Annotated in this window: 37 protein-coding genes and 1 pseudogene (1 of these 38 only partly in view); 18 read left to right on the top strand and 20 right to left on the bottom strand. The window is 65.6% G+C overall.

The genetic code is table 11. From position 1 onward, the window contains the following. Positions 1-162: 162 nt before the first annotated feature. On the bottom strand, positions 163-1,308 hold the full coding sequence (locus SB771_RS15595) for a glycerophosphodiester phosphodiesterase (protein WP_175659326.1): 1,146 nt from the start codon (positions 1,306-1,308) through the stop codon (positions 163-165). Between the two features lie 358 nt (positions 1,309-1,666). On the opposite strand from SB771_RS15595, the gene SB771_RS15590 reads away from it, so the two are divergent. Together SB771_RS15590 and SB771_RS15585 are read left to right on the top strand one after the other, a co-directional pair. Continuing rightward, positions 1,667-2,731, top strand: a complete 1,065-nt coding sequence (locus tag SB771_RS15590; RefSeq protein ID WP_175659325.1) for a phytoene/squalene synthase family protein — start codon at positions 1,667-1,669, stop codon at positions 2,729-2,731. Positions 2,732-3,201: 470 nt separating this feature from the next. Beyond that, positions 3,202-4,419, top strand: a complete 1,218-nt coding sequence (locus SB771_RS15585; protein ID WP_175654863.1) for a porin — start codon at positions 3,202-3,204, stop codon at positions 4,417-4,419. Between the two features lie 162 nt (positions 4,420-4,581). Here SB771_RS15585 and SB771_RS15580 read toward each other — a convergent pair whose 3' ends face one another. The 8 genes from SB771_RS15580 to SB771_RS15545 all read right to left on the bottom strand — a co-directional run bounded on the left by SB771_RS15580 (position 4,582) and on the right by SB771_RS15545 (position 12,650). Then, entirely contained in the window at positions 4,582-6,069 is a 1,488-nt protein-coding gene (locus tag SB771_RS15580) for an efflux transporter outer membrane subunit (RefSeq protein WP_175659324.1), read from the bottom strand. A gap of 10 nt (positions 6,070-6,079) precedes the next feature. Then, positions 6,080-7,234 carry an ABC transporter permease gene (locus SB771_RS15575; protein ID WP_175659323.1) on the bottom strand — a complete coding sequence of 385 codons (1,155 nt, stop codon included), beginning with the start codon at positions 7,232-7,234 and terminating at the stop codon, positions 6,080-6,082. Beyond that, on the bottom strand, positions 7,231-8,202 hold the full coding sequence (locus SB771_RS15570; protein WP_175659322.1) for an ABC transporter ATP-binding protein: 972 nt from the start codon (positions 8,200-8,202) through the stop codon (positions 7,231-7,233). The genes SB771_RS15575 and SB771_RS15570 overlap by 4 nt, the downstream gene beginning before the upstream one ends. Further along, positions 8,199-9,161 carry an HlyD family secretion protein gene (locus tag SB771_RS15565; protein WP_175659321.1) on the bottom strand — a complete coding sequence of 321 codons (963 nt, stop codon included), beginning with the start codon at positions 9,159-9,161 and terminating at the stop codon, positions 8,199-8,201. Before SB771_RS15565 ends, SB771_RS15570 begins: the two co-directional genes overlap by 4 nt. Beyond that, entirely contained in the window at positions 9,158-9,856 is a 699-nt protein-coding gene (locus SB771_RS15560; RefSeq protein ID WP_175659756.1) for a TetR/AcrR family transcriptional regulator, read from the bottom strand. Before SB771_RS15560 ends, SB771_RS15565 begins: the two co-directional genes overlap by 4 nt. Before the next feature lie 342 nt (positions 9,857-10,198). Further along, positions 10,199-10,624 carry a cupin domain-containing protein gene (locus tag SB771_RS15555; protein WP_175659320.1) on the bottom strand — a complete coding sequence of 142 codons (426 nt, stop codon included), beginning with the start codon at positions 10,622-10,624 and terminating at the stop codon, positions 10,199-10,201. A gap of 10 nt (positions 10,625-10,634) precedes the next feature. Further along, on the bottom strand, positions 10,635-11,072 hold the full coding sequence (locus tag SB771_RS15550; RefSeq protein WP_175659319.1) for a carboxymuconolactone decarboxylase family protein: 438 nt from the start codon (positions 11,070-11,072) through the stop codon (positions 10,635-10,637). 93 nt (positions 11,073-11,165) lie between these two features. After that, on the bottom strand, positions 11,166-12,650 hold the full coding sequence (locus tag SB771_RS15545) for a PLP-dependent aminotransferase family protein (RefSeq protein WP_175659318.1): 1,485 nt from the start codon (positions 12,648-12,650) through the stop codon (positions 11,166-11,168). 225 nt (positions 12,651-12,875) lie between these two features. Between SB771_RS15545 and SB771_RS15540 the strand changes: the two genes are divergently transcribed. Both SB771_RS15540 and SB771_RS15535 read left to right on the top strand, forming a co-directional pair. After that, the gene (locus tag SB771_RS15540; protein WP_175659317.1) at positions 12,876-13,793 is read left to right on the top strand and encodes a LysR family transcriptional regulator; all 918 of its coding nucleotides are present in this window, start codon (positions 12,876-12,878) and stop codon (positions 13,791-13,793) included. Between the two features lie 147 nt (positions 13,794-13,940). After that, positions 13,941-14,690, top strand: coding sequence for an SDR family oxidoreductase (locus SB771_RS15535; RefSeq protein ID WP_041491642.1), 750 nt, complete (start codon positions 13,941-13,943; stop codon positions 14,688-14,690). A 66-nt stretch (positions 14,691-14,756) separates the two neighbouring features. Here the strand turns inward: SB771_RS15535 and SB771_RS15530 are convergent, their stop codons facing one another. Beyond that, on the bottom strand, positions 14,757-16,364 hold the full coding sequence (locus tag SB771_RS15530) for a glycoside hydrolase family 32 protein (RefSeq protein WP_175659316.1): 1,608 nt from the start codon (positions 16,362-16,364) through the stop codon (positions 14,757-14,759). A 154-nt stretch (positions 16,365-16,518) separates the two neighbouring features. After that, on the bottom strand, positions 16,519-18,099 hold the full coding sequence (locus SB771_RS15525) for a glycoside hydrolase family 68 protein (protein ID WP_126225331.1): 1,581 nt from the start codon (positions 18,097-18,099) through the stop codon (positions 16,519-16,521). 169 nt (positions 18,100-18,268) lie between these two features. Between SB771_RS15525 and SB771_RS15520 the strand changes: the two genes are divergently transcribed. From SB771_RS15520 to SB771_RS15480, 9 genes are all read left to right on the top strand, one after another. After that, the gene (locus tag SB771_RS15520; RefSeq protein ID WP_175659315.1) at positions 18,269-19,303 is read left to right on the top strand and encodes a substrate-binding domain-containing protein; all 1,035 of its coding nucleotides are present in this window, start codon (positions 18,269-18,271) and stop codon (positions 19,301-19,303) included. A 405-nt stretch (positions 19,304-19,708) separates the two neighbouring features. Further along, positions 19,709-22,654: a type VI secretion system Vgr family protein gene (locus tag SB771_RS15515; protein ID WP_175659314.1), complete on the top strand. Its 2,946-nt coding sequence runs from the start codon at positions 19,709-19,711 to the stop codon at positions 22,652-22,654. A gap of 2 nt (positions 22,655-22,656) precedes the next feature. Beyond that, a complete protein-coding gene (locus SB771_RS15510) occupies positions 22,657-24,663 on the top strand; it encodes a phospholipase D-like domain-containing protein (protein ID WP_175659313.1) in 2,007 nt (668 codons plus the stop codon). A gap of 3 nt (positions 24,664-24,666) precedes the next feature. Beyond that, complete coding sequence (locus SB771_RS15505) at positions 24,667-25,974, top strand: sel1 repeat family protein (RefSeq protein WP_244096723.1); 1,308 nt, start codon at positions 24,667-24,669, stop codon at positions 25,972-25,974. Positions 25,975-25,996: 22 nt separating this feature from the next. Then, positions 25,997-26,284, top strand: coding sequence for a PAAR domain-containing protein (locus SB771_RS15500; RefSeq protein WP_175659312.1), 288 nt, complete (start codon positions 25,997-25,999; stop codon positions 26,282-26,284). Positions 26,285-26,697: 413 nt separating this feature from the next. Next, complete coding sequence (locus SB771_RS15495; RefSeq protein ID WP_175659311.1) at positions 26,698-27,384, top strand: type 1 glutamine amidotransferase domain-containing protein; 687 nt, start codon at positions 26,698-26,700, stop codon at positions 27,382-27,384. A gap of 141 nt (positions 27,385-27,525) precedes the next feature. After that, positions 27,526-28,635, top strand: coding sequence for an NADH:flavin oxidoreductase/NADH oxidase (locus SB771_RS15490; RefSeq protein WP_175659310.1), 1,110 nt, complete (start codon positions 27,526-27,528; stop codon positions 28,633-28,635). A 161-nt stretch (positions 28,636-28,796) separates the two neighbouring features. Then, positions 28,797-29,867, top strand: a complete 1,071-nt coding sequence (locus SB771_RS15485; protein ID WP_175659309.1) for an AI-2E family transporter — start codon at positions 28,797-28,799, stop codon at positions 29,865-29,867. 223 nt (positions 29,868-30,090) lie between these two features. Continuing rightward, positions 30,091-30,465: a hypothetical protein gene (locus SB771_RS15480; protein WP_175659308.1), complete on the top strand. Its 375-nt coding sequence runs from the start codon at positions 30,091-30,093 to the stop codon at positions 30,463-30,465. Positions 30,466-30,519: 54 nt separating this feature from the next. On the opposite strand, the pseudogene SB771_RS15475 reads toward SB771_RS15480, so the two are convergent. Continuing rightward, positions 30,520-30,696: pseudogene (locus tag SB771_RS15475) on the bottom strand (SDR family oxidoreductase); the annotation flags it as partial. A 217-nt stretch (positions 30,697-30,913) separates the two neighbouring features. Between SB771_RS15475 and SB771_RS15470 the strand changes: the two are divergent. The 4 genes from SB771_RS15470 (at position 30,914) to SB771_RS15455 (ending at position 34,492) form a co-directional block, all read left to right on the top strand. Further along, entirely contained in the window at positions 30,914-31,120 is a 207-nt protein-coding gene (locus SB771_RS15470; protein ID WP_244096722.1) for a DUF2345 domain-containing protein, read from the top strand. Positions 31,121-31,125: 5 nt separating this feature from the next. Then, entirely contained in the window at positions 31,126-33,438 is a 2,313-nt protein-coding gene (locus SB771_RS15465) for a M23 family metallopeptidase (protein ID WP_244096721.1), read from the top strand. A 125-nt stretch (positions 33,439-33,563) separates the two neighbouring features. Continuing rightward, positions 33,564-34,196 carry a hypothetical protein gene (locus SB771_RS15460; RefSeq protein ID WP_244096720.1) on the top strand — a complete coding sequence of 211 codons (633 nt, stop codon included), beginning with the start codon at positions 33,564-33,566 and terminating at the stop codon, positions 34,194-34,196. A 5-nt stretch (positions 34,197-34,201) separates the two neighbouring features. Then, positions 34,202-34,492 carry a hypothetical protein gene (locus tag SB771_RS15455; protein WP_175724646.1) on the top strand — a complete coding sequence of 97 codons (291 nt, stop codon included), beginning with the start codon at positions 34,202-34,204 and terminating at the stop codon, positions 34,490-34,492. Positions 34,493-35,106: 614 nt separating this feature from the next. On the opposite strand, the gene SB771_RS15450 is transcribed toward SB771_RS15455, so the two are convergent. Next, positions 35,107-35,901 carry an SDR family NAD(P)-dependent oxidoreductase gene (locus SB771_RS15450; RefSeq protein WP_175659305.1) on the bottom strand — a complete coding sequence of 265 codons (795 nt, stop codon included), beginning with the start codon at positions 35,899-35,901 and terminating at the stop codon, positions 35,107-35,109. 171 nt (positions 35,902-36,072) lie between these two features. Between SB771_RS15450 and SB771_RS15445 the strand changes: the two genes are divergently transcribed. After that, a complete protein-coding gene (locus tag SB771_RS15445) occupies positions 36,073-36,921 on the top strand; it encodes an AraC family transcriptional regulator (protein ID WP_175659304.1) in 849 nt (282 codons plus the stop codon). A 97-nt stretch (positions 36,922-37,018) separates the two neighbouring features. Here SB771_RS15445 and SB771_RS15440 read toward each other — a convergent pair whose 3' ends face one another. From SB771_RS15440 to SB771_RS15410, 7 genes are all read right to left on the bottom strand, one after another. Beyond that, positions 37,019-37,606 (bottom strand): LysE family translocator, encoded by a 588-nt coding sequence (locus SB771_RS15440; RefSeq protein ID WP_175659303.1) that lies wholly within the window; start codon positions 37,604-37,606, stop codon positions 37,019-37,021. Between the two features lie 95 nt (positions 37,607-37,701). Beyond that, positions 37,702-39,150 carry a heavy metal sensor histidine kinase gene (locus SB771_RS15435; protein WP_175659302.1) on the bottom strand — a complete coding sequence of 483 codons (1,449 nt, stop codon included), beginning with the start codon at positions 39,148-39,150 and terminating at the stop codon, positions 37,702-37,704. Next, positions 39,147-39,842, bottom strand: a complete 696-nt coding sequence (locus SB771_RS15430) for a heavy metal response regulator transcription factor (RefSeq protein WP_006755759.1) — start codon at positions 39,840-39,842, stop codon at positions 39,147-39,149. Before SB771_RS15430 ends, SB771_RS15435 begins: the two co-directional genes overlap by 4 nt. A 22-nt stretch (positions 39,843-39,864) precedes the next feature. Further along, positions 39,865-41,388 carry an efflux transporter outer membrane subunit gene (locus SB771_RS15425; RefSeq protein WP_175659753.1) on the bottom strand — a complete coding sequence of 508 codons (1,524 nt, stop codon included), beginning with the start codon at positions 41,386-41,388 and terminating at the stop codon, positions 39,865-39,867. 5 nt (positions 41,389-41,393) lie between these two features. Continuing rightward, on the bottom strand, positions 41,394-42,626 hold the full coding sequence (locus SB771_RS15420; RefSeq protein ID WP_175659301.1) for an efflux RND transporter periplasmic adaptor subunit: 1,233 nt from the start codon (positions 42,624-42,626) through the stop codon (positions 41,394-41,396). Positions 42,627-42,665: 39 nt separating this feature from the next. Continuing rightward, the gene (locus SB771_RS15415; protein WP_175659300.1) at positions 42,666-45,833 is read right to left on the bottom strand and encodes an efflux RND transporter permease subunit; all 3,168 of its coding nucleotides are present in this window, start codon (positions 45,831-45,833) and stop codon (positions 42,666-42,668) included. Between the two features lie 227 nt (positions 45,834-46,060). After that, positions 46,061-46,326, bottom strand: partial view of a Crp/Fnr family transcriptional regulator gene (locus SB771_RS15410; RefSeq protein WP_175659299.1) — the final stretch only. The gene runs 523 nt beyond the window's last position; only the last 266 of its 789 coding nucleotides appear in the window; its start codon lies off the right edge, out of view; its stop codon occupies positions 46,061-46,063.

Genomic DNA, 46,326 nt, shown 5'->3' with positions numbered 1-46,326 from the left:
CCAACCGCCAACCGCCAACCGCCAACCGCCAACCGCCAACCGCCAACCGCCAACCGCCAACCGCCAACCGCCAACCGCCAACCGGCGCGCGGCCCCGCGTGCGCCGCGCCCGTTGCCGCGCGCTCTGAGCGTCCAGCGTCCAGCGTCCAGCGTTCAGCCGGTTCAGCGCTTGAACGTATCAACAGCCGTGCGGCCCACGGCCGGATCGTCGGTGAAGAAGCCGTCGATGCCCGCGCGCAGGTAAGCCTGGATCTCGCGCACCGAGCCCGCGGTGTTGCGCGTGGCCGGCGTGCCGCCGTCCTTCAGCGACGCGGGCAGGAAGTTGTTCTCCGGGCGGAACGTGTACGGATGCACGACGAGGCCGGCTTCATGCGCATAGCGCACGTACGGCGTCGGCTGCTGCAGCGTGCCGTCCGCGGCCACCGCGATGATCGACGTCTTGTACGGCCCGACGCCGTTCGCATAGGACGCGATCTCGCGCATCCCGTCGCGCGTCGACAGGTCGCCATAGGTGCGCTTGTCGTTCGCTTTCACGAAGTCGTACGGACGCTGGCCGGCTTCGTCCATCAACTGCACGAGCTTCCAGTTCGGCTGGCTCGACTTGATCCGGTTGCGGATCGTCTTCAGGTTCGCGACCTCGAACGACTGGATGTAGACCGTCGCCGTGCGCGCCGTATACGGATCCTTCAGCAGCGCGTCGACGAGGCGATCCTCGAGCGGCAGGCCGATCGACTGGAAGTAGGTCGGGTGCTTGGTTTCCGGATACAGATGGATCGTGCGGCCGGTCTGCGCGGACATCTGTTTCGCGAGCGCGACGATCTCGTCGAAGGTCGGGATCTCGAACTGATCGTTGTACGCGGTGTTCGCCGGGCGGATCTGCGGAATGCGCTCGCGGGCACGCAGCGTCTTCAGCTCGGCGAGCGTGAAGTCCTCGGTGAACCAGCCGGTCAGCTGCGTGCCGTCGATCGTCTTGGTCGCCTTGCGGCTCGCGAACTGCGGCAGCGTCGACACGTTCGTCGTGCCCGAGATTTCGTTTTCGTGGCGCGCGACGAGCACGCCGTCGCGGGTCGCGACGAGGTCGGGCTCGATCACGTCCGCACCGTCCTCGATCGCCTTGCGGTACGACGCAAGCGTGTGCTCGGGCCGCAGCGCGCTCGCGCCGCGATGGCCGACCACCTGGACCTTCGCGGAGATCGGTTGCGTGGGATCGGACGCCGAGATATCGTCGCCGCCGCAGGCGGCTAGCAGAAGGGCGGCGGCACAGGCGAACGGGATGCAGCGCAGGGCGGTCGGGCGCGTGAAGAGCATGGCGGTGAACCTTCGGAACGGAAGTCGGTGAAAGGGCGCTCGATCCGGCGGCGCGGATTGAACGGGATCGAACGGGACGCGATCGTCGCACTGGATCATTACATATGTATTACTTTCGCCTTTCTGTTTTGTTGTGACGAAAATGAGCGGGACGGTGGAACACGCGGTGGCGCGGCGTGACGCGATCCGACCCGTGTTGGAGAACCACCGAGCCGGATGCACTAAACTTGCGGGACTTTTGCATCGCCGCGCCGGGCCGACGCCTGCCCGCGCACGACGATGCGGCGACTCGCGGCCGGCGCGGGCACCCCGGCACCGTATGCGTGCGGGGCCCGCGCCGGCCGATTTTTAGCGACCCATGACGACTCATACCGATCCCGCCTATCTGCTCGGCGACCTGCTGAAGAACGTTTCCCGCTCCTTTTACCTGACGCTGCGCGTGCTGCCCGACGGCATGCGCGAGCCGGTCGGCCTGGCCTACCTGCTCGCGCGCGCGGCCGACACGATCGCCGACACGGCGCTCGTCGCGCCCGAGCGTCGCGCGGCGCTGCTGACCGACCTGCGCGACGAGATCGAGCGGCTCGGCGACGGCGCAGCGCTGTCGCGCGCGCTCGAGGACGTCACGCGGATGCAGACGGATTCGCACGAACACATGCTGCTCGCGTCGATGAAGCCGATGCTTGCGCTGCTGCGCGCGCAGCCGGACGCGGATCGCGCGTCGATCCGCAAGGTCGTCGCGACGCTGACGTCGGGGATGGAGTTCGACCTGCGCACGTTTCCCGACGAGCAGTCGGGGCAGGTCGCGTCGCTGCCGAGCCGTGACGAACTCGATCGCTACACGTATCTGGTCGCCGGCTGCGTCGGCGAATTCTGGACCGACATGACCGGCGCGCACACGCGGGCCGCGCGCGGCTGGGACTTCGCGGACATGCGCGAGAAGGGCATCCGTTTCGGCAAGGCGCTGCAGATGACCAACATCCTGCGCGACTGCGCGAAGGACCTGCGGATCGGCCGCTGCTATCTGCCGGACGACGTGCTGGCCGAGCATCGCATCGGCGTCGCCGACCTCATGTCGCCCGACGCGTCGGCCCGCGCGCGCGGCGTGCTGGTCGAGCTGTTGCGCGCGACGCTCGCGCAGTATCGCGACGCGTGCTTCTATACGCAGGCGATTCCGCGCCGCTTCGTGCGTCTGCGGCTCGCATGCCTGTGGCCGATCATGATCGGCCTCGAAACGCTCGAACTGCTGGCCGGCCACGACGCGTGGCTCGATCCGGCGCGGCCGGCGAAGGTGCCGCGCAAGCGGATCTACCGGATCATGGCGTCGTCGCTCGCGCTCGTCGGTTCGAACGCGGCGATCCGTGCGCGCATCAACGCGCTGGTCGACGCGGTGAACGCGCGGATCGCGCCACCCGCGTCGCATTGAATGTCGCCGGCGCGAGGCGCCGGCATCCTCCTGCGGCCCGCGTTCGCCGGGCCGCTCCGTCCGATCTCCGCCGCACGCGCTGAAACGTTTTCAAATTTCGCTTCCCGAAACGTGGGTGTCATGAACGTAAGCGATCCTGCGCGGCGATGTGAATCGCGGTGTCGATCGCGGTTGCGCATTGGTCGGAACAAACGTGCCGAAGGCGTCTGACAACACCGCCCGGTCGCGATGCACCCGTAAAAATGTAAAGCTAGGGTTTTCACCGGGAAATGCCGGAAATCCCCGCCGCGTAAGCGTTTTCAGGTGTTATGTAACCGTTTGGTGAACCCGTGCGTTGCGTCGATCATACGATGACCGACTGCACGTATTGGGAAACAATTGGTAATCCGTCAGAATCGCTCCGGCATGTACTCGCACATGTGCATAAAACCACACCAGAAAAGAAATCATTCTTTGAGGACGGAGAATCAATGAAAAAGCGCGTCGCTTTCGCCATGACGGCAGTGGGTCTCGCAGCCGCTACCGCAGCTCACGCCCAGAGCAGCGTCACCCTGTACGGTATCGTCGATAACGCTATCGCGTACCAGAACAACTCGTCGGCAACCGGCGCGACCACGGGTGGTCACTCGAAGGTTCAGATGGCCACCGGCATTTGGGCGGGCAGCCGCTTCGGCCTGAAGGGCAGCGAAGACCTCGGCGGCGGCACGAAGGCGATCTTCCAGTTGGAAGCCGGCTTCAACGCGAACAACGGTTCGTCGCAATGGACGAACGGCATCTTCACGCGTCAGGCATGGGTCGGCCTGAGCAACCAGACGTACGGTACGCTGACGGCAGGCCGCCAGTACACCGCGTACTACACGCTGCTGTCGCCGTACAGCCCGACGACCTGGCTGACCGGCTACTACGGCGCGCACCCGGGTGATATCGATTCGCTGGATACCAGCTACCGCGCGAACAACTCGCTCGTCTACATGTCGCCGAAGTTCTACGGCTTCACGGTCGGCGGTTCGTACTCGTTCGGCGGCGTCGCAGGCAGCGTGAACCGCGGCTCGACGTGGAGCGCGGCGATCCAGTACCTGAACGGCCCGGCAGGCATCGCGGTCGGCTTCCAGCGTATCAACAACGCGACGCTCGGCGGCGGTGTGTGGGGCGCGAACTCGACCGCGCAGAACGGTCTGGACACGAGCGGCAACGGTGCAGAGCAGGCCGTGTCGTCGATCAACAACGGCTACCGGACGGCACAGGCGCAACAGCGTCTCGCGGTGACGGCAGGCTATCAGTTCACGCCGGCATGGGACGTTTCGGTTTCGTACTCGAACGTGCAATACATCCCGGGTACGCTGTCGGGCTTCCGGAACACGGCAATCTTCAACACGGCAGGCGCCGTGCTGCACTGGAAGGCAGCGCCGCAGTGGGACTTCGCGGCAGGCTACTCGTACACGCGTGCGACCGAGTCGAACGGCATCTCGAGCGCGGCCAAGTACCATCAGGTCACGCTGTCGCAGTACTACAGCCTGTCGAAGCGCACGGGCCTGTACGCAGTTGAGGCTTGGCAGCGCGCGAGCGGCAACACGCTCACCCCGACGGGCGGCGTGATCCTCGCGACGACGTCGACGGGCGACGGCGTGGGCGCAGGTTCGAAGCAGAACCAGATCGCTGCCGGCGTCGGCCTGATCCACCGCTTCTAAATGTCGCGCGGCGCGCGAGCGCCGCTCACGGCATGCGGGTTGAAGAAACCGGCCTTCGGGCCGGTTTTTTTTCGTCGGTACGCACCGGGCGCGTGGTGCATGCGCGAGTACGGTTGTCGGTCACGCCGCGTCCGGCGATGCATCGTCGAGTCATCGTGCCGGTCAGCGGTGCGAATCATCCGTCAAGTTTCCCGCCAGCGCCTGGAACAGCGCCGCCGTATCCGCAAGCCGGTCGGCTTGCGCGCGGGTCCGCTCGAGCGCGGTCTGCAATACTTGTCGCTGTGCGTCGAGCAGGTCGATCAGGCTGATTCCGCCCGCCGCGTAGCGGTCGCCGGCAATCGCATGGCTGGCCGCCGCCTGTTGCGCGGCGGTGTCTCTCGCCTGCAATTCGGCCGCATCGTGTTCGACCGCGCGCATCGCGTCGGCCACCTGCTGAAGCGCCAGCAGCACGGTTTCCCGATAGCTCGCGAATGCGGCGTCGTACGCCGCTTCGGCCGCGCGTTTCCGCGCGCGCAGTTCGCCGCCGTGAAAGAGCGGCTGCGCGAGGCCGAGCCCGACGTTCCACACGTTGAGCCCGCTGACGATATCCGCGATGCGCGTGCGCTCCGACCCGATCCCCGCCGAAATCGAAAAACGCGGATACAGGTTCGCCGTGGCCACGCCGACGTTCGCGCTCGCCTGGTGCAGCACGGCCTCCGCCGCGCGGATGTCGGGCCGTTCGCGCGCAAGCGTCGACGGCAGCGAGACCGGCAGCGTGCGGGGCAGCGCGAGTGTGTCGAGCGCGACGTCGGGCAACGCTTCGTCCGACGGCGGCGCGCCCAGCAGGATCGCGAGCCGGTGGCCGGCCTGCGCGTGGCGCGCGACGAGCGGCGGCAGCGATGCCTGCGTTTGCGCGAGCAGCGCGCGCTGCGCATGCACGTCGGCGCGCGACACGCCCCCCGCCGCGAAGCGCGCTTCGACGATGCGCAACTGCCGCGCTTGCGCGTCGACGAGCTGCCGCGTGAGCGCGACTTGCTGCGCGAGCGACGCGCGCAGGATCGCGGTCGCGACGACGTTGCCCGCGAGCGTCAGGCGCGCGGCGTCGAGCGTATAGGCCTGATAGTCGACCTGGGCACGCAGCGCTTCAAGCGCGCGCCGGTTGCCGCCGAACACGTCGAGTGCGTACGACACGCTCACCGACGCGTCATACAGCGTGAACGGCCCGGGATTCGGCATGTTGGCGGGCAGCCCGAACGCGGCGATGTCGACCTTCTCGCGCGTGGCGGACAGGTTCGCGTCGACGCGCGGCAGCATCGTCGCGCCGGCTTCGGCCGCATGGTTCTGCCGCGCTTCGTCGAGCCGCGCGCGGGCCTCGGCGAGCGTCGGGCTGTTGCGCCATGCGGTGTCGACGAGGCGGTCGAGCGGCTCGGAGCCGAACTGCGTCCACCAGCGTTGCAGCGTATGCGCGGACGTCGCGAACGTCTGCGCGTCGCCGGCCGGACCGCCGGCGGCGGCCGTGGTCGCGGGCGCTGCATCGCGCGTGTACTGCTGCGTGGCCGGCGGCTCCGGCGCGCGGAAATCCGGCCCGACCGCACATCCGGCGAGCAGCGCGATCGCGGCCAGCGCGCCGCCGCGGGCAGCGTGGAATGTGCGACGCGAAGCCGGTTTCATCGCGCGGCCCCTAATCGAGCGTGCGCCGGTAGAAGCGCAGCGCGACGCTCATCACGACGAGGGTGAACAGCGCGACGGGCCACACGGACGGCCACAGGTCGGCCCAGGCGTTGCCTTTCAGCAGGATGCCGCGCACGAGGCGGTTGAAGTAGGTGAGCGGCAGCAGGTTGCCGATGAACTGCGCCCACTTCGGCATCCCGGCGAACGGGAACATGAAGCCCGACAGCAGGATGTTCGGCAGGAAGTAGAACACCGCGAGCTGCATCGCCTGCAACTGGTTCTGCGCGAGCGACGACAGCGTGATGCCGACCGTCAGGTTCGCGGCGATGAAGAGCAGCGCGGCGAGATAGATCGCGAACACGCCGCCGACGAACGGCACCTCGAACACGAACCGCGCGGCGACGAGAATGATCGACACCTGGATCAGCCCGATGAACACGTACGGGACGATCTTGCCCGTCATCACCTCGAGCGGCCGCACGGGTGTCGCGAGCAGGTTTTCCATCGTGCCGCGCTCGCGTTCGCGGGTGATCGCGAGACCGGTCATCATCACCATCGTCATTGTCAGGATCACGCCCATCAGGCCCGGCACGACGTTGTACTGCGTGATGCCCTCGGGGTTGTACAGGCGGTGCAGCACGACGTCGAACGCGGCCGGGCGGCCGTTCAGACGCGCGAGCGGGCCCGTCAGGTCCTTGTCCGCGACGGGCTGCACGAGCCCCGTCAGCGCGCCGATCGCCGACGCGGTCGCGACGGGATCGGTCGCGTCCGCCTCGACGAGCAGCGACGGATGCTCGCCGCGCAGCAGCCGCTTCGAGAAATCGGCCGGCACGCTCAGCACGAACTGCACGTCGCCGCGCGCGAGTGCCTGCCGGCCGGCCGCTTCGTCGGGCAGGGTCGAGACGATGTCGAAGTACGCGGAGTTGCGCATCGCGGCGATGAAGCTGCGTGCGAAGGGGCTCGACTCGGCGACGATCACCGCGGTCGGCAGGTGCTTCGGATCGGTGTTGATCGCGAAGCCGAACAGCGCGAGCTGGATGATCGGCACGCCGACGATCATCGCGAACGTGACGCGATCGCGGCGCAGCTGCAGGAATTCCTTCAGCACGATGCTCCACCAGCGCGCGACCGAGAACGATTCGCGCAGGCCCGCCCACGCGTTCATGACGACGCTCCGCCGGGCGGCGCGGAGGCACGGCCCATCATGTAGATGAAGACATCTTCGAGCCCGGTGTCGATCGGCGCGATCTGCAGCGCTGCGCGACCGTCCGTGCGCGCGCCGGCCTCGGCCGCCACCTGCGCGAGCGTCGCGTCGAGCAGCGCGCGATCGCGGCCGCTCACGTGCAGCGCGGAGCCGAACACGACGGTTTGATCGACGCCCGGCATCGTGCGCAGTTGCGCGGACAGTTCGGTCAGGTGCCCGCCCGTGATCGTGCGGGTCGACAGGTGCTGCGACGCGACGATCTCCGCCGACGTGCCCTGTGCGAGCAGTTCGCCGGCCGCGATATACGCGAGCTTGTGGCAGCGCTCGGCCTCGTCCATGTAGTGCGTGCTGACGAGCACCGAGATCCCTTGCGCGGCGAGCCGGTGCAGCTCTTCCCAGAAGTCGCGGCGCGCGGCCGGGTCGACGCCGGCGGTCGGTTCGTCGAGCAGCAGCAGCTCCGGCTCGTGCAGCATGCACGCGGCGAGCGCGAGGCGCTGCTTCCACCCGCCGGACAGCGCGCCCGTGAGCTGATCCGCACGGCTCGCGAGACCGAGCCCGTCGAGCGCGCGCGCGACGGTTGCGTGGCGATCGGGCATCCCGTACACGCGCGCGACGAAATCGAGGTTCTCGCGGATCGACAGGTCTTCCCAGTACGAGAAGCGTTGCGTCATGTAGCCGACGCGCCGCTTGATCTGCGCGCTGTCGCGCACGATGTCGTAGCCGAGGCAGGTGCCGCTGCCCGAGTCGGGCGTGAGCAGGCCGCACATCATCCGGATCGACGTGGTCTTGCCGCTGCCGTTCGGTCCGAGAAAGCCGAAGATTTCGCCGCGCGCGACGCGCAGCGATACGTCCTTCACGACGTGCTTGTCGCCGAACCGCTTGTTCAGGCGGTGGACGTCGATCGCATACGGAGCGGCCGGCGCGTTCAACGCACCCTCACGGCGACGGGCTGGCCCGGATGCAGCTTCGGCGCGTCGGCGGGCGCCGGGCGCGCCTCGACCATGAACACGAGCTTGCTCCGGCTCTCGTTGCTGTAGATCACCGGCGGCGTGTACTCGGCCGCGCGCGACACGTAGGTGATGCGCGCGGACACGTCGGCCGCGCAGCCGTCGCAGTGGATCGCGATCGTGCGCCCCGGGGCGAGCGACGCGATGGCCGCCTCCGGCACGAAGAAGCGCACCTTCAGGTTCTGCGGCGGCAGCATCTGCACGACCGGATTGCCGGCCTGCACCCATTCGCCGACGCGGTACAGCGTGTCGTACACGCGCCCATCGGCGGGCGCGGCGATGCGCTTCTGGTCGAGCTTCCATTGCGCTTCGGCCACGGCGGCCTGCGCGGCGTCGACCTGCGCGGCCTGGGCGGCGACCTGCTGCGCGCGGCCCGGCAAACGCGCGACATCGACCTGGTTCTGCAGCTCGCGCATCTGCGCGGCGGTGGTCTGCGCGGACGTGCGCGTGTCGTCGAGCTGCTGCTTCGACAGGCCGCCGGCCGCGTACTGGCGTTCGTCGCGCGCGAGTTGCGCGGCGGCCCGCGCGGCTTGTGCGGTGGCCTGCGCGAGCTGGGCACGCGTGACCGCGACTTCCGGCGGGCGCTTGCCGGTCTGCAGATCGGCAAGCTGCGCGCGTGCGGCCGCGAGCTGATGCTGCGCCTGCTGCAGCGCGGCCGTTTCGCTGACGGCTTCGAGCGCGAACACCGGCGTACCGGCCGCGACGGCCTGGCCGCGTTCGACCGACAGTTGGGTCAGCGTGCCCGCTTGCGACGACGACAGGTACACGAATTCGCCTTCGACATAGCCTTGGTAAGTCGTGCCGGTGTCGGCCGGCCGTCCGCAACCGCCGAGCAGCGCGGCGGCGGCCAGCGCGAGCGGCAGCGCGCGGGCCGTGCTCACGACGGCCTCCGGGGCGCGCGAGCGCGCGCATCCGGCGCGGTGACGGGCGGCTGCAGGCCGGAGCCGAGCAGCGCACGGACGTGGCGATGCAGCACGTCGCGATCGATCGGCGGCAGGCCGCGCGCGCTTTGCCACAGCTTCGCGGTCGCGAGCGGCAGCATGACGAGCGCGATGATCGAATGGAACAGGAACGCGGGTTCGAGCGACGGGTTCAGCGTGCCGGCCTGCTGCGCGGCGCGGATGCGTTCGGCAAAACGCCCGACATGCTCGAGCGGAATGCGGCGGACCATCCGCTCGCGCAGCAGCCCGCCTTCGTGGACGATCTCGCGCAGCCAGATCGACGGCAGCCACGGCATGCGATGCGTGACGTCGAAGAACCGGTCGACGAGTTCGGCGACGAGCGCGAACGGATCGTTTTCGATCTGCGGCGCGGTCGGCCGCCATACGAACGCGATGACCTGCGCGAGCCGCTCCTCGACGATCGCGTCGAGCAGTTGCTCGCGATTCGTGAAGTAGTAATGGACCATCGCCGACGTGACGCCGGCGGCCGCGGCGATCTGCGCGACCGTCGTCGCGGCGATGCCGTGCTCGGCAAACAGCTGGATCGCCACGTCGAGCATGTGATCGCGCAGGTCGAAATCCTCCACCGACGGGCGGCGCCCGCGCGGCCTGGCGACGGTGGATTTCGCGTTCATGCAGACGACGCTAATTGATGAGTTAGTTAATTTCAAGGAAGGGTTTTCGCGCGCGTTGATCGCGATCAGGCAAGCGCCGAATGGCGGTGTGCGTGAGCGGGGAGGCAGTGCGGCGCCGGGCCGGGCGCGGGTGGCGGCGTGTAGGGAGCGGCTAATGAGGAAGCGGCGGAGGGGAACTGCCGAAAGCGGTGACGCATCGGTCTGGAAGCTGGAAGCTGGAAGCTGGAAGCTGGAAGCGGGAAGCGGGAAGCGGGAAGCGGGAAGCGGGAAGCGGGAAAGCGGCGGAGAACCCACTCGTGAAGCAAGCGCGCGCCCGCCACGGCACGCGCGCCCGAAACATCGTCACTGATCCATCGGCGACTTCAGCGGATCGTGCTCGCCCGTCAGCCCGAACACGACGAGCTGCGCGGGTTCGGTCGCGCTCGCATTGCGCGAAACCTGGTGGCGCGAACCGGGCGCCTCGTACCAGCCTTCGCCGGCGCGGTAGCGGCGCACCGGGCCGCCGTTCACTTGCGACAGCACTTCGCCTTTCGACACGACCGCGAACACCGAGCCGAGATGCTTGTGCGCGTCGGACGCCTGGCCGGGCGCATAGTCGACGGTCGCGACGACGGCGAGCTTGCCGGGCGCTTCGAGCACGGCCTGCCGCATGATCGGATGCACGTTGTCGTCGGCATCGTGCGCGTGGGCGGCCGTCGGCAGCGCGGCGCCGAGCGCGATTGACGCGCCCAGAACCACGCGGCGGAGCAGGGAGCGGGAATGCGTCATCGTCGCCCCCTTATTCGGGCATCTTGCGGAACGCGATCGCGAAGCGGTTCCACGAGTTGATCGTCGCGATCAGCATCGACAGGTCGAACAGTTCCGTGTCGCTGAAGTGCGGCTTCACGGCTTCCCAGACGGAATCGGGCACGTGGTTGTCGGCGACCAGCGTCAGCGCTTCGGTCCATTCCAGCGCCGCGCGTTCGCGCTCGGTGAAGAACGGCGTTTCGCGCCAGGCGACCACCGTCGCCAGGCGTCGGTCGGTCTCGCCGCCCTTGCGCGCGTCGATGGTGTGCATGTCGACGCAGAAGGCGCAACCGTTGATCTGCGACGCGCGCAGCCGGACGAGTTCGGCGAGCGGCTTCTCGATCGAGCTCTTCGCGATGAATTCCTCGGCGTTGCGCATCACCTTGATCGCGTTTGGGCTGGCGGTATAGAAGTTCAGGCGCGGTTGCATGGCAGGTCCTTTTTCGTGGGTGCGCCCGGGGGCGCGACAGGACTCACTTTAAGCATGTCACTGGCCTGCTTGAATGACCAATTTCATGGAAATTCAGGTAACCAGTGGCGAGCCGCCGAAATCGCCCGAACCCAGCAGCGCGGCCAGTTTCGCGAGCGCGGAATCGATGTGCAGCGCGTCGATTCCGCCATAGCCGAACAGCAGCCCCGCGCGCGTGGCCGAGCCGACGTGGAACGCCGAGATCCCGTACAGGCCGATGTCGTGCTCGCGGGCCGCGCGGACCAGCGCGGCTTCGTCGAGCCCGGGTTTCAGGAGCGCGGCGAGGTGGATGCCGGCGGTCGGCACGATCGTGTCGAACCACGGTGCGAGGCCGCCGCGCAGGTGCGCGAGCAGCATCTTGCGGCGCGCGTCGTAGTGCTTCTGCACGCGCCGCAGGTGCCGCGCAAAATCGCCTTCGAGCATGAAGCGGGCGAGCGCCGCCTGCGTCAGCGTGCAGGTATGCCAGTCGACGATCTGCTTCGCCTTCGCGAGCGCGCCGCGCAGTGCGCTCGGCGGAATCGCGTAGCCGATCCGCAGTTCGGGGAAGATCGTCTTCGAGAACGTGCCGACGTATGCGACGAGGCCCGTGCGGTCGAGGCTCTTCAGCGACTCCACCGGCCGGCCTTCGAAGCGGAACTCGCCGTCGTAGTCGTCCTCGATGATCACCGCGCGGCGGCGCTGCGCCCATTCGAGCAGCGCGACACGACGGTCCAGCGTCATCGGCATCCCGAGCGGGAACTGGTGCGACGGCGTCACGTAGACGAGACGCGCGTCGTCGGGCAGCCGCTCGGTGACGAGGCCGTGTGCGTCGACCGGCACGCCGATCACCGTCGCGCCGAGCGATGCGAACGCCGCGCGTGCCGGCGGATAGCCGGGGTTCTCGACCGCGACGACGTCGCCCGGCCGCACGACCACGCGCGCGATCAGGTCGAGCGCCTGTTGCGCGCCTTGCGTGACGAGCACGTCGTCCCAGCCGCAGGCCACCGCGCGGCTGAACCCGACGTAACGCGCGATCGCGCCGCGCAATTGCGGGTCGCCCGCCGGGTCGTGGTACTGGCCCGGGCCGCGCGCCTGCTGGCGCAACGCGTGATGCAGGCAGCGGCGCCATGCGTCGAACGGGAACAGCGTCTTGTCGGTCACGCCGCCGCGGAAGTCGAAGGCGGGCGCCGCCTGCGGTGTCGGCATCGCGAGTGCGTCGGGCAGGTCGTCCCACAGCGCGCGTGCGTCGACCGCGTGGACGCGCGGTGTGTCCTCGACGAGCGACGGTGCCGACGCGACCGGCGCATGCGGAACCCGCGCGAGGCCGCCGGCGACGAACGTGCCGTCGCCCGCGCGCGTGTTCAGATAGCCCTCGGCGACGAGACGCTCGAACGCGTCGAGCGTCGTCTTGCGCGACACGCCGAGCTGCTTCGCGAGATCGCGCGTCGACGGCAGCCGGGCGCCGCCCTCGAGCCGCCCGCCGACGATCGCGGTGCGCAGCTGACGGAAGATTTGCCCGGTCAGGTCGTGACGGCCTTCGATGCGGATCGCGATGTCCATTGCAGTGGCTACCTGGAATGCAGGAATTCTGACGCCGATCAGCATACCGGAAGTGCATCATTGGTTTCCGGCCGGCAACGACACGCGAACGGCTTCGTGCGGCCGGAGAAGGCCATGCCCGTCGGCCCTGCACCCGCCGCCTCTGCGGGCACCTCGTCATTCAATTGGACCGCCGCCCGCCGCTGCCTTACGATCCACCCCAATCCCCCGACCGGAGTGCCCCCAATGCTGTCCGAAGACGAACTGGCGCTGCTCGATGCGATCCGCGCCACCGGCAGCCTGTCGCGCGCGGCCGCGCGGCTCGGCAAGGCGCCGTCGACGGTGTCGCACACCGCGCGGCAGCTCGAAACGCGCTTCGACGCGCTGCTGTTCGACCGGCGCGGCTACCGGCTGCAGCTCACGCCGGCCGGCCAGTTGCTGACCGACGAGGCGTCGCGCCTCGCGCTGGACGTCGCACGGCTCACGCAGCGCGTGCGGCAGGTCGCAAGCGGCTGGGAGGACCGGCTGACGATCGTCAGCGACGAGGTGCTGGAGTTCGATACGCTGCTGCCGGTCGTTCGCGCGTTCGATGCGCTCGATTCGGGCGTGTCGCTGCGTTTCACGCACGAAGTGCTCGGCGGCACCTGGGAAGCCCTGCGCGACGGCCGCGCGGACCTGGTCGTCGGCGCGACCAACGAGCCGCCGGCGATTCCGGGCTTCAAGTGGTTCGAGCTCGGCGCGATGGAATGGGTGTTCGCGGTATCGCCGCGCCATCCGCTGGCGGCGGCGAGCGAGCGGCTCACCCGGGACGCGATCGGCGCGCATCGGGCGGTGGTCGTCGCGGATTCGTCGCGGCGGTCGGTCGGCCGTATGTACGGGCTGCTCGGCGGCCAGGCGGTGCTCGCGGTGCCGTCGATGCGCGCGAAGATCCTCGCGCAGCGCGACGGGCTCGGCGTCGGCTGGGTGCCGCGCCGGCGCGTCGCGTCGCTGCTCGCGCGCGGCGAGCTCGTGGAGAAGGAAACGGCCGATCCGCGCGAACCGAACGTGCTGTATGTCGCATGGCGCAGCGACCGCGACGGCCGCGCGCTGCAATGGTGGCTCGAGCAACTGCGCGAACCGCGGCTCGCGCAGCGGCTGCTCGACGGGATCGACGTGTCGGGCTGAGTGCGCGAGGCGGGCACGAGACGGAGGCGCCTTCCGCGAACATGTTCGAAAATTTCGAACATGTCTGCCGTGCCGATCGCACGGCACGGCCGGGCGCCGAGCGCATCCTGTGTTCACGGTCAACTCACCGGTTCACAGGAGAACATCATGCAACGCTTCGAAGGAAAGACGGTTCTGGTCACGGGCGGCAACAGCGGCATCGGCCTGGCGGCCGCACGGGCATTCGCGGCCGAAGGCGCGCGGGTCGTCATCACCGGCCGCGACGAGCAGACGCTCGCCGCCGCACGCGAGACGCTCGGCGACGGCGCGCTCGCGATCCGCAACGAGGCCGGCAGCGTCGCGTCGGCGCGGGCGCTGGCCGATGCGCTCACAGCGTCCGGCGTGCGGCTCGACGCGGTGTTCATCAATGCGGGCGTCGCGAAACTCGCGCCGTTCGCGGATAGCGACGAGGCGATGTGGGACCTCGTGTTCAACACCAACGTGAAGGGCGCGTATTTCCAGATCCAGTCGCTCGTCCCGCTGCTGAACCGCGGCGCGTCGATCGTGATCAACGGGTCGATCAACGCGCACATCGGGATGCCGGGTTCGTCCGTGTATGCGGCGAGCAAGGCGGCCGTCAATTCGTTCGCGAAGACGCTGTCGACGGAATTGCTGCCGCACGGCGTGCGGGTGAACGTGGTGAGCCCCGGGCCGGTGCAGACGCCGCTGTACGGCAAGCTTGGCCTCGATGCGGCAGCGCTCGACGAGACGGCCGACAAGATCAGGGGCCTCGTCCCGATCGGTCGGTTCGGCACGCCGGACGAAATCGCGTCGACGGTGCTGCACCTGAGCGCGCCCGAGTCCGCCTTCATCGTCGGCGCGGAAATCATCGCGTCGGGCGGGATGGGCTTGCTCTGAGCGTGAAACCGGCAGGGCTGCAGCGCGTCGTCGGGCGGCGCAGCCCTTCGCCGTCAATGCGTATCGCTAGCGCGCTGCGTGACCTGCATCGAGCTGCGTCACCGTCAGCCCTGAGAACGTCGCGCTGCCATGCTCGGCGAACACGGCGACCCGGTCGGCCTCGCGGGGCGGAAAGATCAGGTCCGTGAGCGCCACGCGACCGCCGTTCGCGAACACTTCGACCGAACCGCGATCGACGACGATTTCGAGCTGCACTCGCCCCTTCTCGAGCGGCAGATCGACGATGTGCTCGCGGCTGAAGTTTCCGGCGAAATCCGTCGCGCCCGAGCGGGAGCGGTCGAGCGTCAGCGTGCGCTTCGCGGTGTCGTACACGATCCGGGTGCCGATCGCGCCGTCCGCCGATCCGCGGACGATCACCCCGGCGCGGGCCGCGCGCCGCGGCTCGATCGTCACCGTGATGCGCTGAACGACGCCGCGCGTGGCGGCCGACAGCGCGCGCGTGGCGGATTCGACGCTCAGATCGCCTTCATGCACGGCGGGCCGCCCGTCGGCCCACGCATCGAACGCGGCGGCCGGCGTCACGAAGAGCGTGGGTTCGCCGCCGATCGTCTTCAGCGCGAACTCGCGCGGCAGCGTCATCGCGCCGCGCCAGGGGGCCGTCGGCGCTTTGGCCGCGTAGTCCCAGTTGCTCATCCACGCAATCGCGGCGGGGCGTGCGCCCGGGGCGCCCGAGAACGTGCCGGCCGCATAGAAATCGGCGCCATGATCGACCCAGCGGAATTGCGCCGGGTCCGAACCGGCCGGCGCGACGCGGTCGGGGACGAACGTGCGGCCGTCGAAATTGCCGACGAAATACATCGCGCCGGAGCCGCCGGCGATCGACCACGGGTTGACGTTGACGATCATGACCCACTTGATGTGGCGCGGATCGTCGTCGACAGGCAGCGGCACGAGGTCGGGCATTTCCCACAGCGCGCCCGCATGCGGCACGTCCGGCAGCGTGAAGTCGCTCAGGAACGACCAGTGGATCAGGTCGTCGGAACGGTAAAGCTTGACGACGTGTGCATCGGCGACGACCGTCGTCATCACCCAGTAGCGCCCGGGCGCGTACCACGACACCTTCGGATCGCGGAACTGCTTCGATTCCGGATCGAGCGTGAGCACCGGATTGCGCGCATAGGGCTGCCACGTCGCGCCGTGGTCGAGGCTGTACGCGAGCGACTGCGCCTGCGTGCCGGGCGCGTGACCGGAACCGGCCTTGTAGACGCTCGTATAGAGCGCGACGAGCGGCGTCTCGCCCGGTGCGCCGAGGCCGGACGTATTGTGCGTGTCTGCGACGATCGAGCCGGAGAAGATTTCCTCCGTGGCATTCGCGTGCATCGCGACCGGCTGCTCGCGCCAGTGGACGAGGTCGGTGCTGGTCGCGTGACCCCACGACATGTTGCCCCAGTCGTTGCCGAGCGGGTTGTACTGGTAGAACAGGTGATAGCGGCCGTTCTCGTAGACGAGGCCGTTCGGATCGTTCATCCAGTTGCGTTGCGGCGTGTAATGGATGGCGGGTCGCCATTGCGGCGTCGCGCTCGCGGCCGGCGCGGCGCAGGTTGCGTGCATGCTGCCCGCACAGGCGAGCAGGCAGGCGAACCGGAAGGAAAAGCGGGAAAACGTCGATTTCATGCGGGGGCCCGTGCTCCGCTGCGCGAAGCGGGAAGGAAGGGCGCATGCCGCGTACGGCGGCGACATGCGCGATCTGCGAAACAAAAAAAGGCGGGCGCACACGCGGCACGCGCGATGCGTACCCGCCGAACTGGCGGCCAGGCGGCCGCGGCCGTTACGGCCGGGTGCCGGAGCCGCCGTCGTTGTGGCCGGCGCCCGTCGCGGGCAGGTTCGACGGGATCTCGCCGTACCCGCCGAGGCCGCCGCGGCCGTAGCTGCGGTCGACTGCCGTCGACGTGCCGTTGATGTTGACCTTCACGGTCGGCGCGAGCGTGCCGCCGCGACGCGGACCGATCGCATCGATGAACGACTCGACGAGCCCGCCCGGCATCACGTAGTGCGAATACGACTGGAACTCGCGCGGGTTCTGGTTCGGGTCCTGCGAGTACGGCGCACCGGCCGGCGCGGAGAAGTCGGTCGGGTTGCCGAGCACGAGCCCGCTGCCGCCGTTCAGCGGCAGGTAGTCGCTGCGGATGCCGTTGCCGACGAAGCCGTAGACGCCGTCAGGCCCGTCGACGCCGGCGGCCATCGTCGTGCGGTGGCTGATCGTGAACAGGTAGTACTTGCCGTCCTTCAGGTAGATCTGCGGACGCTCGGTCTGGTCGTCGACGCAGTTCGCGGACAGGATCGGCGGCAGGAACTTCCATTCGGTGAGCTGCGGGTTCGTCGCGACCGCCAGGCCGACATTGGCCTTTTGATACACTGCGCCCGAGTTCATCACCGCGTTCAGGTCTTCCTTGTACGGATCGTTCGGCGCGTAGCCGAGGTCGGCCTCGGTGCAGGTCCGGGCGCCGCGCTGGCCGCCCGTATTGCCTTCGAACACCATGTAGGTCTTGCCCGGATGCGCGGGATCGGTGAACACGAACGGATCGCGGAACGAGAAGTAGGTGTTTTGCTGGCCCGTCTGGTAGTAGTTGCCGTCCGGCTGCAGCAGCGCCTTGTGATCGTCGAAGCCGGTGAACCACACGTGCTTGTCGTCGGCCTGGATATGGCCGTCGGCGCGCGTGATGATCGCCTGCGGCGGCGTGATGTCGGCGCCGCCGGGTGCCGAGCGGTTGAACGACGTCGCGGTGTAGTACAGGCTGACGTTGTCGCCGTGCGTGAGGCGCGCCGAGCCCGACCATTCGGCGTTGTTGGTCATCGGCGACGTGCCGAACACCTTGGCGCTCGCGCCGTCCGGGAACAGATGGCCGCCCCAGATCCAGCCGCCGTTCGCCGGCCGCTGCGATGCGGGAACGCCGGCCCGGCGATAGAAGAAGCCGATGCGCGCATGGACGTGACGATCATCGAACGTGTAGCCGGCGTGCGGGTCGGCGGTCAGCGAGAAGATCACTTCCCAGCCCTTGTAGCTGAGCTGGTTCGCGCGCAGGTCGGCCAGCGGCCAGGTGTCCCACACCCACACGTTGGAGTTGATCAGCGGGAAGTCCTGCGGAATGTCCGGCATCGACAGCGCTTGCGGCAGCGAATTCTTGTCGGCGCCGGCCGTATGCGACTGCGCGACGATCTGGCGGATGTCGGCACGGGTCCAGCGCATCGTGAAGTTGCCCTCGGGGTCGTAGGCCTGCTGCGTGTGCGGCGTCGGCGCGGGCGCCCCGGCGGTTTGCGCATGCGCGGCGGACGCGAAAGCGGCCAGTGCGGCGCCGGTGAACAGCAAACGTTTGGCCGCAGTCGCGCGGCAAAAAGGAAAATAAGTCATGTCGGCTTTGTTTCCGTTGACGGTGAAAGGGAACGGCTGAAGGTGGCATCGATGTCCAAACCGGTTTGGATGCTATTTCAAACCGGTTTGGACGTCAAAAGATAAATATTTGACGGTAATAACTACCAATCGGCAATAATTGCCGCACAAGCGGGTTTTGCCGACTGGCATGCACAACGCGAGGAGCGACGTGAAGGTGAATCTGAAGGCGTTGTCGGACGCGCTCGGGCTGTCGCGCACGACAGTCAGTCGCGCGCTGAACGGCTATGACGACGTGAGCGAGGCGACCCGCGAGCGCGTGATGAAGGCCGCGCGGGAGCTCGGTTACGTCGCGGATCCGACCGCGCGCCGGCTGGCGACCGGGCGCTCCGACGCAATCGGCATCGTCTATCCGTTCGGCGCGGGCGATCTCGGCGATCCGCGTTTCGGCGAAGTCGTCGCGGGCATCACCGAGCGGCTGGCGGAGCGCAATCTCGACTTCATCATCGCGTCCGCGCGGCCGAACGCCGAGCTGGACACCTATCGACGGCTCGTGGACGGCAAACTCGTCGACGGGCTGATCGTCGCGCGTACGCTGGTCGACGATCCGCGGCTCGCGTACCTGAGGGCGAATGCGTTTCCGTACGTCGCGTATGGCCGCACGCAGGCCGTCGAGCCCTACGCGTGGTTCGATTTCGACAACGAAGCGGGCGCTCGGGATGCGGTGCGGCGCCTGATCGGCTTCGGCCATCGCCGTATCGCGATGATCAGCGCGCCGCTGTCGCTCAATTTCGCGATGCAGCGTCGCGCCGGCTATCTCGCGGCGCTGCGCGAGGCCGGCATCGAGCCTGATCCGGCATTGCTCGTCGAGTGTGCGTTTACGCGCGACGGCGGGCAGCAGGGCGTGCAGACGTTGCTCGAGCGGGCCGAACCGCCGACGGCGCTGCTCGTCGACAACAATATCGCGGGCGGCGGCGCGTTCCGCGCGCTGGTCGACCGAGGCGTGCGCCTGGGGCGGGACATGTCGTTGATCGTCTATGACGGCGTGCCGCCGGACGTCGCGCATCCGCATCGGGTGACGGCGGTTTTGCAGCCGACCGGTCAGGCGTCCGGACGTGCGCTGGCGGATTTGATGCTCGGGTTGCTCGCGGACGGCGTGCGCGGCCAGCGGCTCGAGATGCCGGTGATCGAGGCGGGCGATACGGACGGGCCGCTGCGCGGCTAGTTTTCCGAGATGAACAAGTGCTGAATTCAGCGTCCTGCGTCATTGCAGACGCCCAGACGTGGATCAGTGAATTTCTCGCTAACGACTTGCTGTCGCCAATCGTGCCGAAACGCGAGCGCCCGCATCGTGTCCCTCGGCCGCTTGCCCCCCGCAGAGGGAGTTACCAAGCTTGCAAAGAGACGAAAGCAAAACGAAAGAAATAACGCAATCCTTTGTCGCTTGGTGAATTGTTTCCGGACGCCACGTAAAAAATCGTCAAACAAACGGCCGACGAAGCCAGCCTATGTCACGTATCTGCCTTATTCCGGATAAACTCGCGCGAGCGGCAGTATGAGCGACCGCTGACCGTCCTTTTTGCGTTGCATCCTTGTGACGGTCGAACCTGAGAGACAAGGACAAGAACAGATGGCACTCAGACCGACAGATTCGGGGAGTTTGAGATACAGCGACATCTTCGACGCAATCAACCGTGGCCTCATGCAGCATGGCCGTTTGCTGACGCTGCGCACCCCGTTGGGCGATAACGTACTCACGCCCGTTCGCGCGAAAGGCTGCTCGAAGATTGGCCGCGACTATCGCTGGACTGTTGATGCGGTATCCACGCGTGACGACATCGAATTGCTCGCGCTGATGCATCAGCAGGTGTCGTTACTGATTCAGCAATCGGCGGCTACCTTCTCCAACGTTGAATACCGTCCGATTCACGGCTTCGTGCATCAGATCAGGCGATTGGGAGCCGACGGCGCGCTTTCGCTTTACCAGATCGAGTTCGCGTCGGCCCTGTTCTTCCTGGGTGAAGGTCGTGATGATTATTACTGGCTGGACTCGAGCGCCGTTCAGAGCATCAGCACCGTCTTCGACAAATACCCCCAGTTGCGCGGGCACTACCGGTTCAATCTGAGCACCCAGCCAAGTACGCGCACTTACACGCGGCAGAGCGAATCGGACTTGAATTTCGTTCAACGCTTACTGGAAGACGAAGGGTGGTACTTCTATTGGGAGCATGCGCCCGTCAAGGATAACGAGCCGCCGAAGACCACGCTGGTGATCGTGGACAGTGTCTCGGCGTTGCCGGAAGCGCACGACGTCACGTATTCCCGAAGCAATGCGGGCGATGAAATCGATGGTTTGACGCAGTGGGTGATGCAGCAGACGGCGCAGCCAACGGAATTCAAGTCCACTTCGTTCGATCAGGATCGGCCGGGTTCCAGCTTCGCGGCAGGTAGTTTGATGGAGGCGACCACATACACGGTCCAGCATTACCGTGACAAGGAAACCTTCAGTGTTCCGGGCGTTCCGGCGACGGTGTATGAACCGACGACGTTGGGCTATCCGGACGCCGACAGCGGTGCCCGCCGTGCGCAGATTCGGACGCAGGCATGGGACGCGATGGCCCGTCGTTTTATCGGCGTCGGCGGGGTGCGTTGGCTCGATGCAGGGTCGCGGTTCGTGCTGAATGACCATCCGCGCCACGATGCACCTGGTTCGAAGGACCGGGAGTTTCTGGCGGTCGAGATGCACTGGTTCATCCTGAACAACGTGCCGTTCGCCCGTCAGTCGGAGGCATTCCCGTTCAGCCTGCAACCGGAGTTCGACCGCGTTCAGGCGGAATACGAACAGGCGTCCGTGTCTCGGCCTCATGCGGATGACGGTTCCGTCGGCTTCTTCTTGATGAAGACCGAAGCGCAGCGTGCCGATGTCGTCTACCGTAGTCCGCTCGAACACAAGAAGCCGGTGATGCAGGTTGAGCATCTGCTGGTCGGCGCACCGAACGGCGAGGAAGCGTGGACGAACAAGAACAACGAGATCCGTGGCCGATTCGCATGGGACCGGCAGAGTAAGCCGGACGAGTACAACACGTCGCCGTGGATGCGCGTCATGCAGGGCGACACCGGTGACGGCTACGGTGCGGTTCATGTGCCGCGTAAGGGCGAATGGGTCGCTATCGGTTACTGGCAAGGCGACTGTGATCGCCCGTTCGTGATGGGGCGGGTGCCTGGGGGGACCACTCAGCAGCCGTGGCATTCGGATGTACTGAAGTCGGGCCAGCAGTCGCGCGGCTTCGGCAATACCGGTGCGTACAACGCCCTGATCCACGACGATTCCACGCATCAGGGCGGTCAGCGGCTGACGAGTTATACCGGAGGCACCTATCACCTGTTCCATCAAGGGTACCTGATTGACCAGACGGGCAATACGCGTGGTGGTTATCGCGGAATTGGTTACAAACTCCATACTGATGCGTTCGGTGCGATGCGGGCAAATCAGGGGATGGCGATCAGCACCCAGCACAAGTCGCCGGACGCTGAACAATTGGACGTTCGCGAGGCAAGCCAACAGTTGTCCCGTGCGGGGAATTTGGTCGATTCGTTGTCGGAAGCCAGCAAGGGGCATCAGGCGGCGGACCTCAAGACCGGTCACGATGCGTTGAAGCACTTCGCGGACGCACTGGAATTGCCGCAGACACCTGAGGCCAAGGGTGGTCGCACGGCGGGTGGCGGCACCGGCACCGCGAACGCTTTCAAGGAACCCGTGATGCTGCTGGACAGCCCGGCGGGAATTGCGGCGTCAACTCAGCAATCCGTGCATCTCGCGGCAGACCAACTGCTCAATCTTGTCAGCGGTCAGACCACGACCGTTGCGTCGGGGCAGTCGCTGATCGTCGCGGCCCTCAACCTGATCAGCCTCTTTGCGCAGAACGGCGGTATGAAGGCCATCGCCGGCAAGGGCGACATCGATATCCAGGCGCATGCGGGCGTGATCGATCTGGCAGCCCAACTGGCGTTGCACATCCGGTCCGTGACGGATGTCATCGAAGTCGCTTCCGGCAAGGAAGTCAGGATCTTATGCGGTGGCGCGATCATCCAGATCAACCAAGACGGCAGCATTAATATCCACTCACCGGGCAAGATCGACTTCAAGGCAGCCAGCTATTCATTCGCCGGCCCTGCACGAGTCGATATCACGAACCCGGCGTTCAAGGATTCGCCGGTTCAGAAGCTGTCGCTGAACACGTTTGCGTCGCCTTCGGCGACCGGCGCGATCCCGACCGGCATGCCCTATAAGCTGTATGCCGATGGCGCGCTGGTCAAGCAAGGTGTGTTCGACAAGTCCGGGCAGCTGCCTATCGATCACCACGTGGCGACGCAGAAATACACGCTTGAACTGGCGAACGGTGACCGGCACGATATTCCGGTGCCCGGCGAATACCGCGACCCGACAAACGGGGCGCTCGCGAACCGGGGTATCCAGTTCCATGAGGGACAGCCGGACAGCGACACCGCCGCGGCAGACCGCGCAGCGCACCGGCAGATATATGGCGATCTGCTCAATCCTTCTTCGGAAGCATAGTCATGGCAAACAGTTCACTTGCTTCGGATCCCTTCGTCGCAACGACGCCCATTGCGCTGAATCACACAAACAGCGGAGCCGTCACTTTCCGCTGGTTCGTACAAAAGACCGAATACAACCCTGCTGCCGCGACCTTTCGTCCGCTTGTGAACGGCGAGGAAGCATTTGGTCACGTGTATGAGCAGATTTCGAAGGCGCGGTATTCCATCGATATCATTTGCTGGGGCTTTCAGCCCTCGATGATGTTCAAGCGTGACGGCCAAGGAGTCGGCATTGGCGAACTGCTGCGTCAGAAGGGGGAAGCTGGCGTCAAGGTGCGGTTGTTGGTCTGGCGCGATCCGGCGTTCGTATCGGAACTCAGCGAAAACAACATGCCCGGCAACGACATCGCGACGGATGTCAAACAACGGTTGCCGGATTCCGCCTATGAGACGTTCTCGATGATGTCGCGTGACTACCAGACCGATCAGCAGCGCAAGATCGATGAGGAATGGTACCGGCGCGCGAACCTGCACAACGTTACGCTCAGCTTACCGGCAGGGCCGCGCGATGTATATATTGCGGCCAAGGGCGCGTTGTACCAAAAGGAAGCATTCAAAAACATTGACTTTGCGACACGCGGTTTCAGTGCGGTCAATCGCGCCGAAATCGCGTGGCATACGTTCTGGCATGGAAAGGACCGGGACCGCGATGTTTTGACGCGCGCGCAGAACAGTGCATCGATGGGATTGGCCGAACCGACGCATCACCAGAAAATGGTACTTGTCGATTACGAAGACCCGGAGAATGCGCGTGGCTTCGTCATGGGGCACAACATGCTCGACCAGTACTGGGACACGAACGATCACAGCTACGTGCGCAAGACGCCGACGACGGGCCGCAACGGGCTTTCGCCATGGCAGGATATCTCTGCGTGGGTGACAGGACCGGTGCTACGCTACCTGAACGAAAATTTCTGTCAGGCGTGGGACGATGCAACAGGACAAGGCCTTGCCGAGAAACGCAAGGGTCTGCACACGCGACTGAAGGTGCGAATCGATCCGGGTGGCGACACCCGTGTCATGTCGCAGATACTGCGGACGCAGTCGCAGAAGGGCAAGCGCGACATCGAGAAGCTGTATCTTCAGGCCGTCAATAACGCGACGCAGCATGTCTTTATCGAAAATCAGTATTTCCGGTGGGTGCCGCTCGCAGAGAGGATCAAGGCCGTCGCGGTGCAGCAACAGAAGTGGGGGCGAGATTCCGGCAAGCACGGCATGGTGTATCTGTTCGTCATCACGAACTCCACCGACGCGGCGGTGGGTACGGGAACGCTGACCACGTATCGCATGCTTGATGCGTTGGGACAGGCGAAATCGATGCCGGGCGTGGGAGCGATCTTGCAGGAGAGCGACCGCCAATCCGACCTGAGAAAACAATTTGCCGACGTGGTAAGCAAACAGCAGGACGCCGGGCAGGAATATCTGGGCGCGCTTCAGATGCAAGGCATGGCGAACACACCAGCGACCACGCAGACGGTTGCGCAGGCGAAGCAAAAAGTCGATCAACTCAAGGCGCAGCGTGCCGGGATCGAGTCGCAAATGAAGGGGCCGGCGCATCCGGTAATGAACCGCGACTATCCGGGGCTCAAAGTGCATGTCTGTACGCTCGTTGCGCCGGATTCACCGCCGGGAAAATGGGACCCTGTGTACGTACATGCCAAGCTGATGACGGTTGACGACACGTTCACAACCATCGGTTCGGCGAACATCAATACGCGCAGCATGGAAGCGGACAGCGAACTCAACATCTGCCACGAACATGGCGATGTGACGAAGCGATTGCGGCAGCAATTATGGAATTTGCACACGGGTGGGAGGGGAGCGCAGGATGATCCCCAAGCAGCGTTCAAGAATTGGGAGCTTCTCATCAATAACAACGCCGATTTTCAGAAGGCTGGCGACCAGTCCCCCGCTGCATCTCTAGTCGGTTTTATGCGAACCTCGAACAAAATTACCCGTTCCGACTGATTCATGAACCGATACGCCACCATCATTGCGCTTGCCCTCGTGGCCTGCGCTTGTACGAAAAAGGAAGCGCCAGTGACATCGTTGCCCGACATGAGCGCCGTGCGTGCGAACCTCGCTTTTACCTGCACGCATCAGGCCGATCATTTGCCGTCGCTTGATCCACAGGCAGACAGTCTGTTTCGTTACGCACGGTTTTTGGAAAAGCAGGACGGTCCGAAGGATTTCAACGAGGTTGCGCGCTATTACCGGATCGCGGCAGCGCACGGGCACTACAAGGCCAACCAGAATCTTCAGTCGTTGATTTCCGATGGTTTGGCGGACTCGCCCGATGCGCCGAAGGAGACGGTGGCGCTTGCCGTGCGACTGATTCAACAAGGCATCCCCGCGGGCTATTACGACATCGGCCACTATCTCGAAACGGGCTATGGACTGGGGCAAGATGCCGAGATGGCGCTGCGCTATTTTCGGAAGGCTGCCGATCTGGGGAGCCCGGAAGCGCAGACATATGTTGCCGAGTTGTTGGCCCCACATGACAAGGCCCCGGATATTGCGCGCCAGATGCGTCGGTGCGCGGCTGACCAAGGGTATGGCGAGGCAGCCAACGCGTTGGGAATTAATTTGAAGAATAGCGCGTTGTATAGCGAAGCGGTCGATGCTTTTCAGAAGGGTGTAGCGGCAGGCAACACCCAAGCCGCTTTGGCGCTCGAAAACGGGTTCAAGGCTCCGCCTCAGTCCGATCGGCTTTCATATCTGTCGCTTCCAAATGATGTGGAGCGAACACGCCGCTACGCCTTGATCGGTAAGTTCATCGACGGTAACGACGGACGCAATCCCAAGGTTCCGGACATCGACAAGATCGTGCCGCTTCCGCCCGCACAGCTTCCGCCATGGGATGGCACCTTCCAATGGCAGAAGGAACAGGAAGCTGCTGTCCCGCCGCAGAAGCCTTCGGACGAGATGATCAATGAGATGGTGAAAGCCCAAAATCTCGATCCGAAAACCGGTTTGCCGCTCGAAGGGAAAACCGAAAAGACTTCGCAACAGGATCAGCCGCAGACCGTTGCGGCACGCCTACCGTTGGGGACCGTAGCGCAAACGGGCCAGCAGTGCCCGGAAGACGGGGTATGGTGCGCGAAACTGGATGCCGGTCAGGCCGGCGATGCGACACGCAGGTTTCTGAAGGGCGACTCGTTGCCGTCCGTCGTCGTGCATGAGCCTCGACGGCTGGCAGTCCTCGACAGCATGTTGGGTACGCGGCAGCACATTGCTTCTGTCGCGTGGGAACTCGTCGCTTACCTCGACCAGGCTTGATTTTGAATAGGCCACGGAAATCATGACTCGATACCTGATCCTCGACGGTGATCACACGACCGTGGCCGGAACGGTCCGAGCAAAGGGGACACCGTTCGTATTGGACGATAAACATATCGCCCACGAAGACGACGACGTGATTTGTCCGGCTTGCAAGTCGATTGGCAAGATTCAATGCGACGGCCCACGACTTCCGATGACAGGGCCGGATGGAAGGCGCGTCGCGCTGAGCGACGATCTGTGTATTTGCAAGTGCCCGACGCCGCCGAAGCTGGTTGCATCGCAGCAGGTCATGTCGGTTGACGTGTGATTCCGTCATCAGCCGGTCGCTGTGGACGGCGACCGGCTGGTAGTGAGAGGAAACGTCGAAAAGCCATGTCACCGACAGGGCCGAACAACGATGTTACTAGACGACCGGTCTAATCCGAGGCTATGATCCGGTCTCAATGAATGCGACGCCATACCTGCCGCACTCAGCCGACGCGAAAATGCCATATCGCGCGCCGATGCTAGTCGTGCAGGAGATGCCGTCGTTTTTTTCGAGGCTCGTCTAGACGACTGGTCTAATAGACCCCGGCAACATTTTCGGTACGTGGCCGGCACGTTGACGCGCGCCAGCTGACTAACCGGCAGGCGCGCCGTCGTCGCCGGCCCGCGGCGTGCGTCACGCTGGCCGCGGCCCTGACGCGGCGCCGTTTCCCCATTTCGAAGGAGTGTCCGATCATGAAGATTCTGGTTGTCCTGACCTCGCACGACACGCTCGGCGACACCGGCAAGAAAACGGGCTTCTGGCTCGAGGAACTGGCCGCACCGTACTACGCGTTCAAGGATGCGGGCGTCGAGCTGACGCTCGCGTCGCCGAAGGGCGGCCAGCCGCCGCTCGACCCGAAAAGCAGCGATCCGACCGCGCAAACCGACGCGACGCGCCGCTTCGACGCGGATCCGGCGGCGAAAGCCGAGCTTGCGGCCACCCACAAGCTCGCCGACGTGTCGATCGACGATTACGACGCGGTGTTCTATCCGGGCGGGCATGGCCCGCTATGGGATCTCGCCGAGGACCTGCATTCGATCGGCCTGATCGAGCGCGCGCTGGCGGCCGGCAAGCCGGTCGCGGCCGTGTGCCATGCGCCGGGCGTGCTGCGCCACGTGAAGGACCCGAAAACCCGCGAGTCGGTCGTGCGCGGCAAGCGCGTGACGGGCTTCACCAACAGCGAGGAAGCGGCCGTCGAGCTGACGGAAGTGGTGCCGTTCCTCGTCGAGGACATGCTGACGACCAACGGCGCGCAGTTCGAGCGCAGCGCCGACTGGGCGCCGCATGTCGTCACCGACGGGCTGCTGATCACCGGGCAGAACCCCGCGTCGTCGGAACCCGCTGCCGAGGCGCTGCTCGCGAAGCTCGGCCGCCAGTAAGCCGGCCGGCGCCGGCATGACCGTTGCCACGCCGCTTCCGTCGTCGGGTGCGCCGCGCGCCGCGACGGACCCAATCGCTCCGCCGTGCACACGCACGGCGGGTCATCCAGTCGTTTCGTAGAACCAAGCAAAGGAGTGTCGATGTCTGCCCTGTTCGAACCGTTCAAACTCAAGGATGTCACGCTGCGCAACCGCATCGCGGTGCCGCCGATGTGCCAGTACGTCGCCGAAGACGGCGTCGTCAACGACTGGCATCACGTGCATCTGGCCAGCATCGCGCGCGGCGGCGCGGGCCTCGTGATCGCCGAGGCGACGGCCGTGTCGCCGGAAGGCCGCATCACGCCGGGATGCGCCGGGCTGTGGACCGACGCGCAGGCCGAGGCGTTCGCGCCGTCGGTCGCGGCGATCAAGGCGGCCGGTGCGGTGCCGGGCATCCAGATCGCGCATGCGGGCCGCAAGGCGAGCGCGAACCGTCCGTGGGAAGGCGACGACCATATCGCCGAAGGCGATCCGCGCGGCTGGCAGACCATCGCACCGTCGGCCGTGCCGTTCGGCGCGCACCTGCCGAAGGTGCCGCGCGCGATGACGCACGACGACATCGCCCGCGTGCAGGCCGACTTCGTCGCATCGGCGAAGCGCGCCCGCGACCTCGGCTTCGAATGGCTCGAACTGCACTTCGCGCACGGCTATCTCGGCCAGAGCTTCTTCTCGGTGCATGCGAACCAGCGTGACGACGAGTACGGCGGTTCCGCCGAAAACCGCGGCCGCTTCATCGTCGACACGCTGAAGGCCGTCCGCCAGGTCTGGCCGGAGCACCTGCCGCTGACCGCGCGTCTCGGCGTGATCGAGTACGACGGCCGTGACGAAGAGACGCTCGCCGAATCGATCGCGCTCACGCAGCGGATGAAGCAGGAAGGGCTCGACATGCTGAGCGTGTCGGTCGGCTTCTCGACGCCCGACGCGCAGATTCCGTGGGGCCCGGCCTTCCTCGCACCGATCGCGGAACGCGTGCGCCGCGAGGCCGGCCTGCCGGTGTCGTCCGCATGGGGCATCGACACGCCGCAACTCGCCAATCGCGTCGTCGCCGAGCAGCAGCTCGACCTCGTGATGGTCGGCCGCGCGCATCTTGCCGATCCGCACTGGCCGTACTACGCGGCCAAGCAGCTCGGCGTCGAGCGTCCGTCGTGGACGCTGCCCGCGCCGTACGCGCACTGGCTCGAACGCTACCGCGTCGCCGAGAAGGTGGCCTGAGCACGCGTTGCGGCGTGCGGCGCCGCCGCGCTGGCGGCACGCATTTGACGATGCATGACATCGCGGCCGCATGCCGTTGCGGTGCCGATGGATAGAATGGCGGTTCGTACAGGCTTCCGGCCTGCGCGAACCGCCATTTTTTTCATTTCGACAGAGGTGCCATGCGCGTACATGTGTCGCCGTCCCAGGATTCCGCCGCGCGGCCGCGCGCTCAGCAGATCGCCCGCGCCGTGCTGTATGCGGCGCTGCTGCTGCTCGCGCTGTGGGTGATCCGCGACTTCCTTCCCGCCATCGCATGGGCGTGCGTGATCGCGATCGCGTTGTGGCCGTTGCTGAAACGCCTCGAATCCGAACGCTGGTTTCGCAACCGGCCGACCCTGATCGCGACCGTGATTACCGTGGGCGTGTCGCTGCTGGTGATCCTGCCGGTCGCGCTCGCGCTCGGGCAGGCGATCTCGCAGGAGCACGACCTGCGCATGTGGCTGCAGTCGGTCCAGGACAACGGCATTCCGCTGCCCGATGTGATCGCCCGGCTGCCGTACGGGGCCGCGCAGGTTACCGAGTGGTGGCAGGCCAATCTCGGTCATCCGCTGCATGCGGGCGCCGCGATGCACGGCGCGAGCGGCGAGAAATTCATCGCGTTCGGGCGGCAGTTCGGCACCAAGCTCGCGCATGCGCTGTTCGAGTTCGGCTTCATGCTGGTCACGCTGTTTGTGATCCTGAGGGCCGGCCACAAGTTGTCGGGCGCGTTGCTGCACGGCGCGCGGCGCGCGTTCGGCCCCGGCGGCGGCGAGCTGATCGAACGGATGGTCGCGGCGGTGTACGGGACGGTGACGGGGCTCGTCGTCGTCGGGCTGGGCGAGGGCGCGATTCTCGGCGTCGCCTATGCGCTGGCGGGCGTGCCGCACGCGGCGCTGCTCGGTCTGGTCACGGCCGTCGCCGCGATGCTGCCGTTCTGCGCGCCGATCGTGTTTTGCGGCGCGGCGCTCTGGCTGTTCGTGCAGGGGGCGACCGTGTGGGCCGTCGTGGTGCTCGTGGTCGGCTTCGTGGTCGTGTTCGTCGCCGAGCATTTCGTGCGGCCGGTGCTGATCGGCAGCTCGACCCGCTTGCCGTTCCTGCTCGTGCTGTTCGGCATCCTCGGCGGCGCCGAGACGTTCGGGCTGATCGGGCTGTTCGTCGGCCCCGCGCTGATGACGGTGCTCACGATGCTGTGGGCCGAATGGGTCGCCTGACGATGACGGCCGTTGCGCCGATTCGGACCAGCGGCGCAGCGGCATCGACGCGCGTGCGAGGCGGCGCGGTGCCGCAACGGTTCGCAACGATCGGGCGCGGGCCGGACGGCGTCGGGCGGGGCGTCGGACCCAGGTCTCTACATTTCTTTTCGATCCGGACCCAAAGGTCGAGTAGCATGGGGCTTTCGATCACGCCGGCATGGCGCAGCAGATTTCTCCCAGCATGCGATTGATTCCGATGTACCGTCCCGCCGCGACGCTGTCGCTGGCCGCCAGTTGCCTGATGCTGCACGGCTGCGCGTGGTTCGACTCGTGGCTGCCGTTCTCGTATTCGCGTACGCCGCTGGCGAGGGCTGCGTCGCGGCACGGCGCGACGCGCGCCGACGTCGTCCGCGCGGGCGGCAACCCGCGCAGCGTGTGGATGGTCCGCAACGGCAGCGGCGTCTGCTACAACTACTTCATCGAGCACGGCAACGATCACCGGCCTTACTTCGTCGTGTTCGACAAGGCCGGTGCCGTCACGCAATACGGCTTCGATACCTGCATGGACGCCGACCGCAAGGGCACGCTCCAGCCGGGCAAGACCGTTTCGAGATAGCGGGGCGGGGGGCCTGGCGTGCCCGCTGCGCCTGTCATCGGGCTAGCCCGGCCATCAAGCAATCGTATCGACCACGCCACCATCGACGCGCAATGCCGCGCCCGTCGTCGCCGATGCCTGCGGCGAGCATACGTACATCACGAGATTCGAGATTTTCTCCGGCTGTGCCAGCCGCCGGAGGATCGACGTCGCGCGTTCGCTGCGCACGAAATCCACAGGCACGTCGACAGACTCTGCGTTTGATTCCGCGTGCCGCAGCCACCACTTTCCGGTGGCCATGATCATTCTGAAACCTTCCATAACGATTGACCAAAGTCGTATGAACGGCTGCGCGCGGGAGACACGGGAGCGCCACGTCATATCGGCGTCCCGACCATAGGCACTTGTGTGCCGATGTGTTTCACTCGTGAACATCCGACGGCACGGTTTTCCGGATACGGATGTGCACGTGAACGCCAAGACAAGGGCGATGGTGACCAGTGGCGGCGCGTCGATGACCATCGAGAACGGCAATGTCGTCTTCGAGTGTCCGGGTGAATTCCGTATCAGGGTGGCCTCGTTCAAGTTCGAAGGGCCGGGCACTACGTCCATCAGCTTGCCGCAACTGCCGGTGAGCGAATACCAGCCCAGCGCCAAGTACAGCCACACACAGTAACGACCATGATTATCAGCCCCCCGTTTCTGCCCGAAGCCGGTCTCGCAGCCCCGACCGGGACGAACCCCGATCCGATGATGGATGCGGTCGACAAATTCGAATGTGACCACGGCATCTATCCGATCGCCGTTGATCGGCGGTGGCATTGTGGCGTGCATCTGCAGCCCGATACGAAGGGCAAGGTGCACGCGATAGCCGACGGCGAGGTCGTTGCCTATCGCGTCTGTCAGCATGGGGTGGACGGCGGCGTAAGCCATCCGGGATTTGTGTTGCTCAAGCATACGACCGAGACTGGGGAAGGCCGCACGCTGACCTTCTATTCGCTATACATGCATCTGCTGCCGCTGGCGGAGTACCAGCAGCACCGGGCGAATGCCAAGGAAATGCCTGAATTCCTGCGCCTGCCTACTGGTTCGGTGAACAAGGGGCAGGTGACGCCGGCGGTCTCGGGGGACGGCAAGAAGGTCCGGCGTAAGGACGTGTTGGGGTGGCGTGGCGAATATGAGGGCATGCCGCATTTGCACTTCGAAATCTTCATGTTGCCGGCGGATTTCGACGCTTATTTCGGGTGTACGCAATTGGGTAAGGGCACGCCCACCCCGCCTGCTGGAACGGACTGGTGGGGGCATGCGTATTTCGTCATTCCGGCTGGCAGCACGTTTCGTCGTCTGCCTGAGAAGGCCGATGCCCACAACAAGTTGCACGGAATCGAGTTCAAGCCAGGTCAAGAGGGCTCGAACGCGCTGCCGTTGCTCGTTGAGACCTACTTCAGCGTCGGCTCGAAATACACCAACGTCTGGCGCCTGGCGCAAGACGGCACTCGCACGCTGCTCACGCCGCAACCCGTCGAGGAAAAGGACTACGAATACGATTTGTACAAGCGTGCGACGGCGCTTTATTCGTCATGCCCGAGTGACGGCTACGAACTGCTGCGCTTTGGTCGCATCCTGTCGCCGTCCCAGACGCTGGCGGACAATGTGCGCGCGACGTGGATGAAGGTCAACTGGGCGGCAGACAAGGTTGGTTACATCGATATCAACGACTCCGGCATTCACAAGTTCTCGGATGCGGACTTCCTGTCTTGCATGGGCTGGCAGAAAGTCAGTGAGGGCAATACGCCGTTCAGCAGCGACGGACTGTGCGACGTGGATGCACTGAAGACAATCCTCAACGATGCTGCTCCGCACGACGTACCAGCGGTGGCAGGGGAGACGGCGGAAGCTCACAAGAAGCGAGTGCTGTCGGCGTATGTGAAAGGTAATGCCCGGGTACGGCGGCAGTTACGCGGCCTTGTCTGCCATGCGCCGAGTGAGTGGGATAGTACAAACAACGAAGGGCGCTATGCGCGACTACTCGATGAGGGCGGCTTCTACCACGGTAATGAGAAGGGCTATAAGGATTTCTTGAAGTACCTGAAGGAGGTTCAGTTTTGGGACAAAACGGGGCTTCCAGCGGGGCAGAGGCTATGGTTCTTTCATCCGCTTGCATTTATTCGACATTTCAGGAGATGCGACTGGTTGGCCTTGCGAGAGCAGGTGCAATTGCTACCTTATAATTCGATACCGGATGCGGGTGGGCATATCACATGGGTGGAGAGTAAACGACGATTTACCGAAGGAAATGACGACGTTCGGGGGCAATTGCCGCAGCGGATGTGGTTAGCGTTTAACCATATATATCGTAAATATGGGCTCAGAGGTGATCTTCGGCGGGCACATTTTCTGGGTCAAGTATTCAAAGAAACAGGGGCGCTCTGCTCTGCGAGAGAAAATGGCGATGCGAGTTATTTCCGAAAAATGTACGAGAGCTATTCTGAGAGTGATGCTGTCTACGATTTTGATCATAAGAATGCCTGGCTGGAGAGGCTTGGTTTTTTAAAGGGGCGTGATCGCGCAACGTATATAGCTCAGCGACCAGGAGAGGTTCGCAATAAGGCTGTTGCCGGTGAGAATGTACAGTTGGGCGATGGCCCTCGTTTCTGCGGTCGCGGGTTAATCCACCTAACTTGGAGAAAAGGCTATCGCGAGTATGGCGAATACCGCGCCAAGAATTTTACAAGTGATCCTAATCCTCTACTTCTTCAAAATGATGCGGAAGTGGCTGCGGATTCTGCGGGCTACTTCTGGGCTAAAGCCAGGATCGACAAAAAAGCCGACAAGGGAGCGCGCGATCTCGATGTCAAGGCGTGCTTTCGCCTGGTCGGAGGCGCTGGCGGACTGCCCGCACGCCAGCAGTTCTTTCGTTATGCGCATTTTATCCTTAACGATGCGTCATTTTTTCCAGTGGAGAGCAACTTAAGGCGCCAAGAGGAAGGGTGATTTCAATTTGTGCCGCTTTGCAAACATCGGCTCCGGTTGGAGTTTAAAGTTCCTGGATGCCAGGAGATTTTCTCTATAGTTGAATTTAATGAGGGTTGGCTGTTATGGGTGATCGGCGAGTGTTGGTGTTAGGTTTCTTGTTAACGCTATTTTTTTTGTTTCATGTGCCTCATTCCCACGCGACCGGCATACCAGTCACCGTGCAGGATGCAATAGGGGCTCGTACTGATCAAAATCACAAATTACAGCCGCCCGTCGTCGATGCTGGTCCTGCGATGCAGGGCGTGTATATTTATTTCTTAATGAGCGAGGCTAATGTATCGGGTGGAGATAAAATTGACAGCCCCTACATGCTCGACGCGCATCTTCTGTTTTGTGATGAGAAAAACAATTGGCATGATGTAGTATTCGATCGTTATGTGAAAGATGACGGAGTTCCAGAAATTTCGGCTGTATTTTTCGTGAACGCGGATCATGATCGAAAAGATAAGGAGGTCGTTGTTTTGGTGCGCACGCCTCTGAATCATTACGATTATGGGGGTGAATATTATGATGGTTATGTTTATAAGCTGACTGGTAATCCGAGAATGGGGGCTGTCTTTGCCGGACTGCAAAGTGATGCTAGCAAACCTTTCCTTGATCAATGTGAATGTGGTTTTCGCGACGGGCGCTCAACGCATGCACATTATAAGGATGCGGAATCGATTCGAAAGGTGCTTGAGAAGAAATATCCAGCTTCCCCGTTGAAGGGTAAGTAGTTGCCGTGAGCAAAATCGACGGTGCCAGACAATTTGTTATGCGGCTAGCTTCATGCTGGGAGATGCTTCTCGATAACGGAAGCGATGAAGAGCGCCGGATTCATGGTGGGAGAGCGATCAATGCGACCATTAAATCCATAAGAATTGCACGTGGCCGCGAGTCACAAATTTTAGGCTGGTGCTTTTTTAGCAAGATCGGTTGTCGAAACCATGCTTATCGCGGGGTGATTTGTGAAGATTGTCAGAGCTTTGGTGGCTGTAACGTTGTCCGCGATGTCGTTTCTCTCATGTGCTAATGATTTTTCCAAAACGTTTGTTCCGTCACCGGGGGTTGTGGCAGTAGTGAAAATCAACGGTCCAAATTTGATTTGGAGGTTGTCCGGACGAAGGGGGATTAATCATGGCGAGGTGGGCTTTGATACGGAGAAACCTCTGGATATCACAATAGGGAGTTATGACTTTAGCGGTCGGCTCGGTTTTTGGGTGTCGCATACAGATGATGGGATGGGTACGTTTCAGATCGACAGGGTTTTCGTATTTTCTCCATCGGCCAATAGATTTGTGGAAAGATTTCCAGCGTGTGCGGATGGATTTTATAACCTTAGGGTGGATGATAAGAGGCGTTTGCTGGTCAGCACTTATTGGGAACGAAATGCCGTAAAAACATGTGTCACCAGGTTGTTAATTAAAAAGTGATGCTCCATGCCACGACTATTACATGCATCTGATAATTTTTGAAATTACATGGGTTATCCGAGTGTCACCTGAAGAGGAGCGACCTTTGCCGACGCAGCGGGGGCGGCCCGCACGGTTTGACGCCCCGCGGGCGGGAGTTGGGCCGGAACCGCATGTCAAACGCAATCAGCAGATCGCCCCACCTCCCTGATGCCGCCGCGAGTCCCCACCGTGCCTAAGCAATCGTATCGACCACGCCACCATCGACGCGCAATGCCGCGCCCGTCGTCGCCGACGCCTGCGGCGAGCATACGTACACGACAAGATTCGCGACTTCCTCCGTCGTCGCCGGCCGCTGAATGATCGAACTCGCGCGCTGGCTGCGCACGAAATCCACCGCGACTTCGTCGATGCTGCGGCCCGTTTCGTCGGCCGTCGCTTTCAGCATCGCGCGCACGCCTTCCGACATCGTCGGCCCGGGCAACACCGAATTGACGGTCACGCTGGTACCGGCCGCGACCTTCGCGAGACCGCGCGCGATCGCCAGCTGCGCGGTTTTCGTGAACCCGTAGTGAATCATGTCGACCGGGATGTTCAGGCCCGATTCCGACGAAATGAACACGATGCGGCCCGCGTTGCGCTCGAGCATGCCCTTCAGATAGTGCCGTGCGAGACGCACGCCGGACATCACGTTCATCTGGAAATAGTGGGTCCATTCGTCGTCGTCGATGTCGAAGAAACCCTTCAGCCCGTAGATGCCCGCGTTGTTGACGAGGATGTCGGCCTCGGGCGTGTGCTGCGTGATGCGCGCGACGCCGGTGGCGTCGGACAGGTCGGCGGCGACGCCGTCGATGTCCGCGTCGCGCACCGCGGTGCGCAACAGCGCGAGCGCGGCGTCGACCGACCCGTCGCTGCGGCCGTTGATGACGACACGTGCGCCCGCGTGCGCGAGCCCTTCGGCGATCGCCAGCCCGATGCCGGCGGTGGAAGCGGTGACGACCGCGGTCTTGCCTGTCAGATCGATGTGCATGAGCGTACCGGTTGGAAGAGGTTGAAAGAGGGAACGGAACCCGCCGCGTCCGCCGCGGCGGCCGGAATTCAAAGCTTAGGCGATCCGGCCGCGATGCGTCGGCTCGCGGTTGCATCGTGCCGCGCAGTCTTGTACGGTGTGCGTTCGCCGTCCGATCCGGGAGCCTGTCGCGTGAGCCGTTCCGCCAACACTGTCGCCGTGCCGTCGCCGTTCTGGCGCGACGCCGCGCTGCCGTTCATCGAGGCGCGCACCGTCGACGACGGGCGGACGATCTGCTACGCGAAGCATACGCACGACACGTTTTCGCTCGGCGCGATCGTCGGCGGCACGAGCACCTATCTGAACGGAGCGACGAAGGAACACGTCGGGCGCGGCGTGCTCGTGATCATCGATCCGGAGCAGGTGCATGCGTGCAATCCGTACGGCCCCGACGCATGGGCGTACCGGATGGTCTACGTGGACGTGCCGTGGCTCGCGCGTCTGCAGCATTCGCTCGGGCGCAATCCGAACAGCGATTTTCACGGGTTTTCGCCGAAATTGACGGAACGGCGCGACCTGTTCGCGCAGTTCGGCCGCTTTTACCGCACGCTCGTGGCGCCCGGCATCGATCCGCTCGGCAAGGAAAGCGCGGCGGTCGAATTCTTCACCGGGCTGCACGGCGCGCTCGATCGCGAACTGCCCGACGACGCGCGGCGCGGCGCCGACAATGCGAAGCTCGCGCGGGCGGCCGACTACATCGCCGCGCATTGCCGTCAGGCCGTCACGCTCGATGCGATCTGCGCGGCCGCCGACCTGTCGCCGTCCTACCTGATCCGCGCGTTCAACGCGCGTTACGGCATGACGCCGCATGCGTTCCTGATCGATCGCCGCGTACAGTACGGCCGCGCGGAGTTGCGCCGCGGCCGGCCGATCGCCGACGTCGCGCTCGATGCGGGCTTCGCGGACCAGGCGCACTTCCAGCGCGCGTTCCGGCGCATCGCGGCCGCCACGCCCGGGCAATATCGAAGCGCCGCGAGCTGAGCGCGGGAAGGGCGGCCGGGTGCCCGGTGCCGGCGACGGCCTGCAACATCGGTCATCCGCATCCCATCCGCCGCAAAAACACGTCGAAGCGCCCGCGCTAGATATCGAGCAGATAAAGCGCGCTGCCCGCGAGCAGCAGTGCCATCGCGCGGTTGAACAGCCGCATCCGCCGCGCATTCGCGAGTCGATGCCGCAGCGACGCGCCCGCATACGCCCAGCACGCGATCGACGCAAAGCAGATCACCAGATACAGCGCCGCGAACTGCCAGACCTGCGCGCGGTCGCCGTCGGCCGCATACGCGCCCATCGCGGCCACGCACGCGAGCCACGCCTTCGGATTGAGCCACTGCATCGCCGCACCGGCCGCGGCCGATGGGCCGGCGACGTCCGGGTCGGCCGACAACCGCCCGTCGTCGAGCGCGAGCCGCAGCGCGAGGTAAAGCAGGAACGCGATCCCCGCCCACTGGGTGGCAGTGGTCAGCATCGGCCAGCGCGCGAGCGCCGCGTGCAGCCCGAGGCCGATCAGCAGGAACAGCGCGACGAAGCCGAGCGTCGCGCCGGCCGCATAGCGCAGGCTTGCGCCGAGACCGTGGCGCGCGCCCGCGCTGAGCGCGACGATATTGACGGGACCGGGTGTGATCGACGACGCCAGCGCGAACGCGGCCATCGAAACCAGCATGCTCATCCGTTGCCTCCATGCGAATGTCAAAGTCGCATCGAGACTAACGAAGCCGCACGGCTCCGTATTGAAGAAAACTGCCCTCGGCGGCGCAGCCGCCGTCAATGCAATGCGCGGGGGGCGGGCGCCGGCTGCAGCGGGTGCGGGTTGCCGGCATCGGGCGCGGGCAGCGGGTCGCCGCTGCATGGTTGCGTCGACACCGAGAAGCCGAACGTATTGATGCCGTCCGAACACGCGACGAACACGCTGCCACCGTGCATCTCCGCGACCGCCTTGACGATCGACAGCCCCAGCCCGTGGTTCTCCTTGCTGTTCGCGCGCGCTTCCTCGAGCCGGTAGAAGCGCTCGAACACATGCGAGCGCTGCGCGGGATCGATCGGCTCGCCGGGGTTCGCGACCGACACGTCGACGAGCGTGTCGCGGCGCGTGATCGTCACGTTCAGCGTCGCGCCGGGCGCAGAATGCTGGATCGCGTTGATCAGCAGGTTCGTCATCGCGCGGCGGAACAGCGAAGGGTCGACCGCCGCACGCGCATCGCCGTGCAGTTCGGCGCGCAATTGCGCTTCATCGAGCGGAATTTCGAGGAAGTCGAGCATGCGCCGCACTTCGTCGGCGAGCGACACGTGCTTCAGGTCGGTCGCGCGTTCGCCGCGATCGCTGCGCGACAGGAACAGCATGTCGTTGATGATCACGCGCAACCGTTCGAACTCTTCGAGATTCGACTGCAGCGTCTGGCGCATCCGGTCGACCGAACGGTCGCGACTCGTCAGCGCGACCTGGGTCTGGCCGATCAGGATGCTGATCGGCGTGCGCAGCTCGTGCGCGACGTCCGCGTTGAACGCCTCGAGCCGCGCATAGGTCTGCTGGATGCGCTCGAGCGCGCCGTTGAACGACGCGGCGAGATCGCGCAGCTCGGTCGGCAGCGCGTCGGTGTGCAGCCGCTGGCGGCGATTGGTGGCACTGATGGCGGCGGCGTCCTGCGACAGCCGTTCGAGCGGTGCGAGCCCGAAGCGCGCGACCGCGCGGCTCAGCAGCAGCGTGAGCACGGTGGCCGTCGCGATCAGCGCGGCGAGTGTCCACGCGAACCGGCGCAGCATCCGCTGCGTGCGCTCGCACGACGTCGCGACGATCAGCTTCAGGTCGGGCCGCTCGCCGCTGCCGGCAATCGCGACGGTCTTCGTCATCACGTCGTAGCTGCTGTCGTTGAGCGCGTACTGCTGGAACGCACCGAACGGCTCGCCGACGGGCACGCCGTCGACCGGATGGCCGAAGCGGAAGTCGGCGTCGGGGCTCTCGATCTGGTAGCGCGTCGAGCCGTCGGGCGGTTCGAGATCGGCGAGCTTTTCCTGCATCACGCGGCCGCGCGCGGCGGTGGTCGCGTGCGACACGATCATCTGCGCGACCTTCGCGCGCGTGTCGATCGTCGCGCGCAGTTCGGCGAACAGCTGGCGCTCCATCATCACGAACAGCCCGCAGCCGACCAGCGTGAACACGAGCAGCGACACGATGCCGAACATCGCCGACAGCCGCAGGGTGATCGAGCGTTTCATGCGTGCCGCTCCGCGTCGCCTTCCTCGCGCGCCTCGAGCACATAGCCCATGCCGCGGATCGTGTGCAGCAGTTTCTCCGCGAACGGGCCGTCGAGCTTCGCGCGCAGGCGCTTGATCGCCGTCTCGACGACGTTCGCGTTGCTGTCGAAATTCACGTCCCACACGAGCTCGGCGATCGTCGTTTTTGACAGCACCTCGCCGCTGCGCCGTGCGAGCACGCCAAGCAATTGGAATTCCTGCGCGGTGAGGTCGAGGCGCGTACCGTCGCGGGTCGCGCGGCGGCCGATCAGGTCGACGCGCAGGTCGCCGATCGAGATCAGCGTCGATTCCTGCACGCGTGCGCGGCGCGTGAGCGCGCGCAGCCGCTCGATCAGCTCGAGGAACGAGAAGGGTTTGGTCAGGTAGTCGTCGGCGCCGCCGCGCAGCCCGCGCACGCGGTCGTCGACGCGGTCGCGCGCGGTCAGCATGATCACGGGCGTCTGCTTCTGCGCGCGCAACGCGCGCAGTACGCCGAAGCCGTCGAGTTTCGGCAGCATCACGTCGAGCACGACCACGTCGTAGTCGAATTCGATGGCCTTCCACGCGCCGTCCTCGCCGTCGAGCGCGGTGTCGACGACCCAGCCTTCCTCGGTCAGGCCGCTCTTCAGGTATTCGACGACTTTCGGTTCGTCTTCGACGATCAGCACTTTCATGGATTCGTTCGCCTATCGGGGGTTAGGGGCCGACGCTCGCGGCGGGCGGCGGGCTGGCTGTCGCGACATCGGTGGGCGTCGCGGCGTCCGTCGCGCCACCATCCCAGCCGCCGCCGAGCGCCTTCGCGAGAAACACGACGAGCGCCGCGCGCTGGCCCTGGATCTGCACGGCCTGGCGCTCGCTCGTCAGTAGCTGCTGCTGGGCCGTCAGCACGTCGATGAACGGCGTCAGGCCGCCCGTATAGCGGTCCTGCGCGAGCGACACGAGCTTGCGCGCGTCGTCGACGGCCGCCGACGCCTGCTGCGCGGCCTGCGCCAGCACCGATAGCCCCGTCACCGCATTCTGCACCTCCTGGAACGCGGTGAGCACGGTCTGCCGGTAACTGGCCTGCGCGGCCACGTAGCCGGCCTGCGCGAAATCGACGCCGGCCTTCAGCTTGCCGCCTGCGAACAGCGGCTGGCTGACCGACGCGCCGAGCGACCACAGCAGCGCCGGCACGGTAAACAGGCCGGAGAAGCGCGTCGCGTCCCAGCCGATGTCCGGTGACAGCGCGATGCGCGGGAAGTACGCGGCGCGCGCGACGCCGATCTGCGCGTTCGCGGCGGCCATCGCGCGCTCGGCCGACGCGACGTCGGGCCGCCGCTGCAGCAGGTCGCTCGGCATCCCGGTCGGCAGCGCGGGCGCGTTGATCGGCACCACGCGCGGCGGCAGCGAGAACGCCGGGGCCGGCGTGCCGACCAGCGTCGCGATCGCCGTCTCGACCTGCGCGCGCTGCTGGATCAGCAACTGCGCCTGCGTGCGCGTCGCATCGAGCTGCGAGCGTTGCTGGAACAGGTCGAGGCCGGACACCGCGCCGAGGTCGTGGCGCGCGCTCACGTAGTCGAGCGCCTTCTGCTGCAGGTCGATCGAGCGCTTGACGACGTCGATTTCGGTGTCGAGCTCGCGCAGCGCGAAGTAGCTCGACGCGAGATCGGCGCTCAGCACGAGGCGCGCGTTCGCGAAATCGTCGCGCGCCTGCTCGGAGCCGGCCTCCGCGGATTCGACGCTGCGCCGCACGCGGCCGAACAGGTCGAGTTCGTAGCTGACGCTCGCGCCGACCTGGATCTCGTTCTGCACCGTCGACATGCTTTTCGTCGCGTAATTGGTCTGCGGCCGGTCGGCGGAGATCTTGAAGCGCTGGCCGCTCGCGTTCAGCCCGACGGCCGGATACTGCGCGGACGCGACCGACGCGAGCGTCGCCTTCGCCTGGTCGTAGCGCGCGGCGACGACCTTCAGGCTCTGGTTGTTGCGCAGCGCGTCGGCTTCCAGCACGTCGAGCTGCGCGTCGCCGAACGCGGTCCACCACGCCGGATCGAGCGGCGCACGGGCCGGCGCGGCCGGGTGCCAGTACGCGTCGGCCGGGTCGAGCCGCCACGCGGCCGGCGTGTCGACGGCAGGGCGCCGGTAGTCGGGGCCGACCGTGCAACCGGCGAGCGCCGCGAGCGCGACAGCGGTCACGGCGGTCACGGCGGTCACGGCGGCCGTCGCGCGCAGGCGGGCGCGCATCGCGCTCACGACTTCGCTCCCGCGGCCGCGGAGGCCGGCTTCGCGACCGGCGGCGCCTGCACGACGACCGGGTCGCCGTTCGCGAGCGCGTCGCTCGGGTTCGCGACGAGGCGGTCGTTCGGCGTGAGCGGGCCGTCGACTTCGAGCGTCTGCCCGATCGTGCGCACGACCGTCACCGCCTTCAGGCGCACCTGGCCGTTCGCGTCGACGGTCGCGACCGTCGGCCCCTCGGCACGGAACAGCAGCGTATTGGCCGGAATCTGCAGGCGGCCGACCGGCGTCATCGGCAGCGTCGCCTGCACGTACGCGCCGGGCAGCAGCCGGCCGTCCGGGTTCGGCAGCGTGATCTCGATCTGCAGCGAACGCGTCGCGACATCGATCGCCTGCGACGTGCGCGTGATCGTGCCGTCGAAGGTCTTGCCGGGCAGTTCGGCCTGCGCGACGCCCACGTGCTGGCCGACCTTCACCTGCTGCGCGTAGGCCTGCGGCACCTGCACGTACAGGCGCAGCCGGTCGGCCTGCACGACCGTGAACAGCGAGCGGCCCGCGTTGCCGGAATTGACGAGGTCGCCGACGTCGACGTTGCGCTGCGTGACGACCCCGTCGATCGGCGCGACGATGCGCTGGAAGCCCTTCAGTTCGGTGAGCCGGCGCATGTTCGCATCGGCCGCCGCGAGGTTCGCGGTGCCCTGGTTGAACGCGCCCTGGCGATCGTCGAGTTCCTGCTGCGACACCGCATCGCGCTGGCGCAGCTGCTGCGCGCGGTCGAACGACGTCTTCGCGAGCGCGAGCGCGGCCTGCGCCTGCTGGCGCTGCGCGGTGGCCTGCGCGAGCTCCTGGTTCAACTCGGGCGTGTCGAGCTCGGCAAGCAGCTGGCCCTGCTTCACGTGCGCGCCGATGTCGGCCTGCCAGCGCAGCACGTAGCCGCTCGCACGCGCATAGATCGGCGCCTCGACGAAGCCGCGCAGCGTGCCGGGCAGCGTCAGCTTGCCGCCGGTTGCGGCATCGACCGGATGCACGATGCTCACGTACTGGCGCGTGTTCTGCTCGGCCACCGCATCGAGCCGGCCGCGGTTCAACACGTTGACGACGATCGTGCGCGTGGCGCCCGCGGCCAGCAGCACGCCGATCACGATCAGCACGACCCGCGCGCGCCGCGACACCGACGTGCGCGTCGGCAGGTGCATGCCGTGTTCGTCCACCTGGATGCCGACCGAGCTGTGATGTTTCTCTTCCATGAATTCAACCAATCCAACCGGGTAGAGGGTGGGCGAAAGTCAGTGGCCGGCCTGGCGCGCGCGCCGCCGGGCCAGCCGCGCATGCACGCCGCCGAACACGAGCGGCACGAACAGCAGCGTCGAAACGGTGGCGAACAGCAGCCCGCCGATCACCGCGCGGCCGAGCGGCGCGTTCTGCTCGGCGCCTTCGCCGAGCCCGAGCGCCATCGGCACCATCCCGATGATCATCGCGAGCGCCGTCATCAGCACCGGGCGGATCCGCGTCGCGCCGGCCTCCAGCGCGGCCGTGAGCGGCGGCGCACCGGCCGCGAGACGCTGGCGCGCGAACGACACGACCAGGATGCTGTTCGCGGTCGCGACGCCCACCGTCATGATCGCGCCCGTCAACGCGGGCACGCTCAGGTGCGTGCCGGTGATGAACAGCATCCACGCGATGCCGGCAAGCGCGGCCGGCATCGCGCTGATGATGATCAGCGGGTCGAGCCACGACTGGAAATTCACGACGATCAATAGGTAGACGAGCACGATCGCCATCGCCACGCCGGCGCCGAGGCCGAGATACGACGTGCGCATCGTCTCGACCTGACCGCGCACCGACAGCTCGGTGCCGCGCGGCAGCGTCGCGCGCGCGTCGGACACGATCCGGTCGATCTCGCCCGCGACCGAGCCGAGATCGCGGCCCTCGACGCTCACGTACAGGTCGATCGCCGGGCGGATGTTGTAGTGCGTGACCACGGCCGGACTCGCGACAGGATGGACTCGCACGAGGTTGCCGAGCAGTTGCGGCGGCATGCCGGTGCGGCCGCTCGCGGAAATCGGCGTGCCGAGCAGGTCGTCGATCGACGAGATGTTGTATTGCGGGGTCTGGATCTGCAGCGGGTACTGGACGCCCGTGCGCGGATTGAGCCAGAACGACGGCGTCGTCTGGGAACTGCCGGACAGCGAGATCAGCATGTTCTGCGCGACGTTCTGCGCGGAGAGGCTGAGCTGCTGCATGCGCGTACGGTCCATGTCGGCCACCAGGGTCGGTTCGTCGTTGCGCTGCAGCACGTGCACGTCGACGGCGCCGGGGATTCGCCTGATCTTCTTCATCAGGCTGCTCGCAATAGTCATGTTACTCGCGAGATCGTTGCCGAGCACCTGCACGTCGATCGCGGCCGGCTGACCGAAGTTCAGGATCTGCGTGATGATGTCCGACGGCTGGAAGAAGAATTCGACGCCGGGGAAGCGCCGCGGCAGCAGCGTGCGCAGCGTCTGCACGTAGTGCGCGGTCGCGCGATGGCCGGGCTTCAGCGCGATCAGCAGTTCGCCGTCGAGCGAGCCGATCGTGCCGCTGTTGCTGTACGACAGGTTGATGCCGCTCACCGGCAGTCCGAGATTGTCGACGATCGCACCCAGCTCGTCGGGCGGCACGGCTTCGCGGATCACGCGCTCGACCTGGTCGGTGAGGCGTGCGGTTTCCTCGATCCGGTAGCCGGTGGGCGCGCGCAGGTGCAGCCGGATGTTGCCGGAATCGGCGTTCGGGAAGAAGTCGCGGCCGAGCACGAACACGAGGCCGGTCGACAGCACGCAGAAACCGAGGAAGCACATCGCGTAGAAGCGGCGGCGCACCAGCAGCATGCTGAGCAGCACGATGTACCACGCGCGCAGCCGCTCGAACGCATTGTTGAACGCGTGATGGATGCGCGCGAAGCGCGACGTCGAATGATCGGGGCCGGTGCCGGCCTGCTGCGGGCGGAACAGCAGCATCGCGAGCGTCGGCACGAGCGTGCGCGACAGCACGTAGGACGCGAGCATCGCGAACACCACCGCCTCGGCGAGCGGCACGAACAGGAAGCGCGCGACGCCCGTCAGGAAGAACATCGGCACGAACACGATGCAGATGCACAGCGTCGACACGAACGCGGGCACCGCGATCTCGCCCGCGCCTTCGAGAATCGCGTCGTGCACGCCCGTGCCGAGATGCAGGTGCCGCTCGATGTTCTCGATCGTGACGGTCGCGTCGTCGACCAGGATCCCCACCGCGAGCGCGAGCCCGCCCAGCGTCATGATGTTGATGGTCTCGCCGAGCGCCGACAGCGCGATCAGCGACGTGAAGATCGACAGCGGGATCGAGATCGCGATGATCAGCGTGCTGCGCCAGTTGCCGAGGAACAGCAGGATCATCATCGCGGTCAGCACGGCGGCGATCAGCGCCTCGTGGATCACGCCCTGCACCGCGGCGTTGACGAACACCGACTGGTCGAACAGCGGCGTGATCGTGAGCCCTTCGGGCAGCGTCGGGATCACCTTCGGCAGCAGTGCCTTCAGATCCGACACGACCTTCAGCGTCGACGCATCGCCGGTCTTCAGGATCGACATCAGCACGCCGCGCTGGCCGTTCTGGCGCACGACGTTGGTCTGCGGCGCGAAGCCGTCGCGCACCGATGCGACTTCGCGCAGGTAGGTCGTCGCGCCGTTGACGGTCTGGATCGGCAGGTCGTTGATGTCGGCGATCGTGTCGGCCGACGCGTTCGTGTCGATCCGGTATTCGCTCTGGCCCATCTTCGCGGTGCCGGTCGGCAGCACGAGGTTCTGCGTGTTGACCGCGTTGACGATGTCGGCTGGCGTGAGGCCCTTCGCGAGCAGCGCCTGCGGATCGAGGTCGATCGCGACCACGCGCGTGCGGCCGCCATACGGGAACGGAATCTGTGCGCCGCGCACCGTGATCAGTTGCGGGCGCAGGAAGTTGAGCGCGATGTCGGCGAGCGACTGTTCGCTGAGCGTCTTGCTCGACAGCCCGAGCTGGATCACCGGAATGCTCGATGCGGAATACGTGATCACGAGCGGCGGCGTCGCGCCCTGCGGCATCTGGCGGACGATCGCCTGCGCGGACGAGACCGTCTGCGCGATGGCCGTCTGCACGTTCGCGCCCGGTTGCAGGAACACCTTCACGACCGCGATGCCGGGCAGCGACGTCGACTCGATGTGCTCGATGTTGTTGACGGTCGTCGTCAGGATCCGCTCATGCACGGCCGTGATGCGATTGGTCATCTCCGACGCCGAGAAGCCGTTGTAATTCCAAATCACGCTGATGACGGGGATGTTGACCGCCGGCAGCACGTCGACCGGCGTGCGCATCAGCGCAAGCGGGGTGGCCAGCACGATCATGACGGCCATCACGATGAACGTGTAGGGGCGCCTGAGCGCGAGATTGACGATCCACATGGAGGCGGCGGGACAGGCGGTGATCAGGCGTCGGTGGAGGGAACCCGAATGATAGGCGTCGGGGCTGAACGGGTTACTGACGCGAAACTGGCGAAGGTGTCAGGTTGCGGCGCGGCGCTGACGAGCCGATTCATCGGAGGAAATGCGCGCGCACGCCAGTGCCCGCAAACGGCTGCCGAACCGGATGCGCATGCCGCAGCGGCGACGATTCGGTTCATCGGGCTCGCTCAGATCTGTTCCATCCCGACCCGCGCGAGCGCGGCCAGATCGACGACCTCGATCTGGTTGTACGCGAGCCGCAGCACGCCGCGCTTCTCGAGTTGCTGCAGCGCCTGGTTGATCCGCTGCCGCGACACGCCGACGAGCATCCCCAGTTCCTCCTGCGAGATCGCGAGCGACGGGCCGGTGTCCGGGTACAGGTCGCGGTTGAACAGCTGCGCGAGCGCTTGTGCGACGCGCGCGTCGACGTCGAGCAGGCGGCTGTTCTGGATCG

Origin of the sequence: Burkholderia sp. SIMBA_051, assembly GCF_046534915.1 — a bacterium.
Taxonomy (GTDB): domain Bacteria; phylum Pseudomonadota; class Gammaproteobacteria; order Burkholderiales; family Burkholderiaceae; genus Burkholderia; species Burkholderia ambifaria.
Note: the sequence above shows the minus strand (reverse complement) of the source record. Positions and strands in the feature narration are given on the sequence as shown.

Excerpts from the sequence above, each read along its gene's own strand:
- SB771_RS15555 (WP_175659320.1), bottom strand. The coding sequence starts at position 10,624 with ATGACGCATTCCCGCTCCCTGCTCCGCCGCGTGGTTCTGGGCGCGTCA.
- SB771_RS15515 (WP_175659314.1), top strand. The coding sequence starts at position 19,709 with ATGGCACTCAGACCGACAGATTCGGGGAGTTTGAGATACAGCGACATC.
- SB771_RS15485 (WP_175659309.1), top strand. The coding sequence starts at position 28,797 with ATGCGCGTACATGTGTCGCCGTCCCAGGATTCCGCCGCGCGGCCGCGC.
- SB771_RS15580 (WP_175659324.1), bottom strand. The coding sequence starts at position 6,069 with ATGAAACCGGCTTCGCGTCGCACATTCCACGCTGCCCGCGGCGGCGCG.
- SB771_RS15425 (WP_175659753.1), bottom strand. The coding sequence starts at position 41,388 with ATGCGCGCCCGCCTGCGCGCGACGGCCGCCGTGACCGCCGTGACCGCC.
- SB771_RS15430 (WP_006755759.1), bottom strand. The coding sequence starts at position 39,842 with ATGAAAGTGCTGATCGTCGAAGACGAACCGAAAGTCGTCGAATACCTG.
- SB771_RS15480 (WP_175659308.1), top strand. The coding sequence starts at position 30,091 with ATGCGATTGATTCCGATGTACCGTCCCGCCGCGACGCTGTCGCTGGCC.
- SB771_RS15420 (WP_175659301.1), bottom strand. The coding sequence starts at position 42,626 with ATGGAAGAGAAACATCACAGCTCGGTCGGCATCCAGGTGGACGAACAC.
- SB771_RS15595 (WP_175659326.1), bottom strand. The coding sequence starts at position 1,308 with ATGCTCTTCACGCGCCCGACCGCCCTGCGCTGCATCCCGTTCGCCTGT.
- SB771_RS15505 (WP_244096723.1), top strand. The coding sequence starts at position 24,667 with ATGAACCGATACGCCACCATCATTGCGCTTGCCCTCGTGGCCTGCGCT.
- SB771_RS15435 (WP_175659302.1), bottom strand. The coding sequence starts at position 39,150 with ATGAAACGCTCGATCACCCTGCGGCTGTCGGCGATGTTCGGCATCGTG.
- SB771_RS15550 (WP_175659319.1), bottom strand. The coding sequence starts at position 11,072 with ATGCAACCGCGCCTGAACTTCTATACCGCCAGCCCAAACGCGATCAAG.
- SB771_RS15525 (WP_126225331.1), bottom strand. The coding sequence starts at position 18,099 with ATGACTTATTTTCCTTTTTGCCGCGCGACTGCGGCCAAACGTTTGCTG.
- SB771_RS15500 (WP_175659312.1), top strand. The coding sequence starts at position 25,997 with ATGACTCGATACCTGATCCTCGACGGTGATCACACGACCGTGGCCGGA.
- SB771_RS15440 (WP_175659303.1), bottom strand. The coding sequence starts at position 37,606 with ATGAGCATGCTGGTTTCGATGGCCGCGTTCGCGCTGGCGTCGTCGATC.
- SB771_RS15560 (WP_175659756.1), bottom strand. The coding sequence starts at position 9,856 with ATGAACGCGAAATCCACCGTCGCCAGGCCGCGCGGGCGCCGCCCGTCG.
- SB771_RS15490 (WP_175659310.1), top strand. The coding sequence starts at position 27,526 with ATGTCTGCCCTGTTCGAACCGTTCAAACTCAAGGATGTCACGCTGCGC.
- SB771_RS15545 (WP_175659318.1), bottom strand. The coding sequence starts at position 12,650 with ATGGACATCGCGATCCGCATCGAAGGCCGTCACGACCTGACCGGGCAA.
- SB771_RS15465 (WP_244096721.1), top strand. The coding sequence starts at position 31,126 with ATGATTATCAGCCCCCCGTTTCTGCCCGAAGCCGGTCTCGCAGCCCCG.
- SB771_RS15585 (WP_175654863.1), top strand. The coding sequence starts at position 3,202 with ATGAAAAAGCGCGTCGCTTTCGCCATGACGGCAGTGGGTCTCGCAGCC.
- SB771_RS15530 (WP_175659316.1), bottom strand. The coding sequence starts at position 16,364 with ATGAAATCGACGTTTTCCCGCTTTTCCTTCCGGTTCGCCTGCCTGCTC.
- SB771_RS15415 (WP_175659300.1), bottom strand. The coding sequence starts at position 45,833 with ATGTGGATCGTCAATCTCGCGCTCAGGCGCCCCTACACGTTCATCGTG.
- SB771_RS15450 (WP_175659305.1), bottom strand. The coding sequence starts at position 35,901 with ATGCACATCGATCTGACAGGCAAGACCGCGGTCGTCACCGCTTCCACC.
- SB771_RS15590 (WP_175659325.1), top strand. The coding sequence starts at position 1,667 with ATGACGACTCATACCGATCCCGCCTATCTGCTCGGCGACCTGCTGAAG.
- SB771_RS15520 (WP_175659315.1), top strand. The coding sequence starts at position 18,269 with ATGCACAACGCGAGGAGCGACGTGAAGGTGAATCTGAAGGCGTTGTCG.
- SB771_RS15540 (WP_175659317.1), top strand. The coding sequence starts at position 12,876 with ATGCTGTCCGAAGACGAACTGGCGCTGCTCGATGCGATCCGCGCCACC.
- SB771_RS15495 (WP_175659311.1), top strand. The coding sequence starts at position 26,698 with ATGAAGATTCTGGTTGTCCTGACCTCGCACGACACGCTCGGCGACACC.
- SB771_RS15535 (WP_041491642.1), top strand. The coding sequence starts at position 13,941 with ATGCAACGCTTCGAAGGAAAGACGGTTCTGGTCACGGGCGGCAACAGC.
- SB771_RS15510 (WP_175659313.1), top strand. The coding sequence starts at position 22,657 with ATGGCAAACAGTTCACTTGCTTCGGATCCCTTCGTCGCAACGACGCCC.
- SB771_RS15575 (WP_175659323.1), bottom strand. The coding sequence starts at position 7,234 with ATGAACGCGTGGGCGGGCCTGCGCGAATCGTTCTCGGTCGCGCGCTGG.